The sequence below is a fragment of the Pseudomonas alloputida genome (assembly GCF_021283545.2).
GTDB lineage: Bacteria > Pseudomonadota > Gammaproteobacteria > Pseudomonadales > Pseudomonadaceae > Aquipseudomonas > Aquipseudomonas alloputida.
The window spans coordinates 4993879-5050316 of sequence record NZ_CP128540.1 but is presented as its reverse complement, the minus strand read 5'-3'; the positions used below and the strand labels follow the sequence as shown (position 1 = coordinate 5050316).

The window sequence follows — 56438 nt, the reverse complement described above, 5'->3', positions numbered from 1 at the left end:
TTGTATGACACTGCCCTGGCCTGCCGGATGCGGCCGTTTGCCGACGTGCTGACCGGGCAAAGCCGCATGGTCCGCGACCTGGGCCGTTCGCTGGGCAAGCCGGTGCGGCTGGTGGTGGAAGGGGAGAAGACCCAGGTCGACCGCGATGTGCTGGAAAAGCTCGAAGCACCGCTGACCCACCTGTTGCGCAATGCCGTCGACCACGGCATCGAATTGCCCGAGCGGCGCCTGCTGGCGGGCAAGCCGGACGAGGGGGTGATCCGCCTGCGGGCTTCGCACCAGGCGGGCATGCTCAGCCTGGAGCTGATCGACGATGGCGCCGGTATCGACCTGGAACGCCTGCGCAGCAGCATCGTCGAGCGTGCCCTGTCGCCCGCTGACACGGTGGCGCGGATGAGTGAAGCGGAGCTGCTGACGTTCCTGTTCCTGCCCGGTTTCAGCCTGCGTGACAAGGTTACCGAAGTGTCCGGGCGCGGTGTGGGGCTGGATGCGGTGCAGCACTTGATCCGCGAGTTGCGCGGCTCGATCGAGTTGACCCAGGTGGCAGGGCAGGGCTGTCGCTTCCATCTTCAGGTGCCGCTGACCCTGTCGGTCGTTCGCAGCCTGGTGGTCGAGGTGGGCGGTGAGGCTTACGCCTTCCCGCTGGCGCATATCGAACGCACGCTGGAAGTGACCGCCGAACAGATCGTGCAGATCGAAGGGCGCCAGCATTTCTGGCACGAAGGCCGGCATATTGGCCTGGTGGCGGCCAGCCAGTTGCTCAATCGCCCGGCTGGGCAAAGCGATGAAGCCAGCCTGCGGGTAGTGGTGATTCGTGAGCGCGAGCAGTTGTATGGCGTGGCCGTGGAGCGGCTGGTGGGGGAGCGGGTGCTGGTCGTGATGCCACTCGACCCACGCCTGGGGAAGGTGCAGGACATTTCCTCCGGCGCCTTGCTCGATGATGGCTCGGTGGTCCTGATCGTCGATGTCGAAGACTTGCTACGCTCGCTGGAAAAACTGCTCAGCACGGGCAGCCTGGAGCGCATCGAGCGCGGCAGCAGCGGAGCCCGTGGCGTAGTCCGCAAACGCATCCTGGTGGTCGACGACTCGCTGACCGTACGCGAACTGCAGCGCAAGCTGCTGGGCAACCGTGGCTACGACGTGGCGGTGGCGGTGGATGGCATGGACGGCTGGAACGCCCTGCGCAGTGAGGACTTCGACCTGTTGATCACCGACATCGACATGCCGCGCATGGACGGTATCGAGCTGGTTACCCTGGTGCGTCGCGACCAGCGCCTGCAGTCATTGCCGGTGATGGTGGTGTCCTATAAAGACCGTGAGGAAGACCGACGGCGTGGCCTGGACGCCGGCGCCGACTACTATTTGGCAAAGGCCAGTTTCCACGACGATGCGTTGCTGGATGCTGTTGTGGAACTGATCGGAGTTGCTCAGGGATGAAGATCGCCATCGTCAATGACATGCCCCTGGCCGTCGAAGCGTTGCGCCGGGCGGTCGCCCTGGAGCCCGCACACCAGGTCGTGTGGGTGGCCAGCAACGGTGCCGAGGCGGTGCAGCGTTGCACCGAGCAGTTACCGGACCTGATCCTCATGGACCTGATCATGCCGGTGATGGACGGTGTCGAGGCAACCCGGCGGATCATGGCCGAAACCCCGTGCGCCATTGTCATCGTCACGGTCGACCGTAAACAGAACGTCCACCGGGTATTCGAGGCCATGGGCCATGGCGCCCTCGATGTGGTCGACACCCCTGCGTTGGGCGCTGGCGATGCCCGCGAAGCGGCGGCGCCCTTGCTGCGCAAGATCCTCAATATCGGCTGGCTGGTCGGCCAGCAGCGTGCACCTGCCGCAAGGTCGGTGGCTGCACCGCTGCGCGAGGCTTCCCAGCGCCGCGGGTTGGTGGCAATCGGGTCTTCGGCGGGTGGCCCGGCAGCACTCGAAGTGCTGCTCAAGGGTTTGCCGGCAGCGTTTCCGGCGGCCATCGTGCTGGTCCAGCATGTGGACCAGGTGTTTGCCGCAGGCATGGCCGAATGGCTCAGCAGCGCAGCAGGCCTGCCGGTGCGCCTGGCCCGTGAAGGCGAACCGCCGCAGCCAGGGCAGGTACTCCTGGCCGGTACCAACCACCACATTCGCCTGCTACAGAATGGCCAACTGGCCTACACTGCCGAACCTGTGAATGAAATCTACCGGCCCTCGATCGATGTGTTCTTCGAGAGCGTGGCACGTTACTGGAATGGTGATGCAGTGGGCGTGCTGCTCACCGGCATGGGCCGCGACGGTGCCCAGGGCCTGAAGCTGATGCGTCAGCAGGGCTTTCTGACCATTGCCCAGGACCAGGCCAGCAGCGCGGTGTACGGCATGCCCAAGGCTGCTGCGGCTATTGATGCCGCCGTGGAAATCCGCCCGCTGGAACGCATTGCCGGGCGCTTGACTGAATTTTTCGCAAAATGACGAAATGTATTGAATCACGCCGCCAGGCCGGTAGTGATCGGGTGAACAATGATGAATGATTTACCGATCGAAGGTTTCGCGACCACCAACGAAAACTCGGCGATGGTGCTGCTGGTCGACGATCAGGCCATGATCGGCGAAGCGGTGCGGCGTGGCTTGGCCAATGAAGACAACATCGACTTCCACTTCTGTGCCGACCCGCACCAGGCGGTGGCCCAGGCCATGCGCATCAAGCCCACGGTCATTCTTCAAGACCTGATCATGCCTGGGCTGGACGGCTTGACCCTGGTGCGCGAGTACCGCAACAACCCGGTGACCCAGGACATCCCGATCATCGTCCTGTCGACCAAGGAAGACCCGCTGGTGAAGAGTGCGGCATTTGCCGCCGGGGCCAACGATTACCTGGTCAAGCTGCCTGACACCATCGAACTGGTGGCACGCATCCGTTATCACTCGCGCTCCTACCTGACCCTGCTGCAGCGCGACGAGGCCTACCGTGCCCTGCGCGTCAGCCAGCAGCAGCTGCTTGATTCCAACCTGATGCTGCAGCGGCTGATGAACTCCGATGGCCTGACCGGGCTGTCCAACCGTCGCCACTTTGACGAGTACCTGGAGCTGGAGTGGCGCCGGGCCATGCGTGAACAGCAGCAGTTGTCGTTGCTGATGATCGACGTGGATTACTTCAAAGTCTACAACGACAGCTTTGGCCATCTGGCCGGTGACGAGGCCTTGCGCCAGGTGGCCGAAGCCATCCGTAGCTCGTGCTCGCGGCCGACCGACCTGCCGGCGCGCTATGGCGGCGAAGAGTTTGCCCTGGTGCTGCCCAACACCTCGCCAGGCGGGGCGCGGCTGGTGGCCGAAAAACTGCGCCAGACCGTGCTGGGCCTTGGCATCCCGCATACTGCGCCGACGGCTGATACGTTCTTGACCGTGAGCATTGGCCTGGCCACCCAGACTCCGGCTATCGGCAGCCATTGCCGGCAGCTGATTTCGGCGGCCGATAAAGGTCTGTACCTGGCCAAGAACGGTGGGCGTAACCAAGTCGGCATCGCCTGAGCTCCTGGAGACGGCGCGGCCTGGGTGGGAGCGCAGGTTGCCCTATCGACATACGACCGCCCGGCGGGTCTGCCGCCATGCTGCGGACTCGGTTATACTCGCGGGCTTTTCACCGAATTCGCACGAGTAGCCCGCCCATGGAAATCCAACCGATCCTGAACACCATCAAGGACCTCACCGAGCGTTCCCAGTCAATTCGGGGGTATCTTTGACTACGATCACAAGCATGACCGCCTGATCGAAGTCAACCGCGAGCTGGAAGACCCCAACGTCTGGAACAAACCTGAGTACGCCCAGGCACTGGGCCGCGAGCGTGCCATGCTGGCCCAGGTCGTCGAGACCCTGGACAAGCTGTCCAACGGCCTGGGTGACTGCCAGGACCTGCTCGACATGGCCGTCGAAGAGAATGACGAAGGCGCTGTCGGCGACGTCGTGACCGAGCTGGAAAGCCTGGAAGAAAACCTGGCCCAGCTTGAGTTCCGTCGCATGTTCAGCGGCGAGATGGACATGAACAACGCCTACCTGGACATCCAGGCCGGTTCCGGTGGTACCGAAGCGCAGGACTGGGCCAACATCCTGCTGCGCATGTACCTGCGCTGGGCCGACAAGCGTGGTTTCGATGCCACCATCATCGAGCTTTCCGAAGGTGAAGTGGCCGGTATCAAAGGTGCAACCGTGCACATCAAGGGTGAATACGCCTTCGGCTGGCTGCGCACCGAAATCGGCGTGCACCGCCTGGTGCGCAAGAGCCCGTTCGACTCCGGTGCCCGTCGCCACACGTCGTTCTCGGCGGTGTTCGTATCGCCCGAGATCGACGACAAGGTCGAAATCGAGATCAACCCGTCCGACCTGCGCATCGACACCTACCGCTCCTCCGGTGCCGGTGGTCAGCACGTGAACACCACCGACTCGGCGGTCCGTATCACCCACGTACCGACCAATACCGTGGTGGCTTGCCAGAACGAACGTTCCCAGCACGCCAACAAGGACACCGCCATGAAAATGCTGCGGGCCAAGTTGTACGAACTGGAAATGCAGAAGCGCAATGCCGCCTCGCAGGCGCTGGAAGACAGCAAGTCGGACATCGGCTGGGGCCACCAGATCCGCTCTTACGTACTGGATGACTCGCGTATCAAGGACTTGCGTACCGGCGTCGAGCGTAGCGACTGCCAGAAAGTCCTGGACGGCGACCTTGACCAGTACCTGGAAGCGAGCCTCAAGCAGGGCCTGTAATTCGCACCCCCATGCCGCGCTACCTGGCCAGCCGCCGGTAGCGCGTGCCCTGCCCGGAACGGGCAACGAATACCTGATGGAAAGAATGACGACATGAGCGACCTCAAGACCGAATCGCAAGACCTGCAACAGGAAGAAAACGCCCTGATCGCCCTGCGCAAGGAAAAACTTGCCGCCGAGCGTGCCAAGGGCAATGCCTTCCCCAACGACTTCCGTCGCGACAGCTACTGCAACGACCTGCAGAAGCAATACGCGGACAAGACCAAGGAAGAGCTGGAAGCAGCCGCGATCCCGGTCAAGGTCGCCGGCCGCATCATGCTCAACCGTGGTTCGTTCATGGTTATCCAGGACATGACTGGCCGTATTCAGGTCTACGTCAACCGCAAGACCCTGCCGGAAGAAACCCTGGCCGCGGTCAAGACCTGGGACCTGGGCGACATCATCAGCGCCGAAGGCACCCTGGCCCGTTCCGGCAAGGGCGACCTGTACGTCGAAATGACCAACGTGCGCCTGCTGACCAAGTCGCTGCGCCCGCTGCCCGACAAGCACCACGGCCTGACCGACACCGAGCAGCGCTACCGCCAGCGCTACGTCGACCTGATGGTCAACGAAGAAACCCGCCACACCTTCCGTGTGCGTTCGCAGGTGATCTCGCACATCCGCAAGTTCCTCATCGAGCGTGACTTCCTCGAAGTCGAGACGCCGATGCTGCAGACCATCCCGGGCGGCGCCGCTGCCAAGCCGTTCGAAACCCACCACAATGCCCTGGACATGGCCATGTTCCTGCGTATCGCGCCGGAGCTGTACCTCAAGCGTCTGGTGGTTGGTGGTTTTGAGAAAGTGTTCGAGATCAACCGTAACTTCCGTAACGAAGGCGTTTCGACTCGTCACAACCCTGAATTCACCATGCTCGAGTTCTACCAGGCCTACGCCGACTACCGCGACAACATGGACCTCACCGAGGAACTGTTCCGCGAGCTGGCGCAACTGGTACTGGGCTCCACTGACGTACCGTACGGCGACAAGGTCTTCCACTTCGGCGAGCCGTTCGTGCGCCTGTCGGTGTTCGACTCGATCCTCAAGTACAACCCGGAGCTGACCGCCGCCGACCTGCAGGACGTCGACCGCGCCCGCGAGATTGCCAGGAAGGCCGGCGCCAAGGTGCTGGGCCATGAAGGCCTGGGCAAGCTGCAGGTGATGATTTTCGAAGAGCTGGTCGAGCACAAGCTGGAACAGCCGCACTTCATTACCGAGTACCCGTTCGAAGTGTCGCCGTTGGCCCGTCGCAACGACGACAACCCGGCCGTTACCGACCGTTTCGAGCTGTTCATCGGTGGCCGCGAAATCGCCAACGCCTACTCCGAGCTCAACGATGCCGAAGATCAGGCCGAGCGCTTCCTGGCCCAGGTGGCCGAGAAGGACGCGGGTGACGATGAAGCCATGCACTATGACGCCGACTTCGTTCGTGCGCTGGAGTACGGCATGCCGCCGACCGCCGGTGAAGGCATCGGCATCGACCGCCTGGTGATGCTGCTGACCAACTCGCCGTCGATCCGCGACGTCATCCTGTTCCCGCACATGCGTCCGCAGGCCTGAGTGAGCTGAACGAGCCGCCTTTCGAGGCGGCTTTTTCTTGCCTGAAGCTTTATGTTGTCAGTACCGGCCTCTTCGCGGGTAAACCCGCTCCTACAAAGGCCTTGTAGGAGCGGGTTTACCCGCGAAGGGGCCAGCACTGACGAAACACCCCCATGAGGTATCCCCCGTGACACCCGCCATGCCTGACCAAGGCGCCGCCGGCATCGCCACCGCCGTCGCCGAAAGCGTGCAATACCAAGGCCGCAAGACTGCCCGCCAAGGCAGCGAACAGCGTCGCCAGTTGATTCTCGATGCCGCCATGCGCATTGTCGTGCGCGATGGCGTGCGCGGTGTGCGCCACCGGGCAGTGGCCGCCGAGGCCGGCGTGCCATTGTCGGCCACCACCTACTACTTCAAGGACATCGAGGACCTGCTCACCGATACCTTTGCCCAGTACGTCGAGCGCAGTGCGGCCTACATGGCCAAGCTGTGGGCCAATACCGAGGTGGTGTTGCGCCAGTTGCTGGCACAGGGCGATGGCAGCCCGCAGGCACGGGCGCGGCTGGCTGACGACGTGGCGCGCATGACTGCCGATTACGTTCAGCGGCAACTGCTGAACCGCCGTGACTTCCTGATGGCCGAGCAGGCTTTCCGCCAGGAAGCATTGCTGTGCCCGCGACTGGCTGAGCTGGTGTGCGCTCATGAGCAGATCCTGCTGCACGGCACCCGGCAATTGCTGCAGGTCGTGGGTTCGCGGCAGCCGGAGCAGGATGCACAGATGTTGACGGCGATTATCGAGCAGTTGGAATATCAAGGCCTGCTCAAGCAAGCGAATGCGCAAGCCGATGGGCAGATGCTCGCTATGCTTACCCGATACCTGCAGCTGGTGCTGGCATCGGCCTGAGCCGAGAACGACCTTTTCAAGGAGAACCTGATGAGAGCCTGGCGTGTGGTGTTGTTGACTTTGTCATTCCTGCTGCTGGGCGGTTGTCTGGTGACCTTCCATGAGCCTTTGCCCAGCAACCAGGCAGCGCCCAAGGCCTTGCTCGGCAAGTGGAGCAGCAAGGACGCCTGGGAGGAACCGTTGAAACTGGTGATCAGCCGTAGCGGTGGCGACGCCTACAAGGCGGTGGCCACGGCCAAGGGCAAGGCCCCTGAAGAATACGTGTTCACCGTGTCACGCCACGGCAACCGCTGGTACCTGTCGGCCGGCGTGCCCAAGCGCCTGGGTGGCAATTTCCTGATTGGCGGCTTCGATATCGTCGATGGCAAGGAACTGGTGGTCTACAACCTGGATGTCGAGCAGGTACAGCAGGCGGTGGACAAGAAGGAACTGAGCGGTCGTAGTACCGAAGTGCCGGAGGGCAACGGCGACGGCGTGCTGATCGACAGCCCGGCGGCGCGGGTGCTGGCCTACCTGGACGACCCGGCCAACTCCGACCTGTTCGTCGAAGTGGCGCGGTTCCAGCGCTCGGGCAAATGACCGTGTTGGCGTCTTCGCGGGCTTGCCCGCGAAGAGGCCGGTACAGGTTTCGTGTACTAGAAAGGAGTTCCCGGTGGACGAATACCAGCAAACCATCCGCGCCCTGTCCGACCGCATCGTCGCGGCACAGACGCCGATCCGGGTCCTTGACGCGGTGAAGTGGGACGACAACATCCGCCAGGGCTTTCTCAAGGCCAAGGGCAAGGAGCCGCCGGCGGTTGATCGCGCCTACTACCAGTCGCGCCCGCTGTCGTTCGACTCCAGCGCGGTCAAGGCCGAGTTCCAGGGCATCGAGCGCGACATCATTCGCCAGTTGGGCCAGTTCAACCCGGTCGGGCAGATCATGAAGCGCATGTGCCGCGAATACCGCATGGTGGTTCGCATGCTCGAAGCGCGCGGTACCGAGGACTTCGGCCTGATCTCCCAGGAGCTGTACGGCGCCGCCTCGGATGCCTTCCACGCCGGTGACCCGACCCTGGCCGACCTTGGCCTGATGCTGTCGGACTACCTGAACAACATCGATGGCCGTGGTGACCTCAAGGATGAGCCAAAGAATCTCACCGCCAAGGAGGCGGTGGAGATCCTCCAGCACCGGCTGAACAACGTGTTCGGCGAGGCCGAAGGTACCATTCGCGTGTTCGAGTCCGACGGTATCGTCGCCGACGCCGCAGCCGGTGCCGACTACATCAAGGTGCGTGCCGATGCCATGTTCAACGCCCGCGATGTGCGCGCCCTGGAGGTGCACGAAGGGTTGGTGCACGTCGGTACCACGCTCAATGGCCTGAACCAGCCGATCTGTACCTTCCTGGCCAAGGGCCCGCCCTCGTCGACGGTAACCCAGGAGGGCCTGGCGATTCTCATGGAGGTGATCGCCTTTGCCTCCTACCCCAGCCGCCTGCGCAAGCTCACCAACCGCACCCGTGCCATCCACATGGTCGAGGAGGGTGCAGACTTCATGCAGGTCTACGGTTTCTTCCGCGAGCAGGGCTTTGAGATGGCGCAGAGCTACAGCAACGCCAGCCGGGTGTTCCGCGGCTCGGTGCCCAACGGCCTGCCATTCACCAAGGACTTGTCCTACCTCAAGGGCTTCATCATGGTTTACAACTACATTCAGTTGGCCGTGAAGAAGGGCAAACTGGAACAGATCCCGTTGCTGTTCTGTGGCAAGACCACCCTGGAAGACATGCGCACCCTGCGCCAACTGGTTGAGGAAGGGTTGGTCGAGCCGCCCAAGTACCTGCCTGAACAGTTCCGCGACCTGAGTGCGCTGTCGGCCTGGATGTGCTTCTCCAACTTCCTCAACCACCTGAGCCTGGATCGCATTGAAGCCGACTACGCGAACATTCTCTGAGCACTGCCGCCTGCTCGTCCTCGGCCTGGCCCTGCTGAGCCTTGGCGGCTGCAGCAGCCTGTTGTTCTACCCCGAGCGTGGTCAGGCCTTCACCCCTGAGCGTGCCAAGCTGGAATACCGCGATGTCACGCTGACCACTGCTGATGGCATCCGCCTTCACGGTTGGTGGCTGCCAGCCAAGGCCGGGGTCGAGGTCAAGGGCACGGTGCTGCACCTTCACGGCAACGGCGGTAACCTGCCAGGGCACCTGGGGGGTAGCTACTGGCTGCCGGAGCAGGGCTACCAGGTGCTGATGATCGATTACCGCGGCTATGGCTTGTCTCAGGGCCAGCCGAGCCTGCCGGAGGTGTACCAGGACATTGCTGCAGCCATGGCCTGGCTGCAGCAGGCGCCCGAGGTCAAGGGCAAGCCGCTGGTACTGCTGGGGCAGAGCCTGGGCGGTGCCATGGCCATTCATTACCTGGCGGCCCACCCCGAGCAGCGTCAGCGCTTCAGCGCCCTGGTGTTCGATGGTGTGCCGGCCAGTTACCGCGCGGTGGGGCGCTTTGCGCTCAGCACCTCCTGGATGACCTGGCCATTGCAGGTTCCGCTGTCGTGGCTGGTGCCGGACGGCGACAGCGCGATCCGCTCGATCGAGCGATTGAGCAGCCCGCCCAAGTTGTTTTTCCACAGCATCGACGACAACCTGGTGCCGATGGACAACGGCATCCGCCTGTATCAGCACGCGCCACCACCGCGGGTGCTGCAACTGACCCGAGGGGGGCACGTGCAGACCTTCGCCGACCCTACCTGGCGCCAGGTGATGCTGCGGTTCCTCGATGATCCCAGCCATTTCAACGGCCTGCGGCGGCTTGCCGAAGTGCCCAATTTCCCTGACGAGAAGAACAAGCAATGAGTGAAGAACGCAACGCCATCCCGCTGATCCTGACCGGCGTCGGCAGCATCATCGTGACGGTGGGGGCCTTGTGGTATTACGGTTACCTGCATTTCGCCAAGCCCGAAGATGCCCTGCTGCTGCAGGACTTCACCATGCTCAAGACCATCCCCGGCGAGGACTACAAGGTATCGCTGGACCCGGCGCCGCAAGTGGCCCAGTGCGTCGACGGCGTGCTGGTGCTGTTCGACACCCAGCAGAAAGGCCTGACCGGCGTGCTGGTGGACAACCGCAAGCGCGCGGTGCGCTGCATGGGCGAGGAAACACCGCGGCAGGTGCAGTGAGGTTTCGGCGCAGCATTTTTGGCGCCCGCGAGATCGAGCGCCGCGCGGGCGGCGCTCGATCTCACAGGCGGCACAACATTATCGGCGAACAAAGAAAAGCCCCGCGTCGATCGCGGGGCTTGTCCTTTCAGCTAGCCAGCCTTAGCGCTGAACCTGGCTCACCGAGCGTGGTGCCACCGGCTGGTTGTCGTTGGAGATGGTCACCTCCACCCGACGGTTCTGCGCACGTCCCGAGTTGCTCGAGTTGTCCGCTACCGGGTACTCCTTGCCATAGCCCTGGGAAACGATACGCGCCGGATCTACCCCGGCACGCACCAGTGCCATGCGCACGCTGTTGGCACGGCGCTCGGACAGGGTCTGGTTGTAGTTGGCCGAGCCGACGCTGTCGGTGTAGCCCTCGACGATCACCTTGCGTTCCGGGTTTTCCTGAAGGAACTGGGCCAGCTTGGTGATGTTCGGGTAGGCGTTGCTCTTAAGTTCGGCCTTGTTGAAGTCGAACAGCACGTCGCCGAAGGTCACCAGCGTTCCGCGGTCGGTCTGCTTGGCGTTGAGGCTGTCCTGCAGCTTGGCGATCTGCGCGTCGCGGGCATCCAGCTTGGCCTGGGCGCGCTGGGCCGAGGCGTTTTTCAGTTCAGCTTCGGCAGTACGCAGGGCAATGGTCTGCTTGGCCACTTCGACGCGCTGGTTGGTCAGGTAGGCCAGTTGGTCGACTTTCTTCTCGTCTTCACGGTCCATGTACGCCTTGTCGGCCTTGTTCAGCCAGTCCTGGGCGTCCTTGGTCTCCAGTGCCGCGACTTTGCTCGCTTGCGGGTCGCTCTGCAGTGAGGAGAAGTTGGTGCGGGCCGATTCCAGGTTGGCATTCGGATCATGCGAGCAGGCAGCAAGACCGACGCTCAGGGCCAGCAGGGCGGGAATCATTACGTGTTTGCGCATAGTGTTCATCCTTTGATCGTGTGCGAAGGCTAAGGTTGGCGGGGCAGGGCTCACTGAGCGCTGCGCAGGCCTTCCTCACGTACGTCCTGAACGCCCTGGCGGGCATCCTGCACGGCCTTCTGGGCTTTGGCTGCCTGGGCCTTGCGTTCGGCGAGGCGTGCATCCCACTCGGCCTGTTGGGCCAGTCGCTTGGCCTCGTCGTACTTCTTGTCGTGCATGGCGATTTCGGCTTGCTTGAACTTGTCCTGAGCCGCTTTCATTTCCACGGCGGCAAACTCGGTACCGCCAGCGCTGACGGCGGAGTTCACGGCGGACTGGGTAACGGCATACTGCTCGGTGGGCGGATTGCCCGCACAGCCGGCCAGGACCAGGCTACTGCCCAGCGCCAGCGCGGCCAGCTTGAACCCGCGCACATGAGTGGATGACAGTTGGCTAGTGCGGGTCTTCATGGTGGTCAGCTCCATTGGATCACTCCTGATAACGACGATGTCCGTAGCAGTCCATCGCTCAATCCCTGACATAACCGCGCGCTTCAGTTCAACGGTGCACGAGGGCAGTGTGCAGGGTTTTAGCGTGATGGCTATTGGCTCCGACTCGAAGGTTTTTCGAATAGTTCAGAAAAAAGCGCCGTGATCGGATAACTATTTCTGACTGATCGGTCAGTGCGATTTGCCTGGAACTTTCCCAGGCTGGAGCGGTATTCCGGGCCTTGAGCAGGCCCGGAATGCTGGCGCGCAGGATTATTTGTCGCTGTCGACGGTCGCGTTGCGCAAGTTGTGCAGGTGCTGGCGGGACAGGGAGAGAAAGCGCGGCGTAGGACCAACGTCTTCGTACAACGGGTCGCCTTCTTCGTCGGTGGCGATGACCTGACGACCCTGTACATAGGGGAAGCTGGCCTCCAGTTCTTCAAGGGCGGCGGCGACCAGTTCGCCGAGCAGTTCTTCGGCGGTGCGCTTGGGGTACATGTCGATCAGCGCGGCCAGGCGCGCTTCGGACTCCAGGTCCAGGTGCAGGACATGACCGGTACGGCTGAGGGTACCGGCGGCATTCTGTTCCCAGTGCTGGGCGAGTTCACGGATTTTCATGATGACCTCTGTTGACGCCTGGAAAGGCTGCACTGCATGGGAGTGCTGTGCTTTCACTTTAGTTTGGTTTGGCCGATCACGGCTTGCCATCGTCGCTCGGCTGTGGGCACTCTTGGGGGATACCGCTCGCTCCTGCACAGGGCGCGCTGAGGCTGATAGGGATGCAACGGAGAGAGCGCCAATGACCGATATCGATGTGCGTTTGCGTGAAGATGTCCATGTGTTGGGTGAACTGCTTGGCGAAACCATTCGCCAACAGCATGGCGATGCGTTCCTGCAGAAAATCGAGGACATCCGCCACAGTGCCAAGGCCGACCGTCGCGGCCCGGGTGAGCAGCTGAGCTCGACCCTGGCGGACCTGGCCGAAGAAGACCTGCTGCCCGTAGCGAGGGCCTTCAACCAGTTCCTCAACCTGGCCAACATGGCCGAGCAGTACCAGTTGATCCGCCGCCGTGACGCCGACCAGCCCGAGCCATTCGAAGCGCAGGTACTGCCCGAGCTGCTGGGGCGCTTGAAGCAGGCCGGCCACAGCAACGATGCCCTGGCCCGGCAACTGGCCAAGCTCGATATCCAGTTGGTGCTCACCGCACATCCCACTGAAGTGGCCCGTCGCACGCTGATCCAGAAGTACGACGCGATCGCCGGCCAACTGGCCGCACAGGACCATCGTGACCTGACCCCGGCAGAACGCCAGCAAGTGCGTGAACGCCTGCGCCGGCTGATCGCCGAGGCCTGGCACACCGAGGAAATCCGCCGCACCCGGCCTACGCCGGTAGACGAAGCCAAGTGGGGTTTCGCAGTGATCGAGCATTCACTGTGGCATGCCATCCCCAGCCACCTGCGCAAGGTCGACAAGGCCCTGCTGGAGGCCACTGGCCTGCGCCTGCCGCTGGAGGCCGCGCCGATCCGCTTTGCCTCGTGGATGGGTGGGGACCGTGATGGCAACCCCAATGTGACGGCTGCCGTCACCCGCGAAGTACTCCTGCTGGCGCGCTGGATGGCCGCCGACCTGTTCCTGCGCGACATCGATGCACTGGCCGCCGAGTTGTCCATGCAGCAGGCCAACGACACCCTGCGCAAGCAGGTTGGCGACAGTGCCGAACCCTACCGCGCTGTGCTCAAGCAACTGCGCGACCGCCTGCGTGCGACACGCGCATGGGCGCATTCGGCCTTGACCAGCAACCAACCGGCCGGTGCCGACGTGCTGGTGGACAACCGCGAGCTGATCGCGCCGCTGGAGCTGTGCTACCAGTCACTGCACGAATGCGGTATGGGCGTGATCGCCGAGGGGCCGCTGCTCGACTGCTTGCGTCGTGCGGTGACCTTCGGCCTGTTCCTGGGCCGCCTGGACGTACGCCAGGACGCTGCCCGCCACCGTGATGCGCTGACCGAGATAACCGATTACCTGGGCCTGGGGCGTTACGCCGACTGGGATGAGGAGCAGCGCATCGCGTTCCTCCAGGCCGAGCTGAAAAACCGCCGGCCCCTGCTGCCTGCGCATTTCAAGCCGCAAGCGGACACCGCCGAAGTGCTGGCGACCTGCAGGGAAGTGGCCGCTGCGCCGGCCGCCTCGCTGGGGTCTTACGTCATCTCCATGGCCGGTGCCGCCTCGGATGTACTGGCGGTGCAACTGTTGCTCAAGGAAGCCGGCCTGACCCGCCCCATGCGCGTGGTGCCACTGTTCGAGACCCTGGCCGACCTCGACAACGCCGGCCCGGTCATGCAGCGCCTGCTTGGCCTGCCGGGCTACCGCGCGGGCCTGCGCGGCCCGCAGGAAGTGATGATCGGCTACTCCGATTCGGCCAAGGACGCCGGCACCACCGCTGCTGCCTGGGCGCAGTACCGGGCTCAGGAAAACCTGGTGCGTATCTGTGCCGAGCATCAGGTCGAGCTGCTGCTGTTCCACGGCCGTGGCGGTACGGTCGGGCGAGGCGGCGGCCCGGCCCATGCCGCGATCCTGTCGCAGCCACCGGGTTCGGTGGCGGGGCGTTTCCGCACCACCGAGCAGGGTGAAATGATCCGCTTCAAGTTCGGCTTGCCGGGCATTGCCGAGCAAAACCTCAACCTGTACCTGGCTGCCGTGCTTGAAGCCACGCTGTTGCCACCACCGCCCCCGCAGCCGGCCTGGCGTGAAGTGATGGACCAGTTGGCCGCCGATGGTGTCCAGGCCTACCGCAGCGTGGTACGGGAGAATCCCGATTTCGTCGAGTACTTCCGTCAGTCGACGCCAGAACAGGAACTGGGGCGCCTGCCGTTGGGCAGCCGCCCGGCAAAACGTCGCGCCGGCGGCATCGAAAGCCTGCGGGCCATCCCGTGGATCTTCGGCTGGACCCAGACCCGGCTGATGCTGCCGGCCTGGCTGGGCTGGGAAACGGCGCTGACCAATGCCTTGGCCCGAGGTCAGGGTGAGTTGCTGGCACAGATGCGCGAGCAATGGCCGTTCTTCCGCACCCGCATCGACATGCTGGAAATGGTGCTGGCCAAGGCCGATGCGCAAATTGCCGAGGCCTACGACGAACGTCTGGTGCAACCGCACCTGCGTCCTTTAGGTGCGCACCTGCGCGACCTATTGTCGCAGTCATGCCAGGTGGTGCTGGGCCTGACCGGGCAGCCGGTGCTACTGGCGCACAGCCCCGAGACACTGGAATTCATTAGCCTGCGCAATACCTATCTGGACCCGTTGCACCGCCTGCAGGCAGAGTTGCTGGCCCGCTCGCGCAGCCGCGAAGCCGCTCTGGACAGCCCGTTGGAGCAGGCCTTGCTGGTGACCGTGGCGGGTATTGCCGCCGGGCTGCGCAACACCGGCTAAGGGCAAGCCCGGGTCATGTCTGGTGACGGCCATACAGGCCCGGCACAAGGACGGGGAGGGCGGTTGCGCCAGGCGCAACCGCCTGCCCGGTCAGCCGCAAGTGGCGCATTCCTGCAACTTTGGGACGCTTGTCTGGCTGCCGGGCGCTGTGTATCTTGAGCAGCCTTCTGACCGATTTATGGTCATACCCGATTTTCCGGACTTGGCCCTGGTCGCCGAATCCATTGAATTTCATACAAAAATTTGAGGAGCACAAGATGCGCGTAATTCTGCTGGGAGCTCCCGGGGCCGGTAAAGGTACTCAGGCAAAGTTCATCACCGAAAAGTTCGGTATTCCACAGATCTCCACCGGTGACATGCTGCGTGCCGCCGTCAAGGCTGGCACCCCGCTGGGCCTGGAGCTGAAGAAAGTCATGGATGCCGGCCAGCTGGTCTCCGACGAGTTGATCATCAGCCTGGTGAAGGAGCGCATCGCTCAGCCTGATTGCGCCAACGGCTGCCTGTTCGACGGCTTCCCACGCACCATCCCACAGGCCGAAGCCATGGTCGCTGCCGGTGTCGACATCGATGCCGTGGTCGAAATTGCCGTGGACGACGAGGAAATCGTCGGCCGCATGGCTGGCCGCCGCGTGCACCTGGCCTCGGGCCGTACCTACCACATTCAGTACAACCCGCCGAAAGTGGAAGGCAAGGACGACGAGACCGGTGAAGACCTGATCCAGCGTGACGACGACAAGGAAGAAACCGTTCGCCATCGTCTGTCGGTCTACCACAGCCAGACCAAGCCGCTGGTGGATTTCTACCAGAAGCTGTCGGCTGCCAATGGCGGCAAGCCGAAGTACAGCCACATCGAAGGTGTCGGCTCGGTTGAAGCCATCACCGCCAAGGTCCTGGCAGCCCTGAGCTGATCCGGCGCCTGACGCACCTCGACAACGGCCCGCTTGCGGGCCGTTGTCGTTTGTAGGCCGCACAGCGCCCCCTCAGGACACAACGCCGCTGCTGCTCTATACTGCCGCTCTTTTTCATTCGCACCTGGATACCCGTTCGATGACCACCCTGCTGGCCCTGGATACCGCCACCGAAGCCTGTTCCGTCGCGCTGCTGCATGACGGCAAGGTGACCAGCCACTACGAGGTGATCCCGCGCATGCATGCCCAGAAGCTGCTGCCGATGATCAAGCAACTGCTGGCCGACTCTGGCGTGGCACTGAATACGCTGGATGCCATTGCCTTTGGCCGTGGCCCGGGCGCGTTCACCGGCGTGCGTATTGCCATCGGTGTGGTGCAAGGCCTGGCCTTCGCCCTCGAACGCCCGGTGCTGCCGGTGTCCAACCTGGCCGCTTTGGCCCAGGGTGCATTGCGCGAGCATGGCGTGCAGCAGGTGGCCGCTGCCATCGATGCGCGCATGGATGAGGTTTACTGGGGCTGCTACCAGGCCACAGCGGGCGAAATGCGCCTGGTCGGCCGTGAAGCCGTGTTGCCGCCCGAGCAGGTGGCGCTGCCGGCAGGCAGCAATGGCGAGTGGTTCGGTGCCGGTACCGGGTGGGGCTATGCCGATCGCCTGGCGGTACAGGTAGCGGCGAGCAACCCGGCTGCCTTGCCCAATGCTCTGGACATTCTCAGCCTGGCCACCTTTGCCTGGGCCCGTGGCGAGGCAATCGTCGCCGAGCAGGCGCAACCGGTTTATCTGCGCGATAATGTAGCCACGCCCAAGAAGCACTGAGTGCTGTTCGTCGATTATCGCCGAACACGCTAAAACCTTTTGCGCGATCTGTGGTCCAGTTATCACTCAAGCATTAGCGACGGAACTCTGATGCTGCTAAATTGCCATCATTGGTCCTGAGTGCTCATGCCATGCGTATCGACGGTTTCTCATCGCAGTCCTACCCGCTCAAGCGCACCTCGCGCAAAGCAGCGGTGCGTGACGAGGCCATCGACGATGCCGAGGTGATCGAGGAGGCAGAAGCCGCCCCGCAGGAAGCCACCGCCCGCCGCCCTGGTGGTGGACTGCCAGCCCGCCAGCAGGACATGGTTTTCCCTCGCGCCCGTGACCGCCGCACCGCCACCGCACTGGCCAGCTACCTGAGCACTGCCGGCTTTACTGACTGGGACATGGAAGTACTGGGGCTCGACCTGTACATTTGATGGATGAATCCCTCACCACTGCCTTACTTTCTCGGTTGCCCGTCGTGGAGCGAAAACGCCTGGCGCGACTACCTGTACCCCGCTGACGCCAACAGTAACCAAATGCTTGGCTTCTACAGCCAGGTGTTCAACGCCGTCGAAGGCAACACCACTTTCTACGCACGTCCCGCTCCCGGCACCATTGCCCGCTGGGCGCAGCTCATGCCCGAGCACTTTCGCTTCACTGCCAAGTTTCCGCGGGATGTCAGCCATGAAGGCGACCTGCGAGACCAGCTTGAGCCTGCCTTCGACTTCACCCGGCTGATGGCCCCGCTGGGCCGGCGCGTATCACCCTACTGGCTGCAGTTGCCGGCCCAGTTCGGCCCGGCGCGTTTGGGTGAGCTTTGTCACTTCCTCGATCAGATTGCCGTGCCCGTGGCCGTGGAAGTGCGCAACCAGGCCTTTTTTGCCAAGGGTGAGGAAGAACGCCTGCTCAACCGCCTGCTGCACGAACGCGGTGTGGAGCGTATCTGCCTCGACCCGCGTGCGCTGTTCAGTTGTACCTCGCGCGACCCTGCCGTGCTGCATGCGCAGTCGAAGAAGCCCAAGGTGCCTCCGCGGCCGGCAGCCTTCAGCCAGCACCCGCAGGTTCGCTTCATTGGCCATCCTGAACTGGAGGCCAATCACACCTTCCTTAGCCCTTGGGTAGAAAAAGTCGCCGCCTGGATCGAAGAAGGCCGCAATCCCTATATCTTCCTGCACACCTCGGACAATCGCCTGGCTGCGGCGCTGGCCCAGCGTTTCCATCAACGCCTGATGGCACGCCTGCCGGGCCTGGCACCTTTGCCGGAATTGCCGCGCGCCCCTGAGGTCGAACAATTGGGGCTACTCTGACCTTTCCCTGACTGCCGGAGGTTGAACCATGGATGTGCAAACCCTGCGAGCTGAGGCCTTCAAGGCGTTACACGAGCGCGACGGCGCGTTCGTCATCCCCAACCCGTGGGATGCCGGCTCCGCCAAGTTGCTCGCCAGCCTGGGTTTCGAGGCACTGGCTACCACCAGTGCAGGCCTGGCCTTCAGCCTGGGCCGGCCGGACGCCGAAGGCGCCTTGAGCCTTGACGATACGCTGGACAATGCCGGCGAGATCGTCGATGCCACCGCGCTGCCGGTGGCCGCCGATCTGGAAAACGGCTTTGGCGACTTGCCCGAAGACTGTGCCCAGACCATTCTGCGTGCCGCCGAAATTGGCCTGGTGGGCGGCTCCATCGAAGATGCCAGTGGCCGCAGTGATGCGCCCATCTATGACTTCGGCTTGGCTGTGGAGCGCGTGCGCGCCGCTGTGCAGGCTGCGCGAAGCCTGCCATTCCCGTTCACCTTGTGCGCCCGGGCAGAAAACCTGCTGCACGGACGCATGGACCTCGACGACACCATCCTGCGCCTGCAAGCCTATGCCGAAGCCGGTGCCGACGTGCTCTACGCCCCCGGGCTGCGCACCGTGGAGGAAGTCCGTGCCGTGGTGCAGGCAGTCGCACCGCGCCCTGTGAATGTGCTGATGGGCATGGCGGGCGTGCCGCTGAGCGTCAACCAGTTGCAGGACCTGGGCGTGCGCCGCGTCAGCGTTGGCTCGTCGCTGGCCCGTGCTGCACTCGGGGCCTTCTACCAGGCGGCGCAGGAAATTCGCGATGAGGGCACGTTCGGCTACGGTGAGCAGGCAATGCCGTTTGCCCAGCTGAACGACCTGTTCCGCCGCTGATGAGGGCATTGCTGGCGCTACTGGCCGGCCTGCTGACGGTGGCCGGCCTGGTCTGGCACTTCGGCTGGCGCCTGCCTGCCACATGGAACCCCTGGGCGCCGCTGGACGTACGCCAGCCGCCCAACCTGCTGACCCCCTACAAACTGTCGCGCCTACGCGATGACCCAACGCTGTGCCGGCAGGCGCTGGAAACCAGCCACCTGCGTTACCGGGCACAAGCCGACAGCCCGGCGTCGGCCAACTGCCCGCTGCAGAACGTATGGCGCATCGAGGGCGGCCAGGCGCGGCTGAGCAGCAGCTTTCTGGCCAGTTGCCCGGTGGCGGTGGCCTATGCACTGTTCGAAAACCATGGCTTGCAGCCGGCGGCGCAGGAGGTGTTTGGGCAACCGGTGACGCAGGTCGATCACTTGGGCAGCTTTGCCTGCCGCAACGTCTACCACCGCAAGCAGGGCTGTTTGAGCCAGCACGCCACGGCCAATGCGCTGGACATCAGCGGTTTTCGCCTGAAGGACGGCCAGCGCATTATCCTGGCGCGTGACTGGCAGGCGGGCGGGCAGAAGGCGGAATTCTTGCGTCAGGTGCAGCAGGCCGCTTGCGAGAGCTTCAGCACGGTACTGGGGCCGGATTACAACGCTGCGCACCGCAACCACTTTCACCTGGACATGGGGCGCTGGCAGATCTGTCGTTAGCCTCAGGCGTACGCGCGCACGTTGTTCAGCACCACTGGGCGCGCCCAGTGGATGTCGAACGCCAGGTCATTCTGCTGCTTGGCCAGGGTGGCGTCGTCGAACGGTTCCGGGGCCGGGTCCAGCAGGTTGCTTTCCAGCTCGGCGATGGGCAGGAACAGTGACCGTGGCGTGGGGCCAGGGCCGGGTTCGGCGATCGGCTGACCCTGGTTCATCACCACCGGGCGCAGCCAGCTGTTGTTGATGTCGAGCTGGCGCTGTTGCTCGATCAGTTCCATGGCGCTGAACGGCTCGGGGGCGGGCGGCAGCAGCTTGGCTTCAAGCTCGGCCTTGGGCAGAAACAACGGTTCTGGCGGCGCCACGATGGTGTCGTGCACCGGGCAGGCGCGCTGGGCGTCGATCAGGGCCAGGGCACGGGCCCCGCCGATGGGTTCGCCGCTGTCCTGGTCGTACTGCACGAACGACTGGCTGACGCCGTCTACGGGCTCTTCCTGCTGCTCGGCCATGGCCCGGGCAAAGAAATCCTGCCACAGGTGGCTGACGCCCCCGAGTGCCTGGGTGTTGTGCTGACTGTAGTTGCCGACAGGCGACAAATAGGTCAAGCCGATGGGAAGAGTATCTGACATGGCAGTCGTGCGCGCTGTGCTCTGGCAGAATAGCGGGATATTGCCTGTATCGGCCGTGGCTGCCGATTCATTAAGGGCTTGGTTTGATTTTTCGGGTGTGAACGATGGAAGAGCAAGGCACGGGTATCAGGGTCGAGGCGATGACAGCTGAGTATGCGCAACAGGCCAGGGCGTGGGCTGAACGCCTGGGCCTGCCGCTGCAGGACGATACCGCCGCCTTCGCGGTGCAGGTGGGCGTCGACGGCTTGCAGATTCAGCAACTGGGCCCGCAGGCGCCTGGGCCGGTGCGTGTGGACTTCGTCGAAGGTCAGGCTGCGCATCGCCGCCAGTTTGGCGGTGGCAACGGGCAGATGATCGCCAAGGCTGTGGGCATTGCCCAAGGTATCCGGCCGCAGGTACTGGATGCCACGGCGGGGCTGGGCAAGGACGCGTTCGTGCTGGCCAGCCTTGGCTGCCAGATGACCCTGATCGAGCGCCAGCCGCTGATTGCCGCGCTGCTGGAGGACGGCCTGGCGCGGGCGCGAGCGGATGAAGAAGTGGGCCCGATTGTCGGGCGCATGCGCCTGCTGACCGGCAACGCCATCGAGCGCATGCGCGCCTGGGAAGGGGAGGCGCCGCAGGTGATCTACCTCGACCCGATGTTTCCACACCGCGACAAGAGCGCCCTGGTGAAAAAGGAAATGCGCGTGTTCCGGCCTTTGGTGGGCGATGACCTGGATGCCCCGGCGCTGCTTGAAGCCGCTCTGGCGCTGGCCAGCCACCGGGTGGTAGTGAAGCGCCCACGCAAGGCACCGATCATCGACGGGCCGAAGCCGAGCCATAGCCTTGAGGGTAAGTCGAGCCGGTATGACATCTACCCGAAGAAGGCCTTGAAGGCCTGACCTGCCCCTATCTGGCCGGCTAGCACGATTGTAGGAGCGGCTTTAGCCGCGAACACCGACAACGCCGGTGCCATCCACTGCGTCGTCTCCTGCGCGTTAAACCTGCTCCTACAATGACCTGTTATTTCTGCCAGTAGTCATTAGTTGGCTAAGGGCGCGATCCTAACGGACATTTTATCCTGATGGAGGGTAATGTTCATGTCGCCTGCTCCTTATGCCCGGCAAGCTGGCCGCCAGTTTTTTTACTGTAACGGCAAGATAGTTGCTGAATTGAATGGCGATGCCCGCTGGCGTTTCTTTCAGGCTAATGGCCTGGTGCTGGCTCAGAAAGATCACCAGTCCTCGGGCTTGTCCAGCATGCTGGCGGCATCCGACCAGCAGCGCTCGGTCCTATTCATTTATGAAAAGAAACGCCTGGAATCACAGGCTTACTCGCCCTATGGGCATCACAATCAGGGTAGCGGCTTGCTGTCGTTGCTTGCCTTCAGTGGCGAGCGGCTGGATACGAGTTCGGGGCTTTACCATCTGGGGCATGGTTACAGGCCATTCAGCCCGGTCATTATGCGCTTTTGCAGTCCGGACAGTTGGAGCCCTTTCGGTAAAGGTGGTTTCAATGCGTATGCGTATTGCGTGGGAGATCCTGTGAACCGTATCGACCCGACGGGGCATGCTGGAGTTAGGGTGAAAAGTCAAAGAAAACAATCAAGGCCAAATAGACCCGTGCAGAAAGTAATGGAGTCTAACTCTCTAGTGTCGAAGGAAAGAATCTATAAGCGTAATGGGGCTGATCGTATCATACCAGAGAGTAGAGCAGGGGTTGGAGAGGATGTTTCATTTGAGTCATTATTCAATTCGCACGAAATCGCTGAGCAGCATCGTTTGTTTGCGCAGTTTAACGCACCTGCGAGAACATCTTCAGAAAGCAAGAAAGTATTCTTCCAATCGCATGATTCAGGTCCGGATGTTGAAGCCGGAAAGCGCTATGCTCAATCGTTGAGTGTACACAAGGACTCGCTCGAAAGTGAAATCAAAGCGCGTGATTTGAAAGATCTTTTAAGTGATTTGGATGCGGTTAATGCTCGTATGTCCGCAGCGGGATCCTCGCGAGACCTAATGATTCAAGCCGCGTTAATAGCAGAGATCAGAAGGCGTCCCGCATAAATGGCTTGGGTGTGATGAACTCTATATCAGCTACCTTCTGCGTGCACTCACGTAGAAGGCAGAAGGCAGAAGGCAGAAGGCAGAAGTTTGGCTAGTGAGCGATTGAAAAAGTATTAATGAAGATTTTTCTCAGTCCCTAAACGCCCGTAAGAACACTTTTACCACCTCGCGCACATGTGCCTCGGCTTCATCGCCTTCCAGCGGCCCCGCACATCCCAGCAGCAACCGGTAATCTGGCGCCCCCTTGACCAGGCAGAAGAAGTGCTCCGCCGCCCTCAATGGGTTGTCGATGCGCAGCAGCCCGCGCTCATGTGCGCCGCGCAGTAGCGCTTCCATGCCTGCGAGCACGCGCTTGGGCCCGGCCTCGTAGAAGTACTCGCCAAAACTCGGGTCCAGGCTGCCCTGGGCCATGATCAGGCGGCTGAGCTTGACCGCTTCGTCACTGCTGATAAGCGCCTGGAAGTTGCGGGCAATGGTCAGCAGCACTTCTTCCACCGGTACCCCCTCGGGATACTCGAACAGCAGGTCAGGCAACTGGACCTGGCAGGTGGCCATGACCGCCGAGCAGAACAACGTCTGCTTGTCGGTGAAGTGGCTGTAGACGGTGAGCTTTGAAACACCTGCCGCCGCAGCGACCGCATCCATGCTGGTGTTGGCGTAGCCAAGGCTGAGGAACAGGGCCTTGGCCGCTTCGAGGATCGCCTCGCGCTTGGCCAGGTCCTTGGGCCGGCCTGGGCCGATGGGTGCGTCGTTGAGCATTGTGGTCTGCATCTGGTTTAAGAATCCCCATCTTAACGGGTCAGCTGCGATACGGCTAAAACTAGCTCACATTTACCTGCGGCCTGCCAGCGTTGAGTTGATCGACAGGGTGGGCGTTCAGCCGCCGCTTGATCTCACAGGCGCCAGAGGGCTCCAGCCAGGTCGTCGAAAAACCAGCGCATGCCCTTCCCGGCATCGTTGCGCTGATTTAATATACCAGCCAGTACAAATATTAAATGTGCACTCCGCGAAAGGATTCATCATGTTGCGCCATGCCTTGTCCATCGCTCTGCCCGCCGCCGCTGCCCTGCTTCTGGCGGCGTGTGGTCAGGAAGCCGCCCCACCCGCCGCGCCGCGCCCGGCGCTGGTGGTGCAGCCACAGCCGGCCGAAGCCGCTGCCGACAGTTACCCCGGCGAAGTGCGCGCGCGCTTCGAGCCGGAGCTGGCCTTCCGCATTGGCGGCAAGGTCAGCAAGCGTCTGGTGGAGGAGGGGCAGCGGGTCAAGGCCGACCAGCCGCTGGCCGAACTGGACCCGCAGGACGTGCGCCTGCAACTTGAAGCCAACCGCGCCCAGCTGGCGGCTGCCGAGGCCAACCTGGCATTGGTGCGCGCCGAACGCGACCGCTACCAGAAGCTGCTGGAGCGGCAGATGGTCAGCCACTCCCAGTACGACAATGCCGAAAACCTCTACCGTGCAGGCCTTGCCCGTCTGAAGCAGGCCAAGGCCGAGTTCGATGTGGCGGGCAACCAGGCCGAATATGCCGTATTGCGTGCGCCGCAGGCCGGGGTGATCGCCAAGCGCCAGGTTGAAGTGGGCCAGGTGGTCGCCGCCGGGCAGACCGTGTTCACCCTTGCCGCCGATGGCGAGCGAGAAGTGGCCATCGGCCTGCCGGAGCAGCAGTTCGCCCGCTTCGCTGTGGGCCAACCGGTGAGCGTGGAGCTGTGGTCGCACCCGCAGGCGCGTTTCCAGGGGCGCATTCGCGAGCTGTCACCGGCCGCCGACCCGCGCTCGCGCACGTTCGCGGCGCGCATCGCCTTCACCACGGCCGCCGTACCGGCCGAGCTGGGCCAGAGCGCCCGGGTGTTCATCGCCAAGGACGGGCTGATCCCGCTGGCGGTACCGCTGTCGGCAGTGACCGCGGAAAACGGTCAGGCCTATGTCTGGCGGGTGAACAAGGAAAGCCGCCTGGAGCGGGCGACCGTGCGCCTGGGGGCTTATGGCAGCGACAGTGTGCCGGTGCTCGAAGGCCTGGACCCAGGTGACTGGGTGGTTGCCGCTGGTGGCCATGTACTGCGCGAGGGCCAGGAGGTACGCCCCGTGGACCGCAGCAACCGTGTAGTGAACCTGACGGCCAAGGAGTAAGTCCCGATGGGTTTCAACCTTTCTGCCTGGGCGCTGCGCAACCGCCAGATCGTCCTGTTCCTGATGATCCTGCTGGCCGCCATTGGCGCCATGTCGTACACCAAGCTTGGCCAGAGCGAGGACCCGCCATTCACCTTCAAGGCCATGGTCATCCGCACCCTGTGGCCAGGCGCCAGCGCTGAAGAAGTGGCGCGGCAGGTGACCGAGCGCATCGAGAAGAAGCTGATGGAAACCGGTGAGTACGAGAGAATCGTCTCGTTCTCTCGCCCCGGCGAATCGCAGGTTACTTTCATGGCCCGCGACTCGCTGCACTCCAAGGACATCCCCGAGTTGTGGTACCAGATCCGCAAGAAGGTTGCGGACATTCGCCACACCTTGCCGCCGGAGATCCAGGGCCCGTTCTTCAACGACGAGTTCGGCACCACCTTCGGCAATATCTATGCGCTGACTGGCGAAGGCTTTGACTATGCGGTGCTCAAGGACTACGCCGACCGTATCCAGATCCAGCTGCAGCGGGTCAAGGATGTGGGCAAGGTCGATCTGATCGGCCTGCAGGACGAGAAAGTCTGGATCGAGCTGTCCAACCTCAAGCTGGCCACCCTCGGCGTGCCGCTGGAAGCCGTGCAGAAGGCGTTGCAAGAGCAGAACGCGGTGAGCACCGCCGGTTTCTTCGAGACGCCCAGCGAGCGCTTGCAACTGCGCGTGAGCGGGCGTTTCGACAGTGTCGAGCAGATCCGCCAGTTCCCCATTCGCGTGGGTGATCGCACCTTCCGGATTGGTGATGTCGCCGAGGTACACCGTGGCTTCAACGACCCACCTGCACCGCGCATGCGCTTCATGGGCGAGGATGCCATTGGCCTGGCGGTGTCGATGAAAGACGGTGGCGACATCCTGGTACTGGGCAAGGCCCTGGAAGGCGAGTTCGAGCGCCTGGCACATAACCTGCCTGCCGGCATGGCGCTGCGCAAGGTTTCGGATCAGCCGGCGGCGGTGAAGGCCGGCGTGGGCGAGTTCGTACAGGTGCTGGTCGAGGCGTTGGTCATTGTGCTGCTGGTGAGCTTCTTCTCGCTGGGCCTGCGCACTGGCCTGGTGGTGGCGCTGGCCATTCCGCTGGTGTTGGCCATGACCTTTGCCGCCATGCACTACTTCGGCATCGGCCTGCACAAGATTTCCCTTGGCGCGCTGGTGCTGGCCCTGGGCTTGCTGGTGGACGACGCGATCATTGCCGTGGAGATGATGGCGATCAAGATGGAGCAGGGCTATGACCGCCTCAAGGCAGCCAGCTATGCCTGGACGAGTACGGCCTTCCCGATGCTCACCGGTACGCTGATCACGGCAGCAGGCTTTCTGCCAATTGCCACCGCGGCCTCCAGCACGGGCGAATACACCCGGTCGATCTTCCAGGTGGTCACCATCGCTTTGCTGACCTCTTGGGTGGCGGCCGTGGTGTTCGTGCCTTACCTGGGCGAGCGCCTGCTACCCGACCTGGCCAAGCTGCATGCGGCGCGTCATGGCAAGGACGGCCATGCACCAGACCCATACGCCACCCCGTTCTACCAGCGCGTGCGACGGCTGGTGGAGTGGTGCGTACGGCGGCGCAAGACGGTAATCCTGCTGACCATCGCTGCCTTTGTCGGCAGCATCCTGCTGTTCCGCTTCGTACCCCAGCAGTTCTTCCCGGCTTCCGGGCGCCCGGAGCTGATGGTTGACCTGAAGCTGGCCGAAGGCGCCTCGCTGGCCAATACCGCCGAGCGGGTCAAGCAGCTGGAGGCGCTGCTCAAGCAGCAGGACGGTATCGACAACTACGTGGCCTATGTGGGCACCGGTTCGCCGCGCTTCTACCTGCCGTTGGACCAGCAACTGCCGGCAGCCAGCTTTGCCCAGTTCGTGGTGCTGGCCAAGTCGATGGAAGACCGCGAGCGCCTGCGCAGTTGGCTGATCAGCACGGTGGACCAGCAGTTCCCCGACCTGCGCGCCCGGGTCACGCGCCTGGAAAACGGCCCGCCCGTGGGCTACCCGGTGCAGTTCCGGGTCACTGGCGAGCATATCGAGAAGGCCCGTGCACTGGCCCGTGAAGTGGCGGACAAGGTGCGCGAGAACCCGCATGTGGTGAACGTGCACCTGGACTGGGAAGAACCCAGCAAGGCGGTGTTCCTCGAAATCGACCAGGACCGCGCCCGTGCGCTGGGCGTAAGCACTTCGCACCTGGCGAGCTTCCTGCAAAGCTCGCTGATCGGCACCACGGTCAGCCAGTACCGCGAGGACAACGAGCTGATCGAGATCCTGCTGCGCGGCACCCTCCAGGAGCGCAGCGAGCTGGCCAATCTGGGCAGCCTGGCGTTGCCCACCGACAATGGCCAGAGCGTGGCGCTGTCGCAGGTGGCGACCCTGGAGTACGGCTTTGAAGAAGGCATTATCTGGCACCGCAACCGCTTGCCGACGGTGACCGTGCGTGCCGATATCTACGACCAGGAGCAGCCTGCGACGCTGGTGAAGCAGATTTTGCCGACCCTGCAGGAAATTCGCGCCAAGCTGCCCGATGGCTACCTGCTGGAGGTGGGCGGCACGGTGGAGGACTCCGAACGTGGGCAGAAATCGGTGAATGCCGGTATGCCACTGTTCATCGTGGTAGTCCTGAGCTTGTTGATGATCCAGCTGCGCAGTTTCTCGCGCACGGTGATGGTGTTCCTCACCGCGCCGCTGGGGCTGATCGGTGTGACCCTGTTCCTGCTGGTGTTCCGCCAGCCGTTCGGCTTTGTCGCCATGCTTGGCACCATTGCGTTGGCGGGGATGATCATGCGCAACTCGGTGATCCTGGTGGACCAGATCGAGCAGGACATAGCAGCGGGGATGGAGCGTTGGCAGGCGATCATCGAGGCAACGGTGCGGCGCTTCCGGCCGATCGTGCTGACCGCGCTGGCGGCGGTGCTGGCCATGATCCCGTTGTCGCGTAGTGTGTTCTACGGGCCGATGGCGGTGGCGATCATGGGCGGGCTGATCGTGGCCACGGTGCTTACACTGCTGTTCCTGCCGGCGTTGTATGCGGCGTGGTTCAGGGTGAAGAAGGGCTGAAGGCCGCAGGGGGAGGGCTTAGCCCTCCCTTCGCGGGTAAACCCGCTCCTACAGCGCGCCGAAGACCTTCTTGGCCAGGCTGGTAGCCGCCGCTGCCGGGTTCTGGCGAATGTTCTGCTCCTGTTTGCCGATCATCTCGAACAGGCCATCCAGCGCCTTCTCGGTCACGTAGTTCTCGATATTGGCGTCATCCTTGACCAGCCCCAGGCCTTTGGCCTGAGCGGCGAAGGCATTGTACTGCTGGGCCACGCCAACCTTGTCGGTGGCCTGCTTGACGATTGGCAGGAACTTGGCGCGGATCTGCTCGCGGCTGCTCTTGTTCAGGTACTGGGTGGCCGAGTCGTCACCGCCGCTGAGAATGCCCTTGGCATCGGTCACGCTCATGTTCTTCACGGCATCCACCAGAATCGCCTGGGCCTGCGGCACGGCGGCCTCGGCGGCTTTGTTCATGCTGGTTTCCAGGGCTTCGACCTGTTCACCCTTGCCGAACATCTTCATCGCCTTGGCGGCTTTGCCCAGGTTGCCTGGCAGCTCGATGCGCACGTCCGGGTTGTTGCTGAAGCCGCCTGGGGTGCTCAGTTGCTTGACGGCCAGTTGCGCACCTTGGGTCAGGGCATCTTTCAGGCCGCCGGTGGCATCTTTCTGGCTGAGGTCGCCCAGCGACAGGGCCAGGGCACTGGCCGACAGCAGCAGGCCGGCGCACAGGGTGGTGAAGCGCAGGGAAGTGCGGATCATGAAGCTTTCCTTGTAAACGGATGAGTACGGGTATCAGCGAACCTGGTCTACCTTGATGCGTACCGATTGCGGGTCACTGCCATCGAGCGCGACACCGTGGTGTTCGGTATTGATGAACAGCAACTTGCCATTCAGCTCAATGCGCGCACTTACCGCATAGCGGTGGCCAGGCTTGACCTGCGCGGGGTCATAGGTGAGATGGAACGGCAGCGGCACGTTGCCTTTGACCGGGCCGGCCTGGCGCGCCAGGGTCACGGCAGGGGCGTCCATCAGCGACACATCCTGCAGTTCCACGCTCAGGGTGGCGGCAGGCGGCAGGGCAATGCGCTGCAGGTAGAAGACTTCACCGTCCAGGCTGGCCTGGTTGGGTGGGGTTTGGCTGGAGCAGGCTGCAAGCAGGGATGCGCAACACAGCATAAAGAGCTTTTTCATGGAATCTCCGGTGTCCTTGGAGCTGGCTTGTGGCCAACCCCACGGACTTTAGCGGATTTTGCCGACCGATGAACCGTTAGAGGGTCGAAGTTTCCAGCCCGTCGTCACGGTGCAGGGCCACCTGGCGGATCGACAGGCGCAGCTCGGCCGACAGTACTCGCTTGGCCACGCCCTCGGCCAGCTCGCCGAGCTTGTCGTGATAACTCAGCTTGCCTTGCGCGTCGGCGTGCAGCACGCCTTGCTGAAGCAAGGTCTGAATGAAGTGGCGGAACAGCGTCTTGTCGAAGAACTCCGGTGCGTTCAGGCCATGCAGGATCGACAGGCGCTGGGCCATCATCACGCACAGGTCTTCCAGCGCTTCGGCGCTCAGGCTGTTCTGCCCGCTGTTGATCAGCAGCGAGGTTGCCATGTAGAAGCGCTGCAGGGTCTGGGTGATGGTGCGGGCGAGCAGGGTCAGCAACACGAACTGCCGCGAGCTGGGCGCCGGGCGCACGTACAGGTCGTTGTCCTGGCGCAGCAGGCCCTGTTCCACCAGCGCGACCAGCCATTGGTCGATGACCTCGTCCAGCTGTTCTGGCGTCCAGCGCAGGAACAGTTCGGCCTGCAGATAGGGATAAAGCGCATGCACATACTGGCCCAGCAGTTGGCGGCTCATGCGGGAACTGCTGAGGAAGAAGCTGGCCAGCAGCGCCGGCAGGGCGAAGATGTGCAGCACGTTGTTGCGGTAGTAGGTCATCAGCACCGCGTTGCCTTCATCCAGGTAGAGGATGCGGCCCAGGGCGTCCTTCTGCTCGGCCACCAGGTTCATGCTGCGCACATGTTCGATCAGTGCCTGGCCGTCGCCCTCGGGCAGGGTGGTGTGCGGCGAGTAGGGCACTTGGCGCAGCAGCGCCAGGTACAGGTCGAGTACGCGGGTCAGGGCGCGCTCGTCCAGGGCAAGGCGGCTGGTGGACAGCAGTGCCAGGGCCACCAGGTTGACCGGGTTGATGGCGGCCGCCTCGTTGAGGTGGCGGGCCACGGTTTCTCCCAGGCGGGCGGTGGTGGCGTTGAGCCATTCCGGTCGGTACTGCGGACCGTGATCCTGTTCTCGCCAGCCGGGCTGCTGCTGGTCGAGGAAACCAGCCAGGCGGATGGGTTCGCCGAAGTTGACGTAGACCTGGCCAAAGCGCTGCTTGAGTGCGCCGAACACCTTGAAGATGTCCAACACCGACTCCTTCTTCTTGCTGGCGCCGCGCAGTTCGCCCAGGTAGGTACGGCCTTCGAGCACGCGCTCGTAGCCGATGTACACCGGCACGAACACGATTGGCGTACGCGACGAACGCAGGAAGCTGCGCAGGGTAATGGCCAGCATCCCGGTGCGCGGCTGCAACATGCGCCCGGTGCGCGAGCGGCCGCCTTCGACGAAGTACTCGACCGGGAAGCCCTTGGTGTACAGGGTGTGCAGGTACTCGTTGAACACTGCCGTGTAAAGCGGGTTGCCCTTGAACGTGCGGCGCATGAAGAAGGCGCCACCACGGCGTAGCAGGTTACCGACCACCGGCATGTTGAGGTTGATGCCTGCAGCCACGTGCGGCGGGGTGAGGCCGTTGCGGAACAGCAGGTACGACAGCAGCAGGTAGTCGATGTGGCTGCGGTGGCATGGCACGTAGATCACTTCATGGCCAGGGGCGATACCCTGCACCTGTTCAATGTGGTTGACCTTGATGCCGTCGTAGATCTTGTTCCAGAACCAGCTGAGCACCACTTCGAGGAAGCGGATGGCGGTATAGGTGTAGTCCGAGGCTATCTCGTTGCCATAGCGCAGTGCCTGGGCCTCGGCTTTGGCCAGCGGCAGGTTCTCGCGCTGAGCTTCGTCGGCAATCGCCTGGCGCACTTGCGGGGCATGGACCAGGCCTTTGACCAGGGTGCGCCGGTGCGAGATGTCCGGGCCGATGACGGCAGTCTTGAGGTTGCGAAAGTGCACGCGCATCAGGCGCTGGGCCATGCGCACGGTGCGCTCGTGGCCTTTGTTGTGCTGCACCAGTTCGCGCAGGTGGATTGGCGCGGAGAACTGTACCCGGGTCTTGCGCCCCAGGATCAGTACGGTCAGCAGCCGGCGCAGGCGCCCGGTTACCGCCCAGCTGTCGGCGAACAGCAGCTTCCAGGGGCTGGACTCGCTGGCCGGGGTCTGGCCCCAGAACACGCTGACAGGAATGATCTGCGCATCTTCTTCGGCATGCTGGCTGACGGCAGCCACCAGGCGCTCGAGCGTGGGCGGGGCGCCGCTTTTGTCCTGGCGGCCGAGCCAGTCCGGGTCGGGGGTCAGGTAGAAGAACGCGGCGGGTTCCTGCAGTGGGCCGACGGCTACCGGCAGCACCGGGCGCGGCAGCCCCGCCTTGGTGCACTCGTGGTCGAGCACGGCCAGGTCGGTGAGCGCGGGCGAGGGCAACGCATAGAACACCGGCCGGCTGCGGTCGAGGTTGAGGGTCATGGAAGACTGGTTGATGGTCTCGGAGCGCACCCACAGGTACAACAGGCGACGCAGGCCGCCGAATATCAGGCGGTGCAGGGGGGAACGGATCATGGGGTGTGTGCCCTGGGTGTGATTTTCAGGTGAGTATTCTGCTATTTAGTCTGCCGTATCGGCGTAAGTTCAGCAAAATTCGGCCAACGACGGGACCGTCATCAATTTTTTTTGTTCTGTGTCATATACTCGGCCTGCCACTTGCAGGATATTTCGGCAAGCGGCGTTGGCACGGGGCAGGTGACCTCGTGCCTGCAAGGCGATCTTCACAATAAAAATCCGGAGTAGTTCAGATGTCGTCTCGTGAGACTGGGAATGTAAAGTGGTTCAACGATGCCAAGGGTTATGGCTTCATTCAGCGCGAAGGTGGTGCGGATGTATTCGTCCACTATCGGGCGATCCGCGGTGAGGGGCATCGTACCCTGGTCGAAGGGCAGCGGGTGGAGTACGCCTGCGTGCAGGGCCAGAAAGGCCTGCAAGCCGAAGACGTAGTGGGCCTCTGAGCCTCTGGTTTCAAGCCGTAGGAGCGGGCTTGCCCGCGAAGCAGCCACCACGGTGGCTGCCACGGGCATAGCCCGTATTCGCGGGTAAACCCATTCCTACAGAAACGAGCAAGCCTGCCGTTTCATGATGTACGCCAGGTGATTTCCTCTTCACCGTCGGCGCTGATGCGGACCCAGCGGTCAGCATCTTCTTCCCCGTCTTCCTCGACCCAGCCACCCGGCGCGCAGCGCACTTCCACACCCAGCGCGGCAAATGCGGCGCGGGCGCAGGCAACGTCATCGGCCCACGGCGTCTGGTCGCTTTCCAGATACAGGCTGTTCCATTTCCCTACAGCCTTGGGTAACCAAGTGACCGGAATGTTACCGGCCTGGCATTTGAAGGTATGGCCTTTCTGCTTCCACTCGGTGCACGGGCCGATTGCCTGGGCGAGCCACTCGGCAATCTGCTTGTGGTCGACGTCGGCGTCCTTCAGGTAGATCTCGATATCAGGTTGACGCATAAGGGCTCCGGGTGTGCTCAGTCTTGGCGCACGAAATAGTCATAACGCATGGAAACCGTGACCTCGAACGGCTCGGGCTGGTCGATCACCCGGGCACGTTTTTCGGCGCTGGCGCGCCAGCCGTGTGGGGTCATGGCCAGCAGGTCGGCGCGGGCCTTGGGCGCGGCCAGGCTCAGGCGGAACTCGAGGGTTTCGCTGTGGGCGTGGGCCATGCCTTCAGGGACCAGGGCCAGGTGCTTGTCGTCGGCGTAAGGGCGTACTTCATCGTAGAGCACTTCACGCAGTTCCATCAGGTGGCCGCTGGTGGGGCCGACTCGCATCAGGCCGCCGCCGGGGCTGAGCAAACGCTTGGCCTCGGCCCAGTCCAGCGGGCTGAAAACGCTGGCGATGAACTGGCAACTGGCGTCGGTCAGCGGCACGCGGGCCATGCTGGCGACCATCCAGGTGACCGCCGGTGCTCGGCGGCAGGCACGCTTGACCGCTTCGCGGGAGATGTCCAGCGCATAGCCGTCGGCGGCTGGCAAGGCCTGGGCGATCTGTGCGGTGTAGTAACCCTCGCCGCAGCCGATGTCCAGCCAGGCGCCAGGCTGGCGCTCGGCGGCCAGCTCGGCCAGGCGGCGGGCGACCGGCGCGTAATGGCCGGCGTCGAGAAAGTCGCGGCGTGCCTCGACCATCGCCTGGTTGTCACCGGGGTCGCGGCTGTTCTTGTGCTGCACCGGCAGCAGGTTCAGGTAACCCTGGCGGGCGCGGTCGAAGCGGTGGCCGGCCGGGCACACCACTCCATTGTCGAGCCGGCTCAGCGGCGCCTGGCAAAGCGGGCAGGCAAGCATCAGGCGAGCAACCGGACCAGGGTCTGGTAGTAGATTTCGGTCAGCAGATCGAGGTCGCTGGCCAGGATCCGCTCGTCAACCTGGTGGATGGTGGCGTTGACCGGGCCGAGTTCGACCACCTGAGTGCCCATGGTTGCGATGAAGCGGCCATCGGAAGTGCCGCCGCTGGTGGAGGGCTGGGTATCGCGACCGGTGACGCCCTTGATGCTGGCCGCCACGGCGTCGAGCAGCTCGCCTGGTTCGGTCAGGAACGGCAGGCCCGACAGTGCCCAGTCGACCGACCAGTCCAGTTCATGCTTGTCGAGAATCGCCGACACTCGGGCCTGCAGGCCTTCGACGGTGGACTCGGTAGAGAAGCGGAAGTTGAACAGCGCGGTCAGCTCGCCCGGGACCACGTTGGTGGCGCCGGTGCCGGAGTTGAGGTTGGAGATCTGGAAGCTGGTTGGCGGGAAGAACGCATTGCCTTCGTCCCAGTGCTCGGCAGCCAGTTCCGCCAGGGCCGGGGCGGCCAGATGGATCGGGTTGCGCGCCAGGTGCGGGTAGGCCACATGGCCCTGTTTGCCGCGTATGGTCAGCTTGGCGCCCAGCGAACCGCGGCGACCGTTCTTGACCACGTCACCCAGCAAGGTGGTGCTGGACGGTTCGCCGACGATGCACCAGTCCAGGCGCTCGTTGCGCGCTTTCAGGCGCTCGACCACCGCTTTGGTGCCGTGGTGGGCGGGGCCTTCCTCGTCGCTGGTGATCAGAAACGCGACCTTGCCGCGGTGGTTCGGGTAGTCCTGCACGAAGCGCTCGCTGGCGATGACCATGGATGCCAGGCTGCCCTTCATGTCGGCGGCGCCACGGCCGCAGAGCATGCCGTCGGCGTCGATCAGTGCCTCGAAGGGTTCATGCTGCCATTGCTGGACCGGGCCGGTAGGCACCACGTCGGTGTGGCCGGCAAAACACAGTACCGGGCCGTCCTGGCTGCCGTGGGTGGCCCAGAAGTTGTCGACGTCTTCAATGCGCATCGGCTCCAGCTGGAAACCGACGGCGCCCAGACGGTTCATCATCTGCGCCTGGCAATCGGCGTCGACGGGGGTGACCGAGGGGCGACGGATCAGGTCGCAGGCCAGTTGAAGGGTAGGCGAGAGCTCGGCAGGGGCCGTCATGGGGGACTCCGGGGCAAGGCAAGGCGGGGAAATCTGAGGGGCGTTATCTTATATCAAATGGTTTCGGGCAGCACGGCCCATTCGCGGGCACGCCCGCTCCCACAGGTACTGCACAGCTCTGAACGCCTGTGCCAAGCCGGTGGGAGCGGGCGTGCCCGCGAATGGGCTGCACAGGTCGGCCCAGGCAACTTCAAGCCTGCTGCGCTTGGGCAGCCTTTTCTGCGGGCTTGGGCAGCGACGACAGGAACGCCATCACCAGCGCTGCCACATAAGGCAACGACTGCACCAGCAACATCGCCACCCAGAAGCGCATGTCCGAACTCGGCAGCCCCTGCACCAGGTAGATACCCAACGCCGCGCCCCACAGCAGCACCATGATGAACAGCTCTTCACGGGCTTCGGAAATCGCCACCAGCAACCCATGGCTGTCAGCGTTCTTCGGCGTGCGGAAGAACGGCATGCTGCTGGTGAAGAAACCATACAGTACCGCCTTGGCGATGGTGTGCGACAGTGCCAGCCCGGCCAGCGCAGCTGCGAAGGCATCCTTGAGGTTCACCCCCACCGCTCGGCGGTACAGGAAGATGATCTTGCCGACCTTGAAGAAGAACAGCGCCAGCGGCGGGATGGCGAAGATCATCAGGGGCGGATCGACCCGATGCGGCACGATGATCATCGCCGCCGACCACAACAGCGCGCCGATGGTGAAGAAGATGTTCATGCCATCGGCGATCCACGGTAGCCAGCCGGCCAGGAAGTGGTAGCGCTGGCCACGGGTCAGCTGGCTGCCTTTGCCGCGCAGCAGCGCGCCGGCGTGGTGCTTGATGATCTGGATGGCGCCGTAGGCCCAGCGGAAGCGTTGCTTCTTGAAGTCGATGAAGGTGTCGGGCATCAGGCCCTTGCCGTAGCTGTTGTGGGCGTAGGCGGCGGACAGGCCTTTCTCGAACACGCGCAGGCCCAGTTCGGCGTCCTCGCAGATGCACCACTCGGCCCAGCCCAGTTCTTCCAGCACACTGCGCCGGGTCATGGTCATGGTGCCGTGCTGGATGATCGCGTCACGGTCGTTGCGGGTGACCATACCGATGTGGAAGAAGCCCTTGTATTCGCTGTAGCACAGCTTCTTGAAGGCGCTTTCGTGCTGGTCACGGTAATCCTGCGGTGACTGCACCACGGCAATTTTCGGGTCGGCGAAGTGCGGCACCATGTGCTTGAGCCAGTTGCGGTCGACGCAGTAGTCCGAGTCGATTACCGCGATCACTTCGGCGTCCTTTGCCGTGTGCGGGATCAGGTAATTCAGCGCGCCACCCTTGAAGCCGGCCAGTGGCGCGACGTGGAAGAACTTGAAGCGCTCGCCAAGCTTTTCGCAGTGGGCCTTGAGCGGCTCCCACACGGCCGGGTCCTTGGTGTTGTTGTCGATCACCAGCACTTCGTAGTCGGGGTAGTCCAGGGCGGCCAGGGCGTCCAGGGTCTGTTTCACCATCTCAGGTGGCTCGTTGTAGCACGGCACATGCACCGACACCTTGGGCCGGTAGGCAGTGTCGGCCTGCACGGGCAGGAACTCGCGGCGGCGCTTGTGTATCCAGACCGCCTCGGCCAGTTCGTGGGCCTCGGTGAGCAGCACGATGAACACACCCAGCGCGCCGAGGGCCAGCAGCACGCCCACGGTCAGGCTGAACCAGGTGCTGTATTGCTGGCTGTAGTCGTAGGCGATCCACACCAGCACCGACCCGCACAGGAAGGTGATGAACGTCAGGAAGGTACGGCCACGCTGGCGCAGGGCCGAGCCATCGATGAACAGCACCATCAAGGCGATCATTGCCAGCACCACCGACGCCACTGCCAGGGCCCGCCACTGCGGGATCGCCACCACGGGGCCGTCGAAGTTGAACTTCTGCTGGCGCTCGGCGTTGTAGACGCCCCAGTAGGCGCCTACCGATCCTTCGTCGCTGGCCTTCCAGGGTTGGTCATAGGCTTCAATGACAAAGTAGTTGTAGCCACGGCGGTTGAGGGTATTGACCAGGGTGCGCAAGTAGATGGCCTGGTCGGCCTGTGTGGCATCGGCACCACCGCGCATGCGGCCGTTGCTCGGCCAGCCGACTTCCGACAGCAGCAGAGGTTTGCGCGGGAACTGGTGCTTCAGTTCACGGGCGCGCTCGAGGACGAACTCGACCGAATCCTTCATCGGCACGAACTCCCAGTAGGGCAGGATGTGCGCGGCAATCAGGTCGACGTGCCTGGCCAGCTCAGGATGTTCCTTCCAGATGTGCCACTGTTCACTGGTGGTCACGGGCACCTTCACGGCTGCGCGTACGCGGTCCAGGTATTTGATCAGGTTTTCCGGTGTGACTTCTTCACGGAACAGCGCCTCGTTGCCGACCACCACCCGCACCACGCTGCGCGACGTGTTGGCCAGCTGGATGGCCGTGGCAATTTCGCGCTCGTTGCGCTCCAGGTCCGGGCTGATCCATATCCCCAGCGTCACCCGCAGGCCGAACTCCTCGGCCAGGCGCGGGACGTCGGCCTGGGTGCCTTCCACGGTATAGATACGGATGCTGTCGGTCAGTTTGCTCAGTTGCTCCAGGTCCTGGCGCATTTCGTCGTCAGTGGGGTACTGACCCTTCTGTGGGCTTTCGCCCAGGCGGAACGGCGAATACGAAAAGCCAGAGATCTGTTCTGGCCAGGCGGGGGCGGAGACCGGGCGGTTGATCAGTGCCCAGAACCCGGTGAACAGTGCGGCGATGGCCAGCACCACTACCAGGTTCAGGCCGAATTTACGTGAAGACATCGTCGTCCATTCATGTGGAAGTGATAGGACATTAAAGCAGGGTTGGCAGTCTCTTTCCTAACGATGCAGGCCAAGGGCGCACTGGCATATAATGCGCGCCGGTTTTTTGGGGTATGAACATGAGCACAGAAGATCCACGCTTTGCCGGCGTTGCCCGGCTGTATGGCGACCAGGGGCTGCAACGTCTGGGCCAGGCCCATGTGGCTGTGGTCGGTATTGGCGGGGTGGGCTCGTGGGTGGCCGAAGCCCTGGCACGCAGCGGCGTGGGCGAGATTACCCTGTTCGACCTGGACGATGTCTGCGTCAGTAACACCAACCGCCAGGCCCATGCGCTGGAAGGGCAGGTGGGGCGGCCCAAGGTCGAGGTCATGGCCGAGCGCCTGCGAGCGATCAACCCGGCGTGCACGGTGCATGCGGTGGCCGACTTCGTCACCCGCGAGACCATGGCCGAGTACATCACCGAGCACCTCGACTGCGTGATCGACTGCATCGACAGCGTCATGGCCAAGGCGGCGTTGATCGCCTGGTGTCGGCGGCGCAAGATTGCCATTGTCACTACCGGTGGCGCGGGCGGGCAGATCGACCCGACGCAGATCCAGATCGCCGACCTGAACAAGACCTTCAACGACCCGTTGGCTTCACGGGTGCGTTCCACCCTGCGCCGCGACTACAACTTCTCGCGGAATGTCAGCCGCAACTATGGCGTGCCGTGCGTGTTCTCCAGTGAACAGCTGCGTTACCCCAAGGGGGATGGCAGCGTCTGCCTGCAGAAAAGCTTCGTGGGTGAGGGCGTGCGGCTGGACTGCTCGGGTGGCTTTGGTGCGGTGATGATGGTGACCGCGACCTTTGGCATGGTAGCGGCGAGCAAGGCGATAGAAAAACTGGTGGCTGGAGCGCGCCGGCCGTCGGAACGGGTCAAGCCTGAATAAGACCGCGTGGGTTTCTTCGCGGGCCTGCCCGCTCCCACAGATACTGCATCTCTTCCAAGCATGATGCCGTACCTGTGGGAGCGGGCGGGCCCGCGAAGCAACCAGCGCCGATTCAGCGGTTGGACGCCAACTCCGCCATCCGCTGCAACACCGCATGCAGCCCATTGCTGCGCGACGGCGACAATTGGCGCTCCAGCCCGAGCTGGGTAAACCACTCGCGCAGATCAATCCCGGCCAGCTCCTCACTGGCCAGTCCCTGCACCCGCACCAGCAACAGCGCCAGCAGCCCACGCAACAAGCGGGCATCGCTGCTGGCCTTGAACCGCCACACGCCCTCGATCTGCTCGGCCACCAGCCATACCAGGCTCTCGCAGCCATGCACCCGGTTGGCCTCGGTCTTTTCGGCGTCTGCAAGCGGCTCCAGGCGGTCACCCCACTGCATCAACAGCCGCGCACGCTGTTCCCAGCCTTTGCCCTGTTGAAACGCTTCCAGCGCTTGGTGCGCCTGTTCCGGCAGGCTCATCGCAACAGCTCCAGGCCTTGGTCCAGCGCGTCGAAGAAACGCTGCACGTCATCGCTGTCGTTGTACAAACCCAGCGATACCCGTATCGCGCCCTCCAGCCCCAGCCCCTTCAGCAGTGGCATGGCGCAGTGGTGACCGGCACGCACGGCAATGCCCTGTTCAGTCAGCAAATGAGCAATATCGGCGTTGTGCACGCCCTCGATGACGAAACTGGCCAGGGCCGTCTGCGGTGCGCCCAACACCCGCACGCCCTCGCGGTCGCCCAGGCCACGCAGCAGGTGCTGGTGCAGGCTGGCTTCATGCGCTGCGACCGCATGGGCATCGAGGCTGGCCAGATAGTCCAGTGTCGCGCCCAGACCGATCACCCCGGCAATCGGCGGCGTACCCGCTTCGAAGCCCAGGGGCGCGGGACGGAAGCTGGCGCTGTGGTACTCGGCCAGCTGCACCATCTCGCCACCGAACTGCCAGTGGCGCAACAGCTCCAGGGCCTGGGCGCGGCCATAGAGCACGCCGACGCCGTCCGGACCGTACAGCTTGTGGCTGGAAAACACATAGAAGTCGCAGCCCAGTTGCTGCATGTCCTGGCGACCATGCACCACGCCCTGGGCACCATCGACCACCGTCAGCGCGCCCTGGGCGCGGGCATGGGCCAGCAGCGCTGGCAGCGGTTGCCAGGTACCCAGCACGTTGGACAGCTGGCTGATGGCGAGCACTCGGGTGCGCGGGCCGATCAGTTGCAGTGCCTGGTCCTGGTCGATACGACCATGGGCGTCCAGTGGCAGCACCACCAGGTGCAGGTTGCGCCGGTGCGCCAGCTGTTGCCAGGGCAGCAGGTTGGCATGGTGCTCCAGGGCACTGATGGCAATTTCGTCACCGGCTTCGAGGCGGTGCTCCAGGCCATAGGCCAGCAGGTTCAGTGCCGAGGTGGCGCCGTGGGTGAACACGATCTGCCGCGAGTCTGCGGCATTGAGCCAGGCGGCGACCTTGTCGCGGCTGGTTTCGAAGGCCTGGGTCGCCAGCGCACCGGGCAAATGCTGGGCACGGTGCACGTTGGCCGCGCCATGGCCGTAGTAATGGCTCAGGGCATCGAGCAAGGCTTGCGGCTTCTGGGTGGTGGCGGCGCTGTCCAGATAGGTCTGGTGCTGCCGTTGCAGGGCGGCGATGGCGGGGAAGTCGGCACGCCAGGGAGAGGGCTGGAACATGTTTGCGAGGCCTGGAATGAAAATCGGGTCTGGTGCATTGGCGCCAGACCCGATCTTAACACCTCAAACCCGGCAGGGTTCTCAGTTGTGAGCGTGCAGCGCTTCGTTCAGCTCGATGGCCGACTTGTGGGTCTTGCATTCTACCGCGCCGTTCAGCGAGTTGCGGCGGAACAGCAGGTCGGTCTGGCCGGCCAGGTCGCGGGCCTTGACCACTTTGACCAGTTCGTTGTTCTCGTCCAGCAGGTTCACCTTGGTGCCCGCGGTGATGTACAGGCCGGCTTCGACGGTGTTGCGGTCGCCCAACGGAATACCGATACCGGCGTTGGCGCCGATCAGGCAGCCCTCGCCGACTTTGATGACGATGTTGCCGCCACCGGACAGGGTGCCCATGGTCGAGCAGCCGCCGCCCAGGTCCGAGCCCTTGCCGACGAATACGCCAGCGGAAACGCGGCCTTCGATCATGCCCGGGCCTTCGGTGCCCGCGTTAAAGTTGACGAAGCCTTCGTGCATGATGGTGGTGCCTTCGCCAATGTAGGCGCCCAGGCGCACACGGGCGGTGTCGGCGATACGCACGCCGGCCGGGACCACGTAGTCGGTCATTTTCGGGAACTTGTCCACCGAGAACACTTCCAGCAGCTCGCCCTTCAGGCGTGCTTCCAGTTGCAGCTCGGCCAGTTCGCCCAGGTCGACCGCGCCCTGGTTGGTCCAGGCCACGTTCGGCAGCAGCGGGAAGATACCGGCCAGGCTTACGCCATGCGGCTTGACCAGGCGGTGCGACAGCAGGTGCAGCTTGAGGTAGGCCTCTGGGGTCGAGCTCAGGGCAGCGTCTTCGGCCAGCAGGGTGGCGACCAGCGGCTTGTGGCTCTCTGCCAGGCGGGTCAGCAGGGCGGCCTGGGCAGCGTCCACGCCTTTCAGGGCTTCGGCCAGTTGTGCGGCCTGGGCGTTGCTGAAGGCGATGGCCTGGTTGCCACCTTCGTAACCGAGAACAGGGGCTACTGCAGCAACCAGTTCGGCGCTCGGGTTGAGCAGCGGTTGTGCGTAGAACACTTCCAGCCAGGCGCCCTGGCGGTTCTGGGAGCCGACACCGAAGGCCAGGCTGAACAGGGTATTGGACATGTGATTACCTCGTGCGAAATAGGGTGGGGGCTCAGGCCAGGGCAGCGGCGTACAGGTCGGGCTTGAAGCCAACCAGGGTACGCGCGCCAAGGTCGAGCACCGGGCGTTTGATCATCGACGGCTGGGCCAGCATCAGCTCGACGGCCTTGGCCTGGTCGAGGTCTGCCTTGCTGGCGTCGTCCAGCTTGCGGAAGGTGGTGCCGGCACGGTTGAGGATGACTTCCCAGCCGTGTTCGTCGCACCAGCGGTTCAGGCTGTCACGGTCGATGCCTTGGGTTTTGTAATCATGGAATTCGTAGGCGATGGCTTTGTCTTCGAGCCAGGTACGCGCCTTTTTCATGGTGTCACAGGCTTTGATGCCGTAGAGCGTGTAGGTCATTGTGTACATTGGGGTTGCAAGTAGCCCCAATCTCTCCGTTTTTCGATGTCAGTCGCGGGATTATGCGGGAACGATCCTCGCGGCGCCACGCCCGTGGCGCCCCTGTTTATTGATCAGGATGTGTTCAAGCGACCAGACGCTGGACCGACCCGATGATCTCATCGCCGTGTTGCTGTTCGGCTGTGCGCAGATCGAAGGCCGTCTGCAGGTTGAGCCAGAACTCAGGGGTGGTGTCCAGGCAGATGGACAGGCGCAGTGCCATGTCGGCGGAAACACCGCCCCGTTCGCGCAGGATGTTGTTGACGGTTGGCGTTGCTACACCCAACGCCCTGGCCAGAGCCGCGGCGCTGAAGCCCATTTCCTTCTGGAACTCCTCCCGCAGGATTTCACCCGGATGGATTGGACGCATACCGTTCTTGAGCATGATGCACCTCAGTGGTAATCGACAATTTCAACGTTAACTGGCCCGTGCTCTGTCCAGGTGAAGCACAACCGCCATTGGTCATTTACACGGATACTGTGCTGGTCGGCGCGGTTGCCGCTCAGTGACTCGAGGCGATTGCCAGGTGGCGACCTAAGGTCTCGCAACTCTGTTGCGGCATCGAGCATGGCCAGCTTGCGCTCCGCGACTGACTTGATATCTGACCCGCGCCGTGTCTTTCCCGTTGTGAAGAGCGCTTCCGTGTCGGCACAGCTAAAGCTTCGAATCATGAGCTGAATGCTTAACGTTATTCGTTAATTTCGATTATACGACGGGATCGCTGTAGTTCAAGTCTTCAATAACGGGCACGCGACTCGCAAGCTCCGGTCACATCTGCTGGGTATCATCATGTTACATATTCCCCCGTCACCTGCGACTATCGTGCAGCGGCCCCGAACCGCCGGTCGCCGCTAACATATTGTTCCAATGGCGATGTTTCGCCTTGCTATCGTTTCTGGTTCACAAAGGAAGCTTTCCCGGATGCAGTCCGCCTACACCGTTCTCATCCTGCTGACGCTGGTCAGCCTGTCGAAGCTGGTCGGCCGTGTGATCCCACTGCCATTGCCGCTGGTACAGATTGCCGCCGGTGCCTTGCTGGCGTGGCCGACGCTGGGCCTGCATGTAGCCCTTGACCCCGAATTGTTCCTGTTCCTATTCCTGCCTCCGCTGCTGTTCGCCGACGGCTGGCGCATCCCCAAGCGTGAGTTATGGCGCATTCGTGGCCCGGTAGTGGCGCTGGCCGTGGGGCTGGTGTTGTTCACCGTGGTCGGGGCCGGTTACTTCATCCACTGGTTGCTGCCGAGCATCCCGTTGCCGGTGGCCTTCGCCCTGGCCGCAGTGCTTTCGCCGACCGACGCCGTGGCCGTTTCAGCCATTGCCCAGGACCGCCTGCCCACACCCCTGATGCACATGCTGCAGGGCGAGGCACTGATGAACGATGCGTCGGGCCTGGTAACCTTCAAGTTCGCCTTGGCGGCGGCGATCACCGGGGTGTTTTCGTTGGCTGACGCCAGCTTCAGCTTCGTGTTGGTCGCACTGGGCGGCCTTGCGGTGGGCGTGGTACTGAGTTGGTTGATCGGTCGCCTGCGCATGTGGATGATCACCCGGGGCTGGGACGATCCGGCTACCCATGTGGTGTTCATGTTGCTGCTGCCGTTCGCAGCCTACGTGCTGGCCGAGCGTTTGGGCGTTTCGGGTATTCTCTCGGCAGTGGCGGCCGGCATGATGCAGAGCTGGCTCGACCTGCTGCCGCGTCAGACCAGTACCCGCCTGCTCAACCGCAGTGTCTGGTCGTTGCTGGAGTTTGCCTTCAATGGCCTGATCTTCCTGTTGTTGGGCTTGCAGTTGCCAGACATCATCAAGGCTGTGGTCAGCCACGAAGCGACCCTCTGGCCGACATTGGCCTACCGCTGCCTGGACGTGGTGGCGATCTTTGCCGCACTGATTATGTTGCGGTTCATCTGGGTCCAGAGTATCTGGCGCTCGATCGGTGTGGTCCGTCGCTGGCGCGGCAAGCCGGCACTGGTGCTGATGCCTACGGCGCGTTCCTGCTGGTTGCTGACCTTGGGGGGGGTGCGCGGCGCTGTCACCCTGGCGGGTGTCATGTCGATCCCGTTGCTGATAGGGGCTGGCACCGCTTTCCCGGAGCGTGATCTGCTTATCTTCATTGCTGCGGGGGTAATCCTGCTGTCGTTGATCAGCGCCTGCATCGCGCTGCCGATATTACTGCGCGGGGTGACCAAGAGCCCTGACGAACGCTTGCACCAAGAGGTGCAGGAGGCCTGGCGGCGCACGGCCGAGGCGGCGATTCATGCCTTGGAGGCAGAAGAGGTGATCGACAGCAACGCACCGCAGGATGCTGCGCAGGCAACGTTGGCGACCGAGTTGAAGGCGCGCTTGATGGCTGAATACCGGGATGAGCTGGAAAGCTACGACGACAGTGCTGAAGCCAAAGCCCTGGCCGCACAGATGGACTTGCTGGAGCGGCGTTTACGCTTGCGTGCCCTGAGGGCGCAGCGGTTGGAGCTGTACAACCTGCATCGTCAGCACCTGGTGGGGGATGAGGTGGTGCGGCAAGTACTGGGTGAGCTGGATATGAGTGAGGCGAACCTGGGTTCAGTCAAGTAGACCCTATCAAGGCCCTTCGCGGGCGCGCCCGCTCCCACAGGTACTGCGCTGCGCTTGAAATCAGCGCTGTACCTGTGGGAGCGGGCGTGCCCGCGAAGGGGTTGATCAGCGGTTTTGCAGGAAGGCGCGAATGCGCTCCGCCGCTTCGATGCATTCGGCCAGCGGTGCAACCAGTGCCATGCGCACGCGCCCGGCACCCGGGTTCACCCCATCCACTTCACGCGACAGGTACGACCCCGGTACCACGGTTACATGCTGGGCTTCGAACAGGTCGCGGGTGAACTCGGCATCGTCGCCCGGTACCTTGGCCCACAGGTAGAAACTGCCGTCCGGGCGCTGCACATCCAGTACCGGCTGCAGAATATCCAGCACGGCATCGTATTTGGCGCGGTATTGGTCGCGGTTCTCGCGTACATGCGCCTCGTCCTGCCAGGCGGCGATGCTGGCCAGCTGGGTTTGCACCGGCATCGCGCAGCCGTGGTAGGTGCGGTACAGCAGAAACGGCTTGATGATCTGGGCATCGCCCGCGACGAAGCCCGAGCGCAGCCCAGGCAGGTTGGAGCGCTTGGACAGGCTGTGGAACACCACGCAGCGCGCAAAATCGCTACGACCAAGCTCGGCGCATGCCGACAGCAGGCCTGGCGGTGGCGCATCCTCGTCGAAGTACAGCTCGCTGTAGCACTCGTCGGCGGCGATCACGAAGTCGTGTTCGTCAGCCAGGGCAATCAGCTTCTTCAGGGTGTTCATCGGCACCAGCGCACCGGTAGGGTTGCCTGGCGAGCACAGGAACAGGATCTGGCAACGCTTCCACACCTCGGCCGGTACGGCGTCGAAGTCCGGGTTGAAACCGTTGTTTTCCAGGCAGGGCAGGTAGTGCGGGGTGGCACCGGCCAGCAGCGCTGCGCCTTCGTAGATCTGGTAGAACGGGTTGGGGCTGATCACCAGGCCGTCATCGGCGCGGTTGACCACGGCCTGGGTGAAGGCGAACAGCGCTTCACGGGTGCCGTTGACCGGGAGGATGTGGCGGTCAGCGTCCAGCCAGCCGGCGGGCACGCCAAAGCGTCGTTCGCACCACTGGCCGATGGCCTGGCGCAGGGCTGGCAAACCAAGGGTGCTGGGGTAAACCGCCAGCTTGTCGAGGTTGTCGGCCATGGCCTGGGCGACGAACGCCGGCGATTCGTGCTTCGGCTCACCGATCGACAGGGCGATGGCGCGTTTGTCCGCCGCAGGCTTCACGCTGCCCAGCAGGGCGCGAAGCTTTTCGAACGGATAGGGCTGAAGCTGGGTCAAGGCATGGTTCATCGGCGCAAGGTCTCGTCAATCGTCTAATCGTTAAAAGGTCACGCGGGTCTGGCTGGTGTCGCTACCTTGGCCGGCCTGCAGTTGCTGCACGATGGCTTCCTGCAGGCGGCTGCACAGCTGCGGGTCTGACAGCGGCTGGTTGTCGGCATCGGTAATGAAGAACACGTCTTCTACCCGCTCGCCGAGGGTGGCGATCTTGGCGTTTTGCAGTGACAGGTCGAACTCCAGGAAGATCCGCCCCAGCCGGGCCAGCAGGCCCGGGCGGTCTGGCGCGGTGATTTCGAGGATGGTCACCGGCCGCTGGGCATCGTTGAGGATGGTCACTTGCGGCGGGAAGTCGAAGTGCTTGAGCTGCCGCGGTACCCGGCGCTGGATGATGGTCGGGTAGTCCTCGGGGTTGCGCAGCGCTTCGGTCAGGCCATCGCGAATCTGCTTGACCCGCTGTGGGTTGTCGCCGATCGAGCCACCGTCGTTGTCCAGCACAATGTAGGTGTCGAGGGTGAACTGGCTGCTCGACGTGATGATCCGCGCGTCGTGGATGTTCAGGTTCAACTGCGACATGGCCGCCACCGTCACGGCGAAGAAATCGTGCTGGTCGGGGGCATAGATGAAGATCTGCGTGCCGCCTTCGAACTCGCGCTGGGTGGTTTCCTTGATCAGCACCAGCGGCCCGCCATCGGCCGGTTGCTGCAGGATCGCATCCGTGTGCCAGGCCACGTCGGCGGCGGTGTGCTTGAGGAAATAGTCATCGCCCAGTTGCGCCCATAGCTGCTCGACGTCGTCCGGGTCGGTGCCCTCGCGCACCAGGATGTCCAGCGCTGAGGACTGGGTCTGGCGAATCTGCTCTTCGCGGTCCAGCGGGTTTTCCAGGCCGCGGCGCAGGGCACGCTTGGTCTCGGTGTACAGCTGGCGCAGCAGGCTGGCCCGCCACGAGTTCCAAAGGCTCGGGTTGGTGGCGTTGATGTCGGCCACGGTCAGTACGTACAGGTAGTCAAGGCGCGTCTCGTCGCCCACGTGCAGGGCAAAGTCGTTGATCACCTGCGGGTCGGACAAGTCCTTGCGCTGAGCGGTGGTCGACATCACCAGGTGGTTCTGCACCAGCCAGACGATCAGGCGGCTGTCCCAGGCCGGCAACTGGTGCCGTTCGCAGAACTTCTGCGCGTCCACTGCACCGATTTCCGAGTGGTCGCCCTGGCGACCCTTGCCGATGTCGTGGTACAGCCCGGCCAGGTAGATCAGCTCGGGTTTGGGCAGGCGCCCCATGAGCTTGCTGGCCAGCGGGAATTTCTCGGACACCGGCGTGTATTGCAGCTTGCGCAGGTGCTTGATGAGGTTGAGGGTATGCGCATCGACCGTATAGATGTGGAACAGGTCATGCTGCATCTGCCCGACGATCAGGCCGAACTCTGGCAGGTAACGGCCAAGAATGCCGTAGCGGTTCATCCGGCGCAGGTTGCGGTGGATGCCGATTTCGCACTTGAACAGCTCGATGAACAGGCTGGTATTGCGGATATCGGTGCGGAACGTGTCGTCGATCAGGTGGCGGTGTTCGCGCAGCAGGCGCACGGTATCGGCACGCACGCCCTTTATCTCGGGGTGCTGGGCCATCAGCACGAAGATTTCCAGCATGGCGAATGGCGTGCGTTTGAACACGTTCGGGTGGGTGGCCTCGATATAGCCGTCATGCAGGCGGAACCGCGCATTCAGCGGCTGGGTGCTGCCACTTTCCTCATCGGCGAGGATAACCTCTTCGAAGTGCTGGATGATCAGGTCGCACAGCTGGCTGATGCTCATCACCACCCGGTAGTACTGCTGCATGAACTGTTCGATCGCCCGCTTGGGGTTTTCATCGCTGTAGCCCAGCAGCGTGGCGATGCTGCGCTGGTGGTCGAACAGCAGGCGGTCTTCGGCGCGTCCGGCCAGCATGTGCAGGGCGTAACGGACTTTCCAGAGGAAGTCCTGGGACGAAGCCAGCAGTTCATTCTCGCTTTCCAGCAAGAAGCCTTCGCCGGCCAGTGCATGCAGGTTGAGCGTCCCGTACTGGCGGCGGGCCACCCACAGGACCGTCTGGATGTCACGCAGGCCACCTGGCGAACCCTTGACGTTGGGTTCGAGGTTGTACTCGGTGTCGTTGTACTTGTGGTGGCGGGCCTTGAGTTCGGCGCGCTTGGCCAGGAAGAACTCCTTGCTCGGCCACATGTGCGCGGTGCTGGTGACTTCCAGCATGCGCTGGCGCAAGGCCTCGGGGCCGGCGATGGTGCGGCTTTCCATCAGGTTGGTGATCACCGTCAGGTCGGCGCGGGCCTGTTCGGCGCATTCGTCGACGGTGCGCACGCTCTGGCCGACTTCCAGGCCAATGTCCCACAGCAAGGTCAGAAAGCGCTCGATGGCGTCGCGGTACTGCTCGTGCTCGGCAGCGCCCAGCAGAATCAGCAGGTCGATGTCCGAGTGCGGGTGCAGTTCACCGCGCCCGTAGCCGCCCACCGCAACCAGGGCAATGCCGCTCTGGTCGCCCCAGTCGAACTGGTTCCACGCCTGTTGCAGGATATTGTCGACGAGCCAGGCGCGGGCCTCGATCAGCGGTCGGATGTCGCTGCCGGCGCGAAAACGTTTGTCGAGCACCTCGCCGGCCAGGCGGATGGCTTTCTTGAAGGCGGCGATGGGGCTCGCCTTGAGGGCCAGTTCCGCCTGGAACTGGCCACGGTCGAACAGCTCGGGGTCCACCTGGGGCATCGCGTCACGTTCCTGTCGTGGGGTGGCCTGTCGGGGTGCGGTCAGGCCGAAGTGCGCGGGATGGTGTCGTCCTTGCGCAGGGTGAAGATCTCGTAGCCAGTGGCGGTCACCACCAAAGTGTGTTCCCACTGGGCCGAGAGCTTGCGGTCCTTGGTGATGGCGGTCCAGCCGTCGCCCAGCACCTTGGTGTCGGCCTTGCCCTGGTTGATCATCGGCTCGATGGTGAAGGTCATGCCTTCCTTCAGCTCCATGCCCGTGCCAGCGCGGCCATAGTGGAGGATCTGCGGCTCTTCGTGGAACACCTTGCCGATGCCATGACCGCAGAACTCGCGTACCACCGAGAAACCGTTCTTTTCCGCGTGCTTCTGGATCACTTCACCGATGTCGCCCAGGCGGCAGCCCGGCTTGACCAGCTCGATGGCCTTGTACATGCATTCCTGGGTGACCTTGGACAGGCGCTCGGCCCAGACCGGCACGTTACCGACGTGGAACATGCGGCTGGTGTCGCCGTGGTAGCCGTCCTTGATCACGGTGACGTCGATATTGAGCGTGTCACCGTCCTTGAGCGGCTTGTCGTTGGGGATGCCGTGGCAGACCACATGGTTGATCGAGGTGCAGATCGACTTCGGGTAGCCCTTGTAGTTGAGCGGTGCCGGGATGGCCTGCTGAACGTTGACGATATAATCGTGGCACAGGCGGTCGAGCTCTTCGGTGGTGACACCGGGCTTGACGTGTTCTTCGATCATTTCCAGCACTTCGGCGGCCAGGCGGCCAGCGATGCGCATCTTCTCGATGTCTTCTGCGGTCTTGATGGTGACGGTCATTACAGGCTCTCTACGGCGCCGTGCACGGCGCGAACAAACGGGAAAGGCCGGATTCTAGCAGAGCAGGGCGCCGATCGGTCGGGATAAAGGCGGCCATGCTGTTGTCTACAGCTGGCATTCTGGCGCGAAAGCCGGGGTGCTGCAAAAAGTGCTGACAGACGCAACAGTATCCGGGTTCCGTTCGCTCGCGGTCTGTGGTATAAAATGCGCCGCTTTCGGGGACGACCCCGTCAGCACTTAACCCACACACGTGTCGACACGATGACCTGGGTGCCCCGAGTCGCAGAATTCGCGGGTTGGTCATTGGGATACGTGGAGGCCCAACCCGACTTATCAAGGAACTATCATGTCCCAAGTCAACATGCGCGATATGCTGAAGGCCGGTGTGCACTTCGGCCACCAGACCCGTTACTGGAACCCGAAAATGGGCAAGTACATTTTCGGCGCGCGTAACAAGATCCACATCGTCAACCTGGAAAAAACCCTGCCAATGTTCAACGACGCTCTGTCGTTCGTAGAGCGCCTGGCCCAGGGCAAGAACAAGATCCTGTTCGTCGGCACCAAGCGTTCCGCCGGCAAGATCGTCGCCGAGCAAGCAGCTCGTTGCGGTTCGCCGTACGTTGACCACCGTTGGTTGGGCGGCATGCTGACCAACTACAAGACCATCCGCGCTTCGATCAAGCGTCTGCGCGACCTGGAAACCCAGGCCGAAGACGGCACTTTCGCCAAGCTGACCAAGAAAGAAGCCCTGATGCGCTCCCGCGACCTGGAAAAACTGGATCGCAGCCTGGGTGGCATCAAGGACATGGGCGGTCTGCCAGACGCTCTGTTCGTTATCGACGTTGATCACGAGCGCATCGCGATCACCGAAGCCAACAAACTGGGTATCCCGGTCATCGGCGTTGTCGATACCAACAGCAGCCCGGAAGGTGTTGACTACATCATCCCAGGTAACGATGACGCCATTCGCGCTATCGAGCTGTACATGACTTCGATGGCTGACGCAGTCATCCGCGGCCGCAACAACGTTGCCGGCGGCACCGAAGTTTACGCTGAAGAAGCGGCTGCACCTGCTGCTGAGTAATAGGCGCTAGCGTCTACTTGGCACGCAAAAAGGGGGCTTTGCCCCCTTTTTGCCACCTTGAAATCCTGCTGTCAGCATCGGCCCCGCATCATGGGCCTGCTGAAATGAAAACAGCGGATTTGCAGAATTGAACGCCCGTGATTGACGGGTGGAATGGTTGAAAAACTTTCCAAGAGGATTTTGAAATGGCAGCAATTACTGCAGCGCTGGTAAAAGAACTGCGCGAGCGTACCGGCGAAGGCATGATGGATTGCAAAAAGGCCCTGGAAAAGGCCGGCGGCGACATCGAGAAAGCCATTGACGACATGCGTGCCTCGGGCGCCATCAAGGCCGCCAAAAAGGCTGGCAACGTCGCTGCTGAAGGCGCTATCGCCGTCAAGACCGACGGTACTTCCGCCGTCCTGCTGGAAGTGAACTCGCAGACCGACTTCCTGGCCCTGCAAGACGACTTCAAGAACTTCGTGGCCGAAAGCCTCGAAGAAGCCTTCGCCCAGAAGCTGACCGACGCCGCTCCGCTGATCGCCTCGCGTGAAGCTGCTCGTGAAGCCCTGGTTGCCAAGTGCGGCGAGAACGTCAACATCCGTCGCCTGGTGCGCGTTGAGGGTGACGTTGTCGGTGCCTACCTGCACGGCAACAAGATCGGCGCTGTCGTCGTTCTGAAAGGCGGTGACGTGGAGCTGGCGAAGAACATCGCCATGCACGTTGCAGCTTCGAACCCTGAGTTCCTGGATTCGTCGGAAATCTCCGCCGAGGCCATCGAGCGCGAGAAGAATGTCTTCCTGCAGCTGAACGCCGACAAGATCGCCGGCAAGCCGGAAAACATCGTTGAGAACATGATCAACGGTCGTATCACCAAGTTCAAGGCCGAAGCCTCGCTGAAAGAGCAAGCCTTCGTCATGAACCCGGAAATCAAGGTTGGCGAGCTGGCCAAGAAAGCCGGTGCAGAAATCGTTTCCTTCACCTACTTCAAAGTAGGCGAAGGCATCGAGAAGCCAGTCGACGACTTCGCTGCTGAAGTTGCCGCTCAGGTCGCTGCTGCCAAGCAGTAAGACAGCCCCGTCTGTCGCCCCAAAGAGGCTGCCCGCTCACGCGCGCAGCCTCTTTGTCAAAACGGGGAGGAGTTTATACGACTCCCTCTTCGCTGGCACCGAAGCGGTGCCACGCTACAGTTAGCAGGCTGCAAACAGCCCGCACGAATTTTCTAAAAGTACGCCGCAGGAGAGACTCGCAATGGCTCAGCAGGTGAGTGGTCGCCAACCTCGCTATAAACGCATTTTGCTCAAACTTAGCGGCGAGGCCCTGATGGGCTCGGAAGACTTCGGGATCGACCCGAAAGTGCTGGATCGCATGGCGCTTGAAGTTGGCCAGCTGGTAGGGATCGGTGTCCAGGTCGGCCTGGTGATCGGTGGTGGCAACCTGTTCCGCGGCGCCGCGCTCAGCGCAGCCGGCATGGACCGCGTCACGGGTGACCACATGGGGATGCTGGCTACCGTGATGAACGGCCTGGCCATGCGCGATGCGCTGGAGCGCTCGAACATCCCGGCCCTGGTCATGTCGGCCATTTCCATGGTGGGTGTCACCGATCATTACGATCGCCGCAAAGCTATTCGTCACCTCAACTCCGGGGATGTGGTAATTTTCTCCGCCGGTACCGGCAACCCGTTCTTCACCACCGACTCCGCGGCCTGCCTGCGCGCCATCGAAATCGATGCTGACGTGGTGCTGAAGGCGACCAAGGTCGATGGCGTGTACACTGCCGATCCATTCAAGGACCCGCATGCCGAGAAATTCGATCACCTGACCTACGATGAGGTTCTGGATCGCAAGCTGGGTGTGATGGATCTGACCGCAATCTGCCTGTGCCGTGACCACAAGATGCCATTGCGGGTATTCAACATGAACAAGCCTGGCGCCCTGCTGAACATTGTGGTGGGTGGCGCTGAAGGCACACTGATCGAGGAAGGCCAAGCATGATCAACGACATCAAGAAAGACGCGCAGGAGCGCATGGGCAAGTCCATCGAAGCCCTGTCCCGCAACCTGGCTGCAATCCGCACCGGTCGCGCTCACCCAAGCATTCTGGACAGCGTCAAGGTTACCGCCTGGGGCAGCGAAATGCCGCTGAACCAGGTCGCCGCGATCACCGTCGAAGATGCCCGCACCCTGAAGATCGTCGCTCACGACAAGAACCTCAGCGCTGCCATCGAAAAGGCCATCCTCACCTCCGATCTGGGCCTTAACCCGTCCAGCGCCGGTACCACCATCCGTGTGCCGATGCCGGCCCTGACCGAGGAAACCCGCAAGGGCTACACCAAGCAGGCCAGCGGTGTTGCCGAGGATGCCAAGGTAGCCGTGCGCAACGTGCGCCGCGACGCCCTGGCTGACCTGAAAAAGCTGACCAAGGACAAGGAAATCAGCGAAGACGAAGAGCGTCGCGCCGCGGACGAGATCCAGAAGCTGACCGACAAGTTCGTCGCCGAAGTGGATGCTGCCTTCAAAGCCAAGGAAAAGGACCTGATGGCCGTCTAAGGCCGGGGTTTTTTAATGGAAAAGACCAAGCCAGCGGCGCCGTCCTCGGTGCCGCGTCATGTCGCGATCATCATGGATGGCAACAACCGCTGGGCGAAAAAACGCCTGCTGCCCGGCGTGGCCGGGCACAAGGCGGGTGTGGATGCCGTTCGCGCGGTCATCGAAGTCTGTGCCAAGTCCGGGGTCGAGGTACTGACCCTGTTCGCCTTCTCCAGCGAGAACTGGCAGCGCCCTGCCGAAGAGGTCGGTGCGCTGATGGAGCTGTTCTTCTCGGCGCTGCGCCGTGAGGCCAAGCGCCTTGACGAGAACAACATCAGCCTGCGCATCATCGGCGACCGTTCGCGTTTCCATCCTGAGCTGCAGGCCGCCATGCGCGAGGCCGAGGCAGTGACCGCTGGCAACAACCGTTTCATTCTGCAGATAGCAGCCAACTACGGTGGCCAGTGGGACATCGCCCAGGCTGCCCAGCGGCTGGCGCGGGAAGTGCAAGCCGGGCACCTGCGCCCGGAAGACATCACCCCGGGTCTGCTGCAGACCTGCCTGGCAACCGGCGACCTGCCGTTACCGGACCTGTGCATTCGCACCGGTGGCGAGCACCGCATCAGCAATTTCCTGTTGTGGCAGCTGGCCTATGCCGAGTTGTACTTCTCCGACCTCTACTGGCCGGACTTCAAACACGAGGCCATGCGCAATGCCCTGGCCGATTTCGCTTCGCGCCAGCGCCGCTTCGGTAAGACCAGCGAGCAGGTCGAGGCTGGAGCTCGTGCTTAATGCTTAAACAACGCATCATTACTGCGCTGATCCTGCTGCCGGTCGCGCTGGGTGGTTTCTTCCTGCTCAATGGCGGGGATTTCGCCCTGTTCATCGGCTTCGTAGTGACCCTCGGTGCCTGGGAGTGGGCGCGCCTTGCCGGGCTGATGGCCCAGCCGCTGCGCATTGCCTATGCAGCGGTGGTCGCGGGGGCGCTGATGCTGCTGCACATCCTTCCGGAACTGGCGCCCTGGGTGCTGGGCGCTGCCGTGATCTGGTGGGGGCTGGCCACCTGGCTGGTGCTTACCTACCCGCGCAGCAGCGACCTGTGGGCCAGTGCGGCCTGTCGGTTGTTGATCGGCCTGCTGGTGTTGCTGCCGGCCTGGCAAGGGCTGGTGCTGCTCAAGCACTGGCCCTTGGGCAACTGGCTGATCCTGTCGGTCATGGTGCTGGTGTGGGCCGCCGACATCGGTGCGTACTTCTCTGGCCGGGCATTCGGCAAGCGCAAGCTGGCTCCCCAGGTCAGCCCAGGCAAGAGCTGGGAAGGCGTGTACGGTGGTCTGGCGGTCAGCCTGTTGATTACCCTGGGTGTCGGCATCAGCCGCGACTGGGGCTTTGGTCAGATCCTGCTGGGCCTGTTGGGCGCTGCGTTGCTGGTGATGTCCTCGGTGGTCGGTGACCTGACCGAGAGCATGTTCAAGCGTCGCTCCGGCATCAAGGACAGCAGCAATCTGCTGCCCGGGCATGGGGGTGTGCTCGATCGCATTGACAGCCTGACTGCCGCAATCCCGATCTTCGCCGTGCTGTTGTGGGCTGCCGAATGGGGTGTGATGTGAGTCGCCCGCAACGTATTACCGTGCTCGGGGCCACCGGCTCCATTGGCCTGAGTACGCTGGATGTGATTGCGCGTCATCCTGACCGTTATCAAGCGTTCGCCCTCACTGGCTATTCGCGCATCGACGAGCTGTTGGCGCTATGCGTGCGTCATCGTCCGGCCTTCGCTGTGGTGCCGAGCACCGAGGCGGCGGTGAGGTTGCGTGCGAGTCTGGCTGCGGCCGGTTGCACCACCGAGGTGCTGGAAGGTGAGGCCGGGCTTTGCCAAGTGGCGTCGGCCGCTGAAGTGGATGCAGTGATGGCAGCCATTGTCGGTGCTGCCGGCCTGCGCCCCACGCTGGCGGCAGTCGAGGCAGGCAAGAAGGTGTTGCTGGCCAACAAGGAAGCACTTGTGATGTCCGGCGCACTGTTCATGGAGGCGGTGCGGCAAAAGGGTGCCGTGCTGCTGCCGATCGACAGCGAACACAACGCTATCTTCCAGTGCATGCCAGGCGACTACGCCCGTGGCCTGAGTGCCGTCGGTGTGCGCCGGATCCTGCTTACCGCGTCCGGCGGGCCGTTCCGCGAAACGCCGGTCGAGGCGCTGCTGGACGTGACTCCGGAGCAAGCCTGTGCGCACCCCAACTGGTCCATGGGGCGCAAGATCTCCGTGGATTCGGCCAGCATGATGAACAAAGGCCTCGAGTTGATCGAAGCCTGCTGGTTGTTCGATGCCGTGCCGTCCAAGGTTGAGGTGGTGGTGCACCCGCAGAGCGTGATCCACTCGCTGGTCGACTACGTGGACGGTTCGGTACTCGCGCAGTTGGGCAACCCGGACATGCGTACGCCAATCGCCAACGCGTTGGCCTGGCCGGAACGGATCGATTCCGGGGTTGCCCCGCTGGACCTGTTCGCCATCGCCCGTCTGGATTTCCAGGCGCCCGACGAACAACGCTTCCCTTGCCTGCGCCTTGCGCGGCAGGCTGCCGAGGCCGGCAACAGCGCGCCTGCCGTGCTCAATGCGGCCAACGAAGTCGCGGTCCAGGCATTTCTTGAACGGCGCATCCGCTTCCCGGAGATCGCGGGTATGATCGAACAGGTACTCGACCAGGAACCCGTCGTACCGCTGCCGTCGCTGGATGCGGTATTTGCCGCCGATCAGCGTGCCCGGGAGCTTTCCCGTGAGTGGCTGAGGCGTCACGGCCGCTGATGCAGGCCCGCCAAGGTTCGTGAGGGGGCTGGGCAGGATGCCGGCCCGCTGAACATCATTCGGAGATGGACATGACAGCGCTCTACATGATTATCGGCACCCTCGTGGCTTTGGGTGTGCTGGTCACTTTCCACGAATTCGGTCACTTCTGGGTGGCGCGCCGCTGCGGCGTCAAGGTGCTGCGTTTCTCGGTGGGTTTCGGCACGCCGCTGCTGCGGTGGCATGACCGCCACGGCACCGAGTTCGTTGTTGCGGCCATTCCTCTGGGTGGCTACGTCAAGATGCTCGACGAGCGCGAAGGCGATGTGCCGCCAGCGCTGGCCGGGCAGTCGTTCAACCGCAAGTCGGTGCGCCAGCGTATTGCGATTGTCGCGGCAGGCCCGATCGCCAATTTTCTGCTGGCTATCCTGTTTTTCTGGGTGCTGGCGATGCTGGGTACCCAGCAAATCCGCCCGGTTATCGGCGCGGTCGACAGTGGCAGCCTGGCAGCATCTGCAGGGCTGACCGCGGGTCAGGAAATTGTTTCTGTGGATGGCAAGCCGACCAACGGTTGGTCGGCGGTCAATTTGCAGCTGGTTCGTCGTCTGGGCGAGAGCGGTACCTTGCAGATTGGCGTGCGCGATGAGGGCGCCAGCGCCGAGCGCCAGCTGCAGGTCAAGCTGGACAGTTGGCTCAAGGGCGCCGACGAGCCGGACCCGATTCAATCCCTGGGGCTGCGCCCTTGGCGCCCGGCGATCACCCCGGTGCTGGCCGAGATCGATCCGAAGGGGCCGGCTGCCGCTGCGGGCCTGAAAACCGGTGACAAGCTGCTGGCTCTGGATGATTTGGCAGTGACCGAATGGCAGCAGGTAGTCGACCGCGTGCGCGCCCGCCCGGATGCCAAGGTCGTGGTGCGAGTGGAGCGCGACGGCGCTGCCCTGGAACTGCCGGTGACCTTGGCCCGCAAGGGGGAGGGCAAGGCAGTCGGTGGCTATCTTGGCGCTGGTGTCAAAGGTGGCGAATGGCCTGCCAACATGCTCCGCGAAATCAGCTACGGCCCGCTGGATGCGGTGGGTGAGAGCTTGTCGCGTACCTGGAACATGAGCGTCCTGACCCTTGAATCGCTGAAGAAAATGCTGTTCGGGGAGCTCTCGGTAAAAAACTTGAGTGGACCGATAACCATTGCTAAAGTGGCGGGCGCTTCAGCCCAGTCCGGCGTGGGGGATTTCCTGAATTTCCTGGCCTACCTGAGCATAAGCCTGGGGGTTCTTAACCTGCTGCCCATTCCAGTACTGGACGGGGGGCATTTGCTGTTTTACCTGGTCGAGTGGGCGCGCGGTCGTCCGCTGTCGGATCGGGTGCAAGGTTGGGGGGTTCAGATCGGTATCAGTTTGGTCATAGGGGTGAT

The 56438-nt window shown here is 63.1% G+C and carries 53 protein-coding genes (2 of these 53 only partly in view); 32 read left to right on the top strand and 21 right to left on the bottom strand.

Annotation, left to right across the window (positions count from 1 at the left end; translation table 11 throughout):
* The 10 genes from LU682_RS23425 to LU682_RS23380 all read left to right on the top strand — a co-directional run.
* A protein-coding gene (locus LU682_RS23425; RefSeq protein WP_010952585.1) for a hybrid sensor histidine kinase/response regulator crosses the window boundary here: on the top strand, positions 1-1437 show its 3' portion. Its footprint begins 852 nt before the window's first position; the window shows 1437 of its 2289 coding nt (coding positions 853-2289); its start codon lies off the left edge, out of view; the stop codon is at positions 1435-1437.
* Entirely contained in the window at positions 1434-2447 is a 1014-nt protein-coding gene (wspF, locus tag LU682_RS23420) for a Wsp signal transduction system protein-glutamate methylesterase WspF (RefSeq protein ID WP_010952586.1), read from the top strand. The genes LU682_RS23425 and wspF overlap by 4 nt, the downstream gene beginning before the upstream one ends.
* A gap of 51 nt (positions 2448-2498) precedes the next feature.
* Positions 2499-3503: a Wsp signal transduction system regulator diguanylate cyclase WspR gene (gene wspR / locus LU682_RS23415; protein WP_029615556.1), complete on the top strand. Its 1005-nt coding sequence runs from the start codon at positions 2499-2501 to the stop codon at positions 3501-3503.
* 137 nt (positions 3504-3640) lie between these two features.
* Positions 3641-4736, top strand: a protein-coding gene (gene prfB, locus LU682_RS23410; RefSeq protein ID WP_061405587.1) for a peptide chain release factor 2 whose coding sequence is annotated in 2 segments (ribosomal slippage) — positions 3641-3712 and positions 3714-4736 — 1095 coding nt in all. Because the reading frame shifts where the segments join, the coding sequence is not laid out codon by codon here.
* A gap of 93 nt (positions 4737-4829) precedes the next feature.
* Complete coding sequence (gene lysS, locus LU682_RS23405) at positions 4830-6332, top strand: lysine--tRNA ligase (RefSeq protein WP_010952588.1); 1503 nt, start codon at positions 4830-4832, stop codon at positions 6330-6332.
* A gap of 178 nt (positions 6333-6510) precedes the next feature.
* Entirely contained in the window at positions 6511-7215 is a 705-nt protein-coding gene (locus LU682_RS23400; RefSeq protein WP_019437363.1) for a TetR/AcrR family transcriptional regulator, read from the top strand.
* Between the two features lie 30 nt (positions 7216-7245).
* Positions 7246-7794 carry a hypothetical protein gene (locus tag LU682_RS23395; RefSeq protein WP_232857556.1) on the top strand — a complete coding sequence of 183 codons (549 nt, stop codon included), beginning with the start codon at positions 7246-7248 and terminating at the stop codon, positions 7792-7794.
* Positions 7795-7867: 73 nt separating this feature from the next.
* Positions 7868-9145 (top strand): flavohemoglobin expression-modulating QEGLA motif protein, encoded by a 1278-nt coding sequence (locus LU682_RS23390; protein WP_003252215.1) that lies wholly within the window; start codon positions 7868-7870, stop codon positions 9143-9145.
* Positions 9117-10040, top strand: coding sequence for an alpha/beta hydrolase (locus LU682_RS23385; protein ID WP_010952592.1), 924 nt, complete (start codon positions 9117-9119; stop codon positions 10038-10040). Before LU682_RS23390 ends, LU682_RS23385 begins: the two co-directional genes overlap by 29 nt.
* Complete coding sequence (locus LU682_RS23380) at positions 10037-10363, top strand: PA3694 family proteiin (RefSeq protein ID WP_010952593.1); 327 nt, start codon at positions 10037-10039, stop codon at positions 10361-10363. The genes LU682_RS23385 and LU682_RS23380 overlap by 4 nt, the downstream gene beginning before the upstream one ends.
* 141 nt (positions 10364-10504) lie before the next feature.
* On the opposite strand, the gene lptF is transcribed toward LU682_RS23380, so the two are convergent.
* The 3 genes from lptF to LU682_RS23365 all read right to left on the bottom strand — a co-directional run bounded on the left by lptF (position 10505) and on the right by LU682_RS23365 (position 12381).
* Entirely contained in the window at positions 10505-11296 is a 792-nt protein-coding gene (gene lptF, locus LU682_RS23375) for a lipotoxin F family OmpA-related lipoprotein LptF (RefSeq protein ID WP_010952594.1), read from the bottom strand.
* A 50-nt stretch (positions 11297-11346) separates the two neighbouring features.
* On the bottom strand, positions 11347-11760 hold the full coding sequence (locus tag LU682_RS23370) for a DUF4398 domain-containing protein (protein ID WP_003252223.1): 414 nt from the start codon (positions 11758-11760) through the stop codon (positions 11347-11349).
* Between the two features lie 276 nt (positions 11761-12036).
* On the bottom strand, positions 12037-12381 hold the full coding sequence (locus tag LU682_RS23365; protein ID WP_232857559.1) for a pilin assembly protein: 345 nt from the start codon (positions 12379-12381) through the stop codon (positions 12037-12039).
* Positions 12382-12562: 181 nt separating this feature from the next.
* On the opposite strand from LU682_RS23365, the gene ppc reads away from it, so the two are divergent.
* The 7 genes from ppc (at position 12563) to LU682_RS23330 (ending at position 19755) form a co-directional block, all read left to right on the top strand.
* Positions 12563-15190, top strand: a complete 2628-nt coding sequence (gene ppc / locus LU682_RS23360; RefSeq protein WP_010952597.1) for a phosphoenolpyruvate carboxylase — start codon at positions 12563-12565, stop codon at positions 15188-15190.
* 257 nt (positions 15191-15447) lie between these two features.
* Positions 15448-16098, top strand: coding sequence for an adenylate kinase (gene adk, locus LU682_RS23355; RefSeq protein WP_004575467.1), 651 nt, complete (start codon positions 15448-15450; stop codon positions 16096-16098).
* A gap of 139 nt (positions 16099-16237) precedes the next feature.
* Positions 16238-16912, top strand: a complete 675-nt coding sequence (gene tsaB, locus LU682_RS23350) for a tRNA (adenosine(37)-N6)-threonylcarbamoyltransferase complex dimerization subunit type 1 TsaB (RefSeq protein WP_010952598.1) — start codon at positions 16238-16240, stop codon at positions 16910-16912.
* 131 nt (positions 16913-17043) lie between these two features.
* Positions 17044-17334, top strand: coding sequence for a hypothetical protein (locus tag LU682_RS23345; protein ID WP_014592161.1), 291 nt, complete (start codon positions 17044-17046; stop codon positions 17332-17334).
* Between the two features lie 3 nt (positions 17335-17337).
* Positions 17338-18207: a DUF72 domain-containing protein gene (locus LU682_RS23340; RefSeq protein ID WP_010952600.1), complete on the top strand. Its 870-nt coding sequence runs from the start codon at positions 17338-17340 to the stop codon at positions 18205-18207.
* A 28-nt stretch (positions 18208-18235) separates the two neighbouring features.
* Positions 18236-19066, top strand: coding sequence for an isocitrate lyase/PEP mutase family protein (locus tag LU682_RS23335; RefSeq protein ID WP_010952601.1), 831 nt, complete (start codon positions 18236-18238; stop codon positions 19064-19066).
* Positions 19066-19755: an extensin-like domain-containing protein gene (locus LU682_RS23330; protein WP_060488745.1), complete on the top strand. Its 690-nt coding sequence runs from the start codon at positions 19066-19068 to the stop codon at positions 19753-19755. Before LU682_RS23335 ends, LU682_RS23330 begins: the two co-directional genes overlap by 1 nt.
* 2 nt (positions 19756-19757) lie before the next feature.
* Here the strand turns inward: LU682_RS23330 and LU682_RS23325 are convergent, their stop codons facing one another.
* A complete protein-coding gene (locus LU682_RS23325) occupies positions 19758-20378 on the bottom strand; it encodes a hypothetical protein (protein ID WP_010952603.1) in 621 nt (206 codons plus the stop codon).
* Positions 20379-20482: 104 nt separating this feature from the next.
* Here LU682_RS23325 and LU682_RS23320 point away from each other — a divergent pair, with 104 nt between their 5' ends.
* Complete coding sequence (locus tag LU682_RS23320; RefSeq protein ID WP_010952604.1) at positions 20483-21259, top strand: class I SAM-dependent methyltransferase; 777 nt, start codon at positions 20483-20485, stop codon at positions 21257-21259.
* Between the two features lie 192 nt (positions 21260-21451).
* Positions 21452-22420 carry an RHS repeat-associated core domain-containing protein gene (locus LU682_RS23315; RefSeq protein ID WP_010952605.1) on the top strand — a complete coding sequence of 323 codons (969 nt, stop codon included), beginning with the start codon at positions 21452-21454 and terminating at the stop codon, positions 22418-22420.
* Positions 22421-22549: 129 nt separating this feature from the next.
* Here the strand turns inward: LU682_RS23315 and LU682_RS23310 are convergent, their stop codons facing one another.
* Positions 22550-23191 carry a TetR/AcrR family transcriptional regulator gene (locus LU682_RS23310; RefSeq protein WP_010952606.1) on the bottom strand — a complete coding sequence of 214 codons (642 nt, stop codon included), beginning with the start codon at positions 23189-23191 and terminating at the stop codon, positions 22550-22552.
* Between the two features lie 250 nt (positions 23192-23441).
* Between LU682_RS23310 and LU682_RS23305 the strand changes: the two genes are divergently transcribed.
* Both LU682_RS23305 and LU682_RS23300 read left to right on the top strand, forming a co-directional pair.
* The gene (locus LU682_RS23305; RefSeq protein ID WP_010952607.1) at positions 23442-24542 is read left to right on the top strand and encodes an efflux RND transporter periplasmic adaptor subunit; all 1101 of its coding nucleotides are present in this window, start codon (positions 23442-23444) and stop codon (positions 24540-24542) included.
* 6 nt (positions 24543-24548) lie between these two features.
* Positions 24549-27614, top strand: coding sequence for an efflux RND transporter permease subunit (locus LU682_RS23300; protein ID WP_010952608.1), 3066 nt, complete (start codon positions 24549-24551; stop codon positions 27612-27614).
* A gap of 48 nt (positions 27615-27662) precedes the next feature.
* Here LU682_RS23300 and LU682_RS23295 read toward each other — a convergent pair whose 3' ends face one another.
* The 3 genes from LU682_RS23295 to plsB form a co-directional block, all read right to left on the bottom strand.
* Positions 27663-28349 carry a DUF4197 domain-containing protein gene (locus LU682_RS23295; protein ID WP_010952609.1) on the bottom strand — a complete coding sequence of 229 codons (687 nt, stop codon included), beginning with the start codon at positions 28347-28349 and terminating at the stop codon, positions 27663-27665.
* A gap of 33 nt (positions 28350-28382) precedes the next feature.
* A complete protein-coding gene (locus LU682_RS23290; protein ID WP_003252249.1) occupies positions 28383-28781 on the bottom strand; it encodes a YbaY family lipoprotein in 399 nt (132 codons plus the stop codon).
* Positions 28782-28857: 76 nt separating this feature from the next.
* Positions 28858-31344 carry a glycerol-3-phosphate 1-O-acyltransferase PlsB gene (gene plsB / locus LU682_RS23285; protein WP_060488741.1) on the bottom strand — a complete coding sequence of 829 codons (2487 nt, stop codon included), beginning with the start codon at positions 31342-31344 and terminating at the stop codon, positions 28858-28860.
* A gap of 233 nt (positions 31345-31577) precedes the next feature.
* Between plsB and LU682_RS23280 the strand changes: the two genes are divergently transcribed.
* Positions 31578-31787 (top strand): cold-shock protein, encoded by a 210-nt coding sequence (locus tag LU682_RS23280; protein ID WP_003252255.1) that lies wholly within the window; start codon positions 31578-31580, stop codon positions 31785-31787.
* Positions 31788-31909: 122 nt separating this feature from the next.
* On the opposite strand, the gene LU682_RS23275 is transcribed toward LU682_RS23280, so the two are convergent.
* The 4 genes from LU682_RS23275 to LU682_RS23260 all read right to left on the bottom strand — a co-directional run bounded on the left by LU682_RS23275 (position 31910) and on the right by LU682_RS23260 (position 37050).
* Positions 31910-32287 carry a hypothetical protein gene (locus tag LU682_RS23275; protein ID WP_010952612.1) on the bottom strand — a complete coding sequence of 126 codons (378 nt, stop codon included), beginning with the start codon at positions 32285-32287 and terminating at the stop codon, positions 31910-31912.
* Positions 32288-32304: 17 nt separating this feature from the next.
* On the bottom strand, positions 32305-33117 hold the full coding sequence (locus LU682_RS23270) for a putative RNA methyltransferase (protein WP_003252259.1): 813 nt from the start codon (positions 33115-33117) through the stop codon (positions 32305-32307).
* Entirely contained in the window at positions 33117-34268 is a 1152-nt protein-coding gene (gene dapE, locus LU682_RS23265; RefSeq protein ID WP_004574734.1) for a succinyl-diaminopimelate desuccinylase, read from the bottom strand. The genes LU682_RS23270 and dapE overlap by 1 nt, the downstream gene beginning before the upstream one ends.
* Before the next feature lie 190 nt (positions 34269-34458).
* A complete protein-coding gene (locus LU682_RS23260; RefSeq protein ID WP_010952613.1) occupies positions 34459-37050 on the bottom strand; it encodes a glycosyltransferase in 2592 nt (863 codons plus the stop codon).
* Positions 37051-37169: 119 nt separating this feature from the next.
* Between LU682_RS23260 and tcdA the strand changes: the two genes are divergently transcribed.
* On the top strand, positions 37170-37979 hold the full coding sequence (tcdA, locus tag LU682_RS23255; RefSeq protein WP_162490563.1) for a tRNA cyclic N6-threonylcarbamoyladenosine(37) synthase TcdA: 810 nt from the start codon (positions 37170-37172) through the stop codon (positions 37977-37979).
* 112 nt (positions 37980-38091) lie between these two features.
* On the opposite strand, the gene LU682_RS23250 is transcribed toward tcdA, so the two are convergent.
* The 6 genes from LU682_RS23250 to graT form a co-directional block, all read right to left on the bottom strand.
* The gene (locus LU682_RS23250) at positions 38092-38502 is read right to left on the bottom strand and encodes a SufE family protein (RefSeq protein WP_003252266.1); all 411 of its coding nucleotides are present in this window, start codon (positions 38500-38502) and stop codon (positions 38092-38094) included.
* Positions 38499-39704, bottom strand: coding sequence for a cysteine desulfurase (locus tag LU682_RS23245; protein ID WP_010952615.1), 1206 nt, complete (start codon positions 39702-39704; stop codon positions 38499-38501). Before LU682_RS23245 ends, LU682_RS23250 begins: the two co-directional genes overlap by 4 nt.
* Positions 39705-39785: 81 nt before the next feature.
* Positions 39786-40820, bottom strand: a complete 1035-nt coding sequence (dapD, locus tag LU682_RS23240) for a 2,3,4,5-tetrahydropyridine-2,6-dicarboxylate N-succinyltransferase (protein ID WP_004574732.1) — start codon at positions 40818-40820, stop codon at positions 39786-39788.
* Between the two features lie 31 nt (positions 40821-40851).
* Positions 40852-41199, bottom strand: a complete 348-nt coding sequence (locus LU682_RS23235) for an ArsC family reductase (RefSeq protein ID WP_003252272.1) — start codon at positions 41197-41199, stop codon at positions 40852-40854.
* Between the two features lie 124 nt (positions 41200-41323).
* Entirely contained in the window at positions 41324-41623 is a 300-nt protein-coding gene (gene graA, locus LU682_RS23230; RefSeq protein WP_010952669.1) for a type II toxin-antitoxin system antitoxin GraA, read from the bottom strand.
* An 8-nt stretch (positions 41624-41631) separates the two neighbouring features.
* Entirely contained in the window at positions 41632-41910 is a 279-nt protein-coding gene (gene graT / locus LU682_RS23225; protein ID WP_010952670.1) for a type II toxin-antitoxin system toxin GraT, read from the bottom strand.
* 250 nt (positions 41911-42160) lie between these two features.
* Between graT and LU682_RS23220 the strand changes: the two genes are divergently transcribed.
* Positions 42161-43807, top strand: coding sequence for a Na+/H+ antiporter (locus LU682_RS23220; protein WP_049587427.1), 1647 nt, complete (start codon positions 42161-42163; stop codon positions 43805-43807).
* A gap of 105 nt (positions 43808-43912) precedes the next feature.
* Here LU682_RS23220 and dapC read toward each other — a convergent pair whose 3' ends face one another.
* The 3 genes from dapC to map are packed head-to-tail and all read right to left on the bottom strand — an operon-like array spanning position 43913 to position 48666.
* On the bottom strand, positions 43913-45109 hold the full coding sequence (gene dapC / locus LU682_RS23215) for a succinyldiaminopimelate transaminase (RefSeq protein WP_010952672.1): 1197 nt from the start codon (positions 45107-45109) through the stop codon (positions 43913-43915).
* Between the two features lie 30 nt (positions 45110-45139).
* On the bottom strand, positions 45140-47842 hold the full coding sequence (locus LU682_RS23210; RefSeq protein WP_010952673.1) for a [protein-PII] uridylyltransferase: 2703 nt from the start codon (positions 47840-47842) through the stop codon (positions 45140-45142).
* 41 nt (positions 47843-47883) lie between these two features.
* The gene (map, locus tag LU682_RS23205) at positions 47884-48666 is read right to left on the bottom strand and encodes a type I methionyl aminopeptidase (RefSeq protein WP_003252286.1); all 783 of its coding nucleotides are present in this window, start codon (positions 48664-48666) and stop codon (positions 47884-47886) included.
* 346 nt (positions 48667-49012) lie between these two features.
* On the opposite strand from map, the gene rpsB reads away from it, so the two are divergent.
* From rpsB to rseP, 8 genes are all read left to right on the top strand, one after another.
* Positions 49013-49750 (top strand): 30S ribosomal protein S2, encoded by a 738-nt coding sequence (gene rpsB / locus LU682_RS23200; protein WP_003252287.1) that lies wholly within the window; start codon positions 49013-49015, stop codon positions 49748-49750.
* Positions 49751-49935: 185 nt separating this feature from the next.
* Positions 49936-50799, top strand: coding sequence for a translation elongation factor Ts (gene tsf, locus LU682_RS23195; protein WP_010952674.1), 864 nt, complete (start codon positions 49936-49938; stop codon positions 50797-50799).
* A 181-nt stretch (positions 50800-50980) separates the two neighbouring features.
* Positions 50981-51724, top strand: coding sequence for a UMP kinase (gene pyrH, locus LU682_RS23190; RefSeq protein ID WP_003252294.1), 744 nt, complete (start codon positions 50981-50983; stop codon positions 51722-51724).
* Positions 51721-52278, top strand: a complete 558-nt coding sequence (gene frr / locus LU682_RS23185) for a ribosome recycling factor (protein WP_003252296.1) — start codon at positions 51721-51723, stop codon at positions 52276-52278. Before pyrH ends, frr begins: the two co-directional genes overlap by 4 nt.
* A 15-nt stretch (positions 52279-52293) precedes the next feature.
* Complete coding sequence (gene uppS / locus LU682_RS23180) at positions 52294-53049, top strand: polyprenyl diphosphate synthase (protein WP_010952675.1); 756 nt, start codon at positions 52294-52296, stop codon at positions 53047-53049.
* A complete protein-coding gene (locus LU682_RS23175; RefSeq protein ID WP_010952676.1) occupies positions 53049-53864 on the top strand; it encodes a phosphatidate cytidylyltransferase in 816 nt (271 codons plus the stop codon). The genes uppS and LU682_RS23175 overlap by 1 nt, the downstream gene beginning before the upstream one ends.
* Positions 53861-55051 carry a 1-deoxy-D-xylulose-5-phosphate reductoisomerase gene (ispC, locus tag LU682_RS23170; protein WP_049587431.1) on the top strand — a complete coding sequence of 397 codons (1191 nt, stop codon included), beginning with the start codon at positions 53861-53863 and terminating at the stop codon, positions 55049-55051. The genes LU682_RS23175 and ispC overlap by 4 nt, the downstream gene beginning before the upstream one ends.
* A gap of 71 nt (positions 55052-55122) precedes the next feature.
* Positions 55123-56438, top strand: partial view of an RIP metalloprotease RseP gene (gene rseP / locus LU682_RS23165; RefSeq protein ID WP_049587451.1) — the 5' portion only. It continues 37 nt past the right edge of the window; the window shows 1316 of its 1353 coding nt (coding positions 1-1316); the start codon lies at positions 55123-55125; its stop codon lies off the right edge, out of view.

Coding starts and splice junctions, on each gene's coding strand:
- tsaB (WP_010952598.1), top strand. CDS start 16,238: ATGACCACCCTGCTGGCCCTGGATACCGCCACCGAAGCCTGTTCCGTC.
- dapD (WP_004574732.1), bottom strand. CDS start 40,820: ATGTCCAATACCCTGTTCAGCCTGGCCTTCGGTGTCGGCTCCCAGAAC.
- LU682_RS23300 (WP_010952608.1), top strand. CDS start 24,549: ATGGGTTTCAACCTTTCTGCCTGGGCGCTGCGCAACCGCCAGATCGTC.
- LU682_RS23310 (WP_010952606.1), bottom strand. CDS start 23,191: ATGCAGACCACAATGCTCAACGACGCACCCATCGGCCCAGGCCGGCCC.
- LU682_RS23270 (WP_003252259.1), bottom strand. CDS start 33,117: ATGCTTGCCTGCCCGCTTTGCCAGGCGCCGCTGAGCCGGCTCGACAAT.
- LU682_RS23345 (WP_014592161.1), top strand. CDS start 17,044: ATGCGTATCGACGGTTTCTCATCGCAGTCCTACCCGCTCAAGCGCACC.
- LU682_RS23260 (WP_010952613.1), bottom strand. CDS start 37,050: ATGTCTTCACGTAAATTCGGCCTGAACCTGGTAGTGGTGCTGGCCATC.
- LU682_RS23370 (WP_003252223.1), bottom strand. CDS start 11,760: ATGGAGCTGACCACCATGAAGACCCGCACTAGCCAACTGTCATCCACT.
- LU682_RS23325 (WP_010952603.1), bottom strand. CDS start 20,378: ATGTCAGATACTCTTCCCATCGGCTTGACCTATTTGTCGCCTGTCGGC.
- LU682_RS23340 (WP_010952600.1), top strand. CDS start 17,338: ATGAATCCCTCACCACTGCCTTACTTTCTCGGTTGCCCGTCGTGGAGC.
- LU682_RS23395 (WP_232857556.1), top strand. CDS start 7,246: ATGAGAGCCTGGCGTGTGGTGTTGTTGACTTTGTCATTCCTGCTGCTG.
- rpsB (WP_003252287.1), top strand. CDS start 49,013: ATGTCCCAAGTCAACATGCGCGATATGCTGAAGGCCGGTGTGCACTTC.
- graT (WP_010952670.1), bottom strand. CDS start 41,910: ATGATTCGAAGCTTTAGCTGTGCCGACACGGAAGCGCTCTTCACAACG.
- wspF (WP_010952586.1), top strand. CDS start 1,434: ATGAAGATCGCCATCGTCAATGACATGCCCCTGGCCGTCGAAGCGTTG.
- dapE (WP_004574734.1), bottom strand. CDS start 34,268: ATGACGGCCCCTGCCGAGCTCTCGCCTACCCTTCAACTGGCCTGCGAC.
- LU682_RS23295 (WP_010952609.1), bottom strand. CDS start 28,349: ATGATCCGCACTTCCCTGCGCTTCACCACCCTGTGCGCCGGCCTGCTG.
- LU682_RS23210 (WP_010952673.1), bottom strand. CDS start 47,842: ATGCCCCAGGTGGACCCCGAGCTGTTCGACCGTGGCCAGTTCCAGGCG.
- ppc (WP_010952597.1), top strand. CDS start 12,563: ATGACCGATATCGATGTGCGTTTGCGTGAAGATGTCCATGTGTTGGGT.
- dapC (WP_010952672.1), bottom strand. CDS start 45,109: ATGAACCATGCCTTGACCCAGCTTCAGCCCTATCCGTTCGAAAAGCTT.
- uppS (WP_010952675.1), top strand. CDS start 52,294: ATGGAAAAGACCAAGCCAGCGGCGCCGTCCTCGGTGCCGCGTCATGTC.
- LU682_RS23315 (WP_010952605.1), top strand. CDS start 21,452: ATGTTCATGTCGCCTGCTCCTTATGCCCGGCAAGCTGGCCGCCAGTTT.
- LU682_RS23400 (WP_019437363.1), top strand. CDS start 6,511: ATGCCTGACCAAGGCGCCGCCGGCATCGCCACCGCCGTCGCCGAAAGC.
- LU682_RS23280 (WP_003252255.1), top strand. CDS start 31,578: ATGTCGTCTCGTGAGACTGGGAATGTAAAGTGGTTCAACGATGCCAAG.
- graA (WP_010952669.1), bottom strand. CDS start 41,623: ATGCTCAAGAACGGTATGCGTCCAATCCATCCGGGTGAAATCCTGCGG.
- LU682_RS23220 (WP_049587427.1), top strand. CDS start 42,161: ATGCAGTCCGCCTACACCGTTCTCATCCTGCTGACGCTGGTCAGCCTG.
- tcdA (WP_162490563.1), top strand. CDS start 37,170: ATGAGCACAGAAGATCCACGCTTTGCCGGCGTTGCCCGGCTGTATGGC.
- LU682_RS23335 (WP_010952601.1), top strand. CDS start 18,236: ATGGATGTGCAAACCCTGCGAGCTGAGGCCTTCAAGGCGTTACACGAG.
- LU682_RS23320 (WP_010952604.1), top strand. CDS start 20,483: ATGGAAGAGCAAGGCACGGGTATCAGGGTCGAGGCGATGACAGCTGAG.
- frr (WP_003252296.1), top strand. CDS start 51,721: ATGATCAACGACATCAAGAAAGACGCGCAGGAGCGCATGGGCAAGTCC.
- lysS (WP_010952588.1), top strand. CDS start 4,830: ATGAGCGACCTCAAGACCGAATCGCAAGACCTGCAACAGGAAGAAAAC.
- wspR (WP_029615556.1), top strand. CDS start 2,499: ATGAATGATTTACCGATCGAAGGTTTCGCGACCACCAACGAAAACTCG.
- adk (WP_004575467.1), top strand. CDS start 15,448: ATGCGCGTAATTCTGCTGGGAGCTCCCGGGGCCGGTAAAGGTACTCAG.
- LU682_RS23290 (WP_003252249.1), bottom strand. CDS start 28,781: ATGAAAAAGCTCTTTATGCTGTGTTGCGCATCCCTGCTTGCAGCCTGC.
- LU682_RS23380 (WP_010952593.1), top strand. CDS start 10,037: ATGAGTGAAGAACGCAACGCCATCCCGCTGATCCTGACCGGCGTCGGC.
- tsf (WP_010952674.1), top strand. CDS start 49,936: ATGGCAGCAATTACTGCAGCGCTGGTAAAAGAACTGCGCGAGCGTACC.
- map (WP_003252286.1), bottom strand. CDS start 48,666: ATGACCGTCACCATCAAGACCGCAGAAGACATCGAGAAGATGCGCATC.
- lptF (WP_010952594.1), bottom strand. CDS start 11,296: ATGCGCAAACACGTAATGATTCCCGCCCTGCTGGCCCTGAGCGTCGGT.
- LU682_RS23245 (WP_010952615.1), bottom strand. CDS start 39,704: ATGTTCCAGCCCTCTCCCTGGCGTGCCGACTTCCCCGCCATCGCCGCC.
- LU682_RS23250 (WP_003252266.1), bottom strand. CDS start 38,502: ATGAGCCTGCCGGAACAGGCGCACCAAGCGCTGGAAGCGTTTCAACAG.
- LU682_RS23305 (WP_010952607.1), top strand. CDS start 23,442: ATGTTGCGCCATGCCTTGTCCATCGCTCTGCCCGCCGCCGCTGCCCTG.
- LU682_RS23330 (WP_060488745.1), top strand. CDS start 19,066: ATGAGGGCATTGCTGGCGCTACTGGCCGGCCTGCTGACGGTGGCCGGC.
- LU682_RS23175 (WP_010952676.1), top strand. CDS start 53,049: ATGCTTAAACAACGCATCATTACTGCGCTGATCCTGCTGCCGGTCGCG.
- pyrH (WP_003252294.1), top strand. CDS start 50,981: ATGGCTCAGCAGGTGAGTGGTCGCCAACCTCGCTATAAACGCATTTTG.
- LU682_RS23365 (WP_232857559.1), bottom strand. CDS start 12,381: ATGAAAATCCGTGAACTCGCCCAGCACTGGGAACAGAATGCCGCCGGT.
- plsB (WP_060488741.1), bottom strand. CDS start 31,344: ATGATCCGTTCCCCCCTGCACCGCCTGATATTCGGCGGCCTGCGTCGC.
- LU682_RS23235 (WP_003252272.1), bottom strand. CDS start 41,199: ATGACCTACACGCTCTACGGCATCAAAGCCTGTGACACCATGAAAAAG.
- LU682_RS23275 (WP_010952612.1), bottom strand. CDS start 32,287: ATGCGTCAACCTGATATCGAGATCTACCTGAAGGACGCCGACGTCGAC.